The 57,671-nt window shown below is 40.8% G+C and carries 56 protein-coding genes and 1 riboswitch (2 of these 57 running past the window's edge); of the genes, 47 read left to right on the forward strand and 9 right to left on the reverse strand.

Annotation, left to right across the window (positions count from 1 at the left end):
- Nucleotides 1-162, forward strand: partial view of a helix-turn-helix transcriptional regulator gene (locus tag QMA12_RS10905; protein WP_058560149.1) — the 3' portion only. Its footprint begins 78 nt before the window's first position; 162 of the gene's 240 nt are visible here — the last part of the coding sequence; its start codon lies beyond the left edge, outside the window; it ends in the stop codon at nucleotides 160-162.
- A 34-nt stretch (nucleotides 163-196) separates the two neighbouring features.
- Here QMA12_RS10905 and QMA12_RS10910 read toward each other — a convergent pair whose 3' ends face one another.
- Genes QMA12_RS10910 through QMA12_RS10925 form a run of 4 tightly spaced genes read right to left on the reverse strand, consistent with a single transcriptional unit; the run spans nucleotide 197 to nucleotide 3,972 of the window.
- Nucleotides 197-1,582 (reverse strand): MFS transporter, encoded by a 1,386-nt coding sequence (locus tag QMA12_RS10910; RefSeq protein ID WP_290210194.1) that lies wholly within the window; start codon nucleotides 1,580-1,582, stop codon nucleotides 197-199.
- Nucleotides 1,583-1,640: 58 nt separating this feature from the next.
- Complete coding sequence (locus QMA12_RS10915) at nucleotides 1,641-2,261, reverse strand: peptidylprolyl isomerase (protein ID WP_087530992.1); 621 nt, start codon at nucleotides 2,259-2,261, stop codon at nucleotides 1,641-1,643.
- A gap of 2 nt (nucleotides 2,262-2,263) precedes the next feature.
- Nucleotides 2,264-2,821, reverse strand: coding sequence for a YajG family lipoprotein (locus QMA12_RS10920; protein ID WP_290210195.1), 558 nt, complete (start codon nucleotides 2,819-2,821; stop codon nucleotides 2,264-2,266).
- A 2-nt stretch (nucleotides 2,822-2,823) separates the two neighbouring features.
- Nucleotides 2,824-3,972 carry a methyltransferase gene (locus tag QMA12_RS10925; protein ID WP_290210196.1) on the reverse strand — a complete coding sequence of 383 codons (1,149 nt, stop codon included), beginning with the start codon at nucleotides 3,970-3,972 and terminating at the stop codon, nucleotides 2,824-2,826.
- 43 nt (nucleotides 3,973-4,015) lie between these two features.
- Between QMA12_RS10925 and QMA12_RS10930 the strand changes: the two genes are divergently transcribed.
- The 21 genes from QMA12_RS10930 to ung all read left to right on the forward strand — a co-directional run bounded on the left by QMA12_RS10930 (nucleotide 4,016) and on the right by ung (nucleotide 22,628).
- Nucleotides 4,016-4,615: an alpha-ketoglutarate-dependent dioxygenase AlkB gene (locus tag QMA12_RS10930; RefSeq protein WP_290210197.1), complete on the forward strand. Its 600-nt coding sequence runs from the start codon at nucleotides 4,016-4,018 to the stop codon at nucleotides 4,613-4,615.
- A 60-nt stretch (nucleotides 4,616-4,675) separates the two neighbouring features.
- Nucleotides 4,676-4,987: a BolA family protein gene (locus QMA12_RS10935; protein ID WP_290210198.1), complete on the forward strand. Its 312-nt coding sequence runs from the start codon at nucleotides 4,676-4,678 to the stop codon at nucleotides 4,985-4,987.
- 100 nt (nucleotides 4,988-5,087) lie between these two features.
- Nucleotides 5,088-6,281, forward strand: coding sequence for an enoyl-ACP reductase FabV (fabV, locus tag QMA12_RS10940; protein ID WP_087530987.1), 1,194 nt, complete (start codon nucleotides 5,088-5,090; stop codon nucleotides 6,279-6,281).
- Between the two features lie 381 nt (nucleotides 6,282-6,662).
- Nucleotides 6,663-8,006, forward strand: coding sequence for a Na(+)-translocating NADH-quinone reductase subunit A (locus QMA12_RS10945; RefSeq protein WP_087530986.1), 1,344 nt, complete (start codon nucleotides 6,663-6,665; stop codon nucleotides 8,004-8,006).
- Between the two features lie 4 nt (nucleotides 8,007-8,010).
- A complete protein-coding gene (locus QMA12_RS10950; RefSeq protein ID WP_087530985.1) occupies nucleotides 8,011-9,213 on the forward strand; it encodes an NADH:ubiquinone reductase (Na(+)-transporting) subunit B in 1,203 nt (400 codons plus the stop codon).
- On the forward strand, nucleotides 9,206-9,955 hold the full coding sequence (locus QMA12_RS10955; protein WP_290210199.1) for a Na(+)-translocating NADH-quinone reductase subunit C: 750 nt from the start codon (nucleotides 9,206-9,208) through the stop codon (nucleotides 9,953-9,955). The genes QMA12_RS10950 and QMA12_RS10955 overlap by 8 nt, the downstream gene beginning before the upstream one ends.
- Entirely contained in the window at nucleotides 9,955-10,587 is a 633-nt protein-coding gene (locus QMA12_RS10960; protein ID WP_087530983.1) for an NADH:ubiquinone reductase (Na(+)-transporting) subunit D, read from the forward strand. The genes QMA12_RS10955 and QMA12_RS10960 overlap by 1 nt, the downstream gene beginning before the upstream one ends.
- A gap of 10 nt (nucleotides 10,588-10,597) precedes the next feature.
- Complete coding sequence (nqrE, locus tag QMA12_RS10965; protein WP_016708692.1) at nucleotides 10,598-11,206, forward strand: NADH:ubiquinone reductase (Na(+)-transporting) subunit E; 609 nt, start codon at nucleotides 10,598-10,600, stop codon at nucleotides 11,204-11,206.
- A 19-nt stretch (nucleotides 11,207-11,225) separates the two neighbouring features.
- Nucleotides 11,226-12,455 (forward strand): NADH:ubiquinone reductase (Na(+)-transporting) subunit F, encoded by a 1,230-nt coding sequence (gene nqrF / locus QMA12_RS10970; protein WP_087530982.1) that lies wholly within the window; start codon nucleotides 11,226-11,228, stop codon nucleotides 12,453-12,455.
- Between the two features lie 96 nt (nucleotides 12,456-12,551).
- Nucleotides 12,552-13,583 carry an FAD:protein FMN transferase gene (locus tag QMA12_RS10975; RefSeq protein WP_290210200.1) on the forward strand — a complete coding sequence of 344 codons (1,032 nt, stop codon included), beginning with the start codon at nucleotides 12,552-12,554 and terminating at the stop codon, nucleotides 13,581-13,583.
- Nucleotides 13,584-13,667: 84 nt separating this feature from the next.
- Nucleotides 13,668-13,880: a (Na+)-NQR maturation NqrM gene (nqrM, locus tag QMA12_RS10980; protein ID WP_087530980.1), complete on the forward strand. Its 213-nt coding sequence runs from the start codon at nucleotides 13,668-13,670 to the stop codon at nucleotides 13,878-13,880.
- A 72-nt stretch (nucleotides 13,881-13,952) separates the two neighbouring features.
- A complete protein-coding gene (locus QMA12_RS10985) occupies nucleotides 13,953-14,570 on the forward strand; it encodes a histidine phosphatase family protein (protein WP_290210201.1) in 618 nt (205 codons plus the stop codon).
- Between the two features lie 27 nt (nucleotides 14,571-14,597).
- Nucleotides 14,598-14,729: riboswitch (cobalamin riboswitch) on the forward strand.
- An 86-nt stretch (nucleotides 14,730-14,815) separates the two neighbouring features.
- Nucleotides 14,816-15,637 (forward strand): ABC transporter ATP-binding protein, encoded by an 822-nt coding sequence (locus tag QMA12_RS10990; protein ID WP_290210202.1) that lies wholly within the window; start codon nucleotides 14,816-14,818, stop codon nucleotides 15,635-15,637.
- Nucleotides 15,621-16,631: an iron ABC transporter permease gene (locus QMA12_RS10995; protein ID WP_290210203.1), complete on the forward strand. Its 1,011-nt coding sequence runs from the start codon at nucleotides 15,621-15,623 to the stop codon at nucleotides 16,629-16,631. Before QMA12_RS10990 ends, QMA12_RS10995 begins: the two co-directional genes overlap by 17 nt.
- On the forward strand, nucleotides 16,631-17,692 hold the full coding sequence (cobT, locus tag QMA12_RS11000) for a nicotinate-nucleotide--dimethylbenzimidazole phosphoribosyltransferase (protein ID WP_290210236.1): 1,062 nt from the start codon (nucleotides 16,631-16,633) through the stop codon (nucleotides 17,690-17,692). Before QMA12_RS10995 ends, cobT begins: the two co-directional genes overlap by 1 nt.
- 3 nt (nucleotides 17,693-17,695) lie before the next feature.
- Nucleotides 17,696-18,505 carry an adenosylcobinamide-GDP ribazoletransferase gene (locus tag QMA12_RS11005; RefSeq protein ID WP_290210204.1) on the forward strand — a complete coding sequence of 270 codons (810 nt, stop codon included), beginning with the start codon at nucleotides 17,696-17,698 and terminating at the stop codon, nucleotides 18,503-18,505.
- The gene (gene cobU / locus QMA12_RS11010) at nucleotides 18,502-19,026 is read left to right on the forward strand and encodes a bifunctional adenosylcobinamide kinase/adenosylcobinamide-phosphate guanylyltransferase (protein ID WP_087530975.1); all 525 of its coding nucleotides are present in this window, start codon (nucleotides 18,502-18,504) and stop codon (nucleotides 19,024-19,026) included. The genes QMA12_RS11005 and cobU overlap by 4 nt, the downstream gene beginning before the upstream one ends.
- The gene (locus QMA12_RS11015) at nucleotides 19,026-20,501 is read left to right on the forward strand and encodes a cobyric acid synthase (protein WP_290210237.1); all 1,476 of its coding nucleotides are present in this window, start codon (nucleotides 19,026-19,028) and stop codon (nucleotides 20,499-20,501) included. The genes cobU and QMA12_RS11015 overlap by 1 nt, the downstream gene beginning before the upstream one ends.
- 11 nt (nucleotides 20,502-20,512) lie before the next feature.
- Nucleotides 20,513-21,112 (forward strand): cob(I)yrinic acid a,c-diamide adenosyltransferase, encoded by a 600-nt coding sequence (gene cobO / locus QMA12_RS11020; RefSeq protein ID WP_087530973.1) that lies wholly within the window; start codon nucleotides 20,513-20,515, stop codon nucleotides 21,110-21,112.
- Complete coding sequence (locus QMA12_RS11025) at nucleotides 21,112-21,969, forward strand: cobalamin-binding protein (RefSeq protein WP_290210205.1); 858 nt, start codon at nucleotides 21,112-21,114, stop codon at nucleotides 21,967-21,969. Before cobO ends, QMA12_RS11025 begins: the two co-directional genes overlap by 1 nt.
- Nucleotides 21,966-22,628, forward strand: coding sequence for a uracil-DNA glycosylase (ung, locus tag QMA12_RS11030; RefSeq protein ID WP_290210206.1), 663 nt, complete (start codon nucleotides 21,966-21,968; stop codon nucleotides 22,626-22,628). Before QMA12_RS11025 ends, ung begins: the two co-directional genes overlap by 4 nt.
- Nucleotides 22,629-22,677: 49 nt before the next feature.
- Here the strand turns inward: ung and QMA12_RS11035 are convergent, their stop codons facing one another.
- On the reverse strand, nucleotides 22,678-22,866 hold the full coding sequence (locus tag QMA12_RS11035; protein WP_087530970.1) for a DUF3545 family protein: 189 nt from the start codon (nucleotides 22,864-22,866) through the stop codon (nucleotides 22,678-22,680).
- Between the two features lie 190 nt (nucleotides 22,867-23,056).
- Nucleotides 23,057-24,007, reverse strand: coding sequence for a transaldolase (gene tal, locus QMA12_RS11040; RefSeq protein ID WP_087530969.1), 951 nt, complete (start codon nucleotides 24,005-24,007; stop codon nucleotides 23,057-23,059).
- 224 nt (nucleotides 24,008-24,231) lie between these two features.
- Here tal and yaaA point away from each other — a divergent pair, with 224 nt between their 5' ends.
- The 4 genes from yaaA to nagP all read left to right on the forward strand — a co-directional run bounded on the left by yaaA (nucleotide 24,232) and on the right by nagP (nucleotide 28,002).
- A complete protein-coding gene (gene yaaA, locus QMA12_RS11045) occupies nucleotides 24,232-25,011 on the forward strand; it encodes a peroxide stress protein YaaA (protein WP_087530968.1) in 780 nt (259 codons plus the stop codon).
- Nucleotides 25,012-25,115: 104 nt separating this feature from the next.
- The gene (locus QMA12_RS11050; RefSeq protein WP_087530967.1) at nucleotides 25,116-26,027 is read left to right on the forward strand and encodes a mechanosensitive ion channel family protein; all 912 of its coding nucleotides are present in this window, start codon (nucleotides 25,116-25,118) and stop codon (nucleotides 26,025-26,027) included.
- A gap of 167 nt (nucleotides 26,028-26,194) precedes the next feature.
- Nucleotides 26,195-26,383 (forward strand): DUF1289 domain-containing protein, encoded by a 189-nt coding sequence (locus QMA12_RS11055; RefSeq protein ID WP_087530966.1) that lies wholly within the window; start codon nucleotides 26,195-26,197, stop codon nucleotides 26,381-26,383.
- Between the two features lie 317 nt (nucleotides 26,384-26,700).
- On the forward strand, nucleotides 26,701-28,002 hold the full coding sequence (gene nagP, locus QMA12_RS11060; RefSeq protein ID WP_290210207.1) for an N-acetylglucosamine MFS transporter NagP: 1,302 nt from the start codon (nucleotides 26,701-26,703) through the stop codon (nucleotides 28,000-28,002).
- A 129-nt stretch (nucleotides 28,003-28,131) separates the two neighbouring features.
- Here nagP and QMA12_RS11065 read toward each other — a convergent pair whose 3' ends face one another.
- Complete coding sequence (locus tag QMA12_RS11065) at nucleotides 28,132-28,497, reverse strand: hypothetical protein (RefSeq protein ID WP_290210208.1); 366 nt, start codon at nucleotides 28,495-28,497, stop codon at nucleotides 28,132-28,134.
- 278 nt (nucleotides 28,498-28,775) lie between these two features.
- Between QMA12_RS11065 and glyA the strand changes: the two genes are divergently transcribed.
- The 10 genes from glyA to QMA12_RS11115 all read left to right on the forward strand — a co-directional run bounded on the left by glyA (nucleotide 28,776) and on the right by QMA12_RS11115 (nucleotide 39,173).
- Complete coding sequence (gene glyA, locus QMA12_RS11070) at nucleotides 28,776-30,032, forward strand: serine hydroxymethyltransferase (RefSeq protein ID WP_087530963.1); 1,257 nt, start codon at nucleotides 28,776-28,778, stop codon at nucleotides 30,030-30,032.
- Between the two features lie 116 nt (nucleotides 30,033-30,148).
- On the forward strand, nucleotides 30,149-30,598 hold the full coding sequence (gene nrdR, locus QMA12_RS11075) for a transcriptional regulator NrdR (RefSeq protein ID WP_054552576.1): 450 nt from the start codon (nucleotides 30,149-30,151) through the stop codon (nucleotides 30,596-30,598).
- Between the two features lies 1 nt (nucleotide 30,599).
- Nucleotides 30,600-31,724 (forward strand): bifunctional diaminohydroxyphosphoribosylaminopyrimidine deaminase/5-amino-6-(5-phosphoribosylamino)uracil reductase RibD, encoded by a 1,125-nt coding sequence (gene ribD, locus QMA12_RS11080; protein WP_290210209.1) that lies wholly within the window; start codon nucleotides 30,600-30,602, stop codon nucleotides 31,722-31,724.
- A gap of 22 nt (nucleotides 31,725-31,746) precedes the next feature.
- Nucleotides 31,747-32,400 (forward strand): riboflavin synthase, encoded by a 654-nt coding sequence (locus QMA12_RS11085; RefSeq protein ID WP_290210210.1) that lies wholly within the window; start codon nucleotides 31,747-31,749, stop codon nucleotides 32,398-32,400.
- A gap of 69 nt (nucleotides 32,401-32,469) precedes the next feature.
- Nucleotides 32,470-33,582 carry a bifunctional 3,4-dihydroxy-2-butanone-4-phosphate synthase/GTP cyclohydrolase II gene (gene ribBA / locus QMA12_RS11090; protein WP_290210211.1) on the forward strand — a complete coding sequence of 371 codons (1,113 nt, stop codon included), beginning with the start codon at nucleotides 32,470-32,472 and terminating at the stop codon, nucleotides 33,580-33,582.
- Nucleotides 33,583-33,663: 81 nt separating this feature from the next.
- The gene (gene ribE / locus QMA12_RS11095; RefSeq protein ID WP_087530959.1) at nucleotides 33,664-34,128 is read left to right on the forward strand and encodes a 6,7-dimethyl-8-ribityllumazine synthase; all 465 of its coding nucleotides are present in this window, start codon (nucleotides 33,664-33,666) and stop codon (nucleotides 34,126-34,128) included.
- A gap of 15 nt (nucleotides 34,129-34,143) precedes the next feature.
- The gene (gene nusB, locus QMA12_RS11100; RefSeq protein WP_087530958.1) at nucleotides 34,144-34,554 is read left to right on the forward strand and encodes a transcription antitermination factor NusB; all 411 of its coding nucleotides are present in this window, start codon (nucleotides 34,144-34,146) and stop codon (nucleotides 34,552-34,554) included.
- Nucleotides 34,555-34,599: 45 nt separating this feature from the next.
- Nucleotides 34,600-35,574: a thiamine-phosphate kinase gene (gene thiL, locus QMA12_RS11105; RefSeq protein WP_290210212.1), complete on the forward strand. Its 975-nt coding sequence runs from the start codon at nucleotides 34,600-34,602 to the stop codon at nucleotides 35,572-35,574.
- Entirely contained in the window at nucleotides 35,571-36,056 is a 486-nt protein-coding gene (locus QMA12_RS11110) for a phosphatidylglycerophosphatase A (protein ID WP_290210213.1), read from the forward strand. Before thiL ends, QMA12_RS11110 begins: the two co-directional genes overlap by 4 nt.
- Nucleotides 36,057-36,086: 30 nt before the next feature.
- A complete protein-coding gene (locus tag QMA12_RS11115) occupies nucleotides 36,087-39,173 on the forward strand; it encodes a ligand-binding sensor domain-containing diguanylate cyclase (RefSeq protein ID WP_290210214.1) in 3,087 nt (1,028 codons plus the stop codon).
- 260 nt (nucleotides 39,174-39,433) lie between these two features.
- On the opposite strand, the gene QMA12_RS11120 is transcribed toward QMA12_RS11115, so the two are convergent.
- A complete protein-coding gene (locus QMA12_RS11120; RefSeq protein ID WP_290210215.1) occupies nucleotides 39,434-40,681 on the reverse strand; it encodes a hypothetical protein in 1,248 nt (415 codons plus the stop codon).
- 575 nt (nucleotides 40,682-41,256) lie between these two features.
- Here QMA12_RS11120 and QMA12_RS11125 point away from each other — a divergent pair.
- The 3 genes from QMA12_RS11125 to QMA12_RS11135 all read left to right on the forward strand — a co-directional run bounded on the left by QMA12_RS11125 (nucleotide 41,257) and on the right by QMA12_RS11135 (nucleotide 44,915).
- Nucleotides 41,257-41,694 (forward strand): hypothetical protein, encoded by a 438-nt coding sequence (locus QMA12_RS11125; RefSeq protein WP_290210216.1) that lies wholly within the window; start codon nucleotides 41,257-41,259, stop codon nucleotides 41,692-41,694.
- 73 nt (nucleotides 41,695-41,767) lie between these two features.
- Complete coding sequence (locus QMA12_RS11130) at nucleotides 41,768-44,101, forward strand: MMPL family transporter (protein ID WP_290210217.1); 2,334 nt, start codon at nucleotides 41,768-41,770, stop codon at nucleotides 44,099-44,101.
- Between the two features lie 10 nt (nucleotides 44,102-44,111).
- A complete protein-coding gene (locus tag QMA12_RS11135) occupies nucleotides 44,112-44,915 on the forward strand; it encodes an outer membrane lipoprotein-sorting protein (protein ID WP_290210218.1) in 804 nt (267 codons plus the stop codon).
- A gap of 538 nt (nucleotides 44,916-45,453) precedes the next feature.
- Here QMA12_RS11135 and QMA12_RS11140 read toward each other — a convergent pair.
- Entirely contained in the window at nucleotides 45,454-45,594 is a 141-nt protein-coding gene (locus QMA12_RS11140) for a hypothetical protein (protein ID WP_290210219.1), read from the reverse strand.
- A 458-nt stretch (nucleotides 45,595-46,052) separates the two neighbouring features.
- On the opposite strand from QMA12_RS11140, the gene pabC reads away from it, so the two are divergent.
- From pabC to QMA12_RS11180, 8 genes are all read left to right on the forward strand, one after another.
- A complete protein-coding gene (gene pabC / locus QMA12_RS11145; RefSeq protein ID WP_290210220.1) occupies nucleotides 46,053-46,868 on the forward strand; it encodes an aminodeoxychorismate lyase in 816 nt (271 codons plus the stop codon).
- Nucleotides 46,869-47,080: 212 nt separating this feature from the next.
- Complete coding sequence (locus QMA12_RS11150; protein ID WP_290210221.1) at nucleotides 47,081-48,757, forward strand: class I adenylate-forming enzyme family protein; 1,677 nt, start codon at nucleotides 47,081-47,083, stop codon at nucleotides 48,755-48,757.
- A gap of 39 nt (nucleotides 48,758-48,796) precedes the next feature.
- The gene (locus QMA12_RS11155; protein WP_290210222.1) at nucleotides 48,797-50,170 is read left to right on the forward strand and encodes a condensation domain-containing protein; all 1,374 of its coding nucleotides are present in this window, start codon (nucleotides 48,797-48,799) and stop codon (nucleotides 50,168-50,170) included.
- Nucleotides 50,171-50,288: 118 nt separating this feature from the next.
- The gene (locus QMA12_RS11160) at nucleotides 50,289-50,618 is read left to right on the forward strand and encodes an SMR family transporter (protein ID WP_290210223.1); all 330 of its coding nucleotides are present in this window, start codon (nucleotides 50,289-50,291) and stop codon (nucleotides 50,616-50,618) included.
- A gap of 131 nt (nucleotides 50,619-50,749) precedes the next feature.
- On the forward strand, nucleotides 50,750-51,895 hold the full coding sequence (locus QMA12_RS11165; RefSeq protein ID WP_290210224.1) for an acyl-CoA dehydrogenase family protein: 1,146 nt from the start codon (nucleotides 50,750-50,752) through the stop codon (nucleotides 51,893-51,895).
- Nucleotides 51,896-52,011: 116 nt separating this feature from the next.
- Nucleotides 52,012-54,669 (forward strand): aminotransferase class III-fold pyridoxal phosphate-dependent enzyme, encoded by a 2,658-nt coding sequence (locus tag QMA12_RS11170; protein ID WP_290210225.1) that lies wholly within the window; start codon nucleotides 52,012-52,014, stop codon nucleotides 54,667-54,669.
- Between the two features lie 78 nt (nucleotides 54,670-54,747).
- Entirely contained in the window at nucleotides 54,748-56,985 is a 2,238-nt protein-coding gene (gene pabB / locus QMA12_RS11175; protein ID WP_290210226.1) for an aminodeoxychorismate synthase component I, read from the forward strand.
- Nucleotides 56,982-57,671 carry the 5' portion of an AMP-binding protein gene (locus QMA12_RS11180; protein WP_290210227.1) on the forward strand. The gene runs 1,758 nt beyond the window's last position, so the window shows 690 of its 2,448 coding nt (coding positions 1-690); its start codon is at nucleotides 56,982-56,984; its stop codon lies off the right edge, out of view. Before pabB ends, QMA12_RS11180 begins: the two co-directional genes overlap by 4 nt.

Below are 57,671 nucleotides of genomic sequence, written 5' to 3' on the forward strand. Positions count from 1 at the left end.
CACACAATGCGCAGCCTTGCACAAGTTCTTGGTACGCCGCACTCTTTTATCGGTAAAATTGAAAACCAAGAGCGTCGTTTAGATGTGATTGAATTTTTACGCTATTGTGACGCGTTAGAAGTTGACCCATATGAAGGGTTAGGATTACTAAAAGAAGATTAATTTTTAGGTAAGTGCAAGGAAGCGCTTTCACACTTTATTTATTATTGTTGTGATAGCTATTTTCAAGCTCATACAATTTATGCCTAATAAGATATAAAAACACTAACGACGGCAACACCATTAATGCTGTTAAAATAAAGAATAACGACCAGTTCCCGCCTAGCCAATCATCAATTACCACGCCACTGTAACTCGAAAGCAAAGTTCTACCTAAATTACCTAAAGATGCTAACAGTGCATAGTGCGTCGCACTAAAAGCACGGTCGCAGAGCATTGATATAAATGCCACCATAGCCACTAGAGACCATGCTTGAGTGAAACCATCAACAACAATAGCCATAGCATATAAATGCTCTTGGGGGCCTGCAACTGCAATCCATGAAAACATTAAATTTGATGCAGCCATTGCTACACCACTTATAAATAGGCCTTTAACTATGCCGTATTTATGGTTAAAAATACTGCCTAAAAAGGCAAACACAATGGTGATTAGCCCAGTGCCCAGTTTTGAATAATTGGCAATTTGGGTGTTTGAAAAACCGACCTCTTTATAAAACACAATAGACATACGGGCTAAAAAAGCTTCGCCAATTTTAAATAAGAATATAAAGGCAAGCAGTGCTAAAGCTGTTTTAACTCCGTTACGGGAAAAAAAGGTTCTAAAAGGGTCTATCACCGTCACGGCTAACCATGCCACTATCTTGGCTGATTGCGAATATTGATTGTTACTTGCAAGCTTTGCTTGGTAAATGCGCTCAAGTTCAGCATGGACTGCTTCACGGTTTGATTTAGGCTCTTTTGCCCAAAATACACAGCTCATCAGTAAGAGCATTAAAGCAGCTAAAAAGTAATAAACTTGTGGCCAATCAATGCTCGGAATATCCGCCATATAAAAGGGGATTGCGCCGAGTAATGCATAACCGCTCCACCAACCTGAAGTTGCCATTGCCGCAGCAGCTGTGGCTTTATGACTTTCGTTTTCCTCGAGTGTATCAATTCGGAACGCATCGATGGCAATATCTTGCGTGGCTGATGCGATAGCAATTAATAAGCATAATGCAGCAGCGATGGCTAAGTGGTCTGTTATATTAAGCCCTGCTAATAACAGTACACCAATTAAAATAAAGCTTTGGCAAAAGAGGATCCAGCTACGGCGCTGACCGAGCCAATTATATAATAGAGGGAGTTTGATGCGATCAACCAAGGGTGACCATAAAAAGTTAATACTATAAGCGCCAAAGACGATACCGAATAAGCCTATCATGCTGCGACTCAAATCTTCATCTTTTAGCCATGCAGACATTACAGAGCCAATTAATACCCATGGAAAACCGCTACTCATACCAAATATGAAAACGTTAATTAATCGCTTGTCTTTAAAGTAAGAAAAATATTCAGTAATAGATAAGTTGTTTTTCATAGCGCCTTCATTGGCTAAGAGGGATACAAGGGGCTTTAATTTGTCAGCCCCATTAATTTTATAAAGGGGTTGGCTCTAATACAGCCATATTTAAAATCACCACTGGGGTTTTGGGTACAAAGTCATAACCAATTTTATCGTTGAAACCGGTTTCTACTTGCATGATTTTATCTAGTGTTTCATAGCCGTCCATCACAGTACCAAAGACTGCAAAGCCCCATTCACGGCCAGGGTTTAAGTGGTCGTTATCATCCATATTAAAAAAGAATTGGCGGGTGCCTGAGTGAGGTTGTCTATCTTGGTAAGCCATTGCGATACTATACATATCGTTTTTAGAGCCGTTACCGCTCTCGTTAAAGATAGGGTCGCCTTCGTAAACACCCTCATAGTCTTTATCGTAGCCACCACCTTGAATGACAAAGTCACGATCGTTTTCCATATCACGTTCTACACGATGAAATACAGTGCCTTTATAGCTGCCATCCATCACATAGGTCAAAAAGTTATTAACCGTGATAGGGGCTTTAGAGCGGTCCATTTCAATGACGATTTTCCCCATCGTCGTTGTAATTTCAACGCGTGGGAACATATTGTTCTTTTGTACAAAGCGGCCTTCTGTGGCGGCCATTAAGTTTTGGCTAATTAATAAAAATGCGCAGAATATAAAAAGACGTTTCATGTTTAACCTTCTAAAAATGCTAGTAATTCAGGATCTGATACCATGCGGGTAATTAATTGTTCAGTCAACTTATTCAGCTGACCTTCTATTTTTGCTCTGTCGTGACCAAGCGGGCCTTCAAGATTCGCATTACCGCGGTAAATTTTACTAAAGTTGCTTGAGCTTCGGATGACTCGCACCCCTAGCTCTATTTTAGCATTACTGATATGAGTCACCATTTGTTCGGTAACAACGGCTTGCAACGTATGTATGTCTACCTCAAAACGTGTGGTAGCTAGATTAGAAATACTGGCACCATTACGACTTAAAGCGCTATCTAAAATACTTTTAATTGATTCAGTTATGCCCTGGCTGGCAATGGTTTGTGTTTTATCTGATTTGATTAATTTAAGTGTTGCAGCATCGCCACGTAAATCAATAACACTGGTACTAAGGCTTTGGTTAATTGAACTAACTTTACCACTTTGGTAAACCGGATTTAAGATCAATTGATTGGGTTGGCTACTACTGCAGCCACCTAGGGCTAATAAAATACAACAAGGTAAAATGTAGTTTTTCATTGCTATAGCATTCCATTATTTTTAGTTGCGCTTAAAACGACGAACTTCTTATTTGAGCCAAGTAATTGGCAATTACCAAACATGCGCTTTAACTTGTCATGATAATCAAGATGACGATTGCCAATAATACGTAATTCGCCGCCATTTTTTAAGGTGTCTTTTGCTTGTTTAAACATTTGCCATGCAATATGGTCGGTCACAGCTTGTGCCTGATGAAAAGGCGGATTACATAAAACAATATCAGCACTTTCACTTTCAAACCCAGCTAAACAATCGTTTTCGATAAATGAACACTGTTCAAACTTATCTTCCATATTGAGTTCAACGTTTAGTCGTGCAGATTCGACAGCCATATAAGATTCATCAACAAAGGTGATTTCAGCATTAGGGCAGCGTGATAATGTCATTAATCCTACTACACCATTACCACAGCCTAAATCAATAATTCGCTTTGCTTTGCTCGATTGCGGTAAGTAATTAAAAAAGAACCGTGCACCAATGTCTAGCGAGTCACGTGAAAACACATTCGCGTGGTTGCTAATACTAAAGTCAGTGCCTTCAAGTGGCCAGTTTACTGGAAAGTCAGCCGCTTTATAGCCCCCTGTAGCTTGACTTATAATTAAGCGTGATTTTTTAACTGCTAAACTTGTTTTAGTTTCACCAATATAGTGTTCAAACGCTTTAATGGTCGAATTGTGAATATCTTTTGTTTTACCTGCGCCAATGACGGGAGTGCCCGGTGCAAGCACTTCGCTGAGCTCTGATAACTGATATTGCATAAACCCGAGAGTACGTGGCACCTTCATAAGCACTAAATCTACGTTTTCAGGTAGTGCAGATAAACTGTCCAGTTGACTGAAATTTGCTGTGGCAATTTTGTTTTCAGCTAAGTTATACGCAGCAGCTTGATGGCTAATATAAGAATCATTGACTGAACAAACTGTTAATCCTTGTTTACTAAAATAGCAAGATAAAGCCCCGAAGCTGTCATTAAAAATTAGCAATGAGCGACAATCAGGATAATGTTCAGTAACATAGTCAACAAGGTACTGATCAGCAGAGTCCCATGCTTGTAGGCTACGGTTTTTTTGATCTAGCGGAAAACGTTCAAGAGTAAAGGATGTATCGCCGAGCTGTGCTTGCGTGGTCATAATAGTTTAGTGATCAGTAATCAAATGATAGGTAAATTCTAACATGCAACGGCCAAACGCCAACCCCCAACAGTTACCAAATGGCTTTTCTTACCAAAGAACCGCCCTTAGTGCGCAAAAAAGCCTCGATTTGTTTTATCATTTACAGCAAAACTTGCCTTGGCAACAACCCATCACTACAGTGTATGGCCGAACAGGGGCTATTCCGCGGCTGCAATGTTTTATCAGTGATAATGACATTGAATATGGTTATTCGCAGAATAAATTAATTGTCGAACCTTGGCCTGCTGTATTATTGGCTATGCGAAAACGGCTAGAGCAGCATTTACAGCAACCTTTTAACTCTCTATTGGTTAATTATTACCGCGATGGTAATGACACCATGGGCTGGCACAGCGATGATGAAATAGAGCTTGGCTCTGAGCCCACTATAGTGTGTATATCACTTGGCGCAGAGCGCGCATTAAAGTTAAAGCATAAAACCAGCCATAAAGTGAGTGAGGTAAAACTACACAGCGGTAGTTGTTTAGTGATGCATGGCCATAGTCAACGTGATTTTCAGCATGCTATAGCAAAGCAAACTACCTTGGCTCATCCGCGTATCAGTTTGACGTTTAGGTATATTTTACCAAAACCCAACTAGCCAATTTACAAGCTTAGTTGTTATAGTAGAGCAATAAATCTGTTTTAAAGTGATCGTTTTATGTCTATGCAGCAACAAATACAAAGTAAAATTGCCGATGCAATTGCTTGTAAACACCTTAATGTAGTTAACGAAAGCCATATGCACAGCCGTGGTGAAGATTCTCACTTTAAAGTTATTGTCGTCAGTGAGGAGTTTAGCGGCAAACGTTTATTACAACGTCACCGTCAAATTAACGAAGTTTTAAAAGATGAATTAGCTAATCATATTCATGCGTTGGCTATTCATACCTTTACCCCCGATGAGTTTAGCGAGCAAGAAGGCAATGTTGCTGATTCGCCAACGTGTTTGGGTGGCTCTAAATTAGATTAACGGCCAGGTCTGAGAGTATTGAATACTGATCAGACCTGTATTTTTACAATTAGCCTTTAAACTAGCGCTAATTTTTATTGAAATAGATATAGGATGATCAATGGTCATTAAGCCTAAAATTCGCGGATTCATCTGTACTAACGCCCATCCAGTTGGCTGTGCAGAGCACGTACAAGAACAAATTAACTATGTAAAACAACAAGGCGAGCTAAAAGATGCGCCTAAAAATGTACTAGTTATTGGTGCGTCTACAGGCTATGGCCTTGCATCGCGTATTACTGCCGCATTTGGTGGCGGTGCTAAGACTTTAGGTATTTTCTTTGAAAAAGAAGGCACTGAGCGTAAAACGGGTTCTGCAGGTTGGTATAACACGGCGGCATTTCAAAATGCAGCTGATGAAGCAGGCCTCTGGTCTAAAAATATCAATGGCGATGCGTTTTCTAACGAAATCAAGCAAAAAGCGATTGATACAATTAAAGCTGACTTAGGTAAAGTTGATTTAGTTATCTATAGCCTTGCATCTCCTCGTCGTACTGATCCAAATACTGGTGAAACTTACTCTTCTACACTTAAGCCGATTGGCGATGCGGTGACGACTAAAAACCTTAATACGTCAAAGCGTGAAATTGATGAAATAACAGTAGAAGCAGCAAGCCAAGACGATATCGACAACACCATTAAAGTGATGGGCGGTGAAGATTGGGAAATGTGGATTGATGCACTTAAAGAAGCCGACGTATTGGCTGATAACTTTAAAACCAGTGCTTACACCTATATTGGTAAAGAGCTAACGTGGCCAATTTACGGTCATGCCACAATTGGTAAAGCAAAAGAAGACTTAGACCGTGCAACTGTAGCAATTAAAGAATCTACTAAAGCACTTAACGGTGAAGCGTATGTATCTTCACTTAATGCGGTAGTTACGCAAGCAAGTTCTGCTATTCCAATTATGCCACTTTACATTTCTGCACTATTTAAAGTGATGAAAGCGGATGGCACCTATGAAGGTACGATTGAGCAAATTCATAGTTTATTTACCGAGAATTTATATGGTGATTCTCCACGCTTTGATGACGGTGGCCATTTATTCCAAAACTACAAAGAATTGGAAGATGATGTTCAAGCGCGTATTCAAACTGTGTGGGACAGCGTAACCACAGAAACAATTGATGAACTAACTGATTATGTGGGTTATCACAATGAGTTTTTGCGCTTGTTTGGTTTTGGTATCGACAGCGTTGATTACGAACAAGATGTAGAACCTGTTGCACACATTGCAAACATGATTGACTAATTCTGTTCGTTAATTGAAAAAGTCGCTACGGCGACTTTTTTATTGCCTGCAATATATTGTTTGAGTTATTTACGGATATTTTCTGTTTAATTTTCATCCTTACTCGCGGGCAATTACACTTTGGTCTATATTGAATTTTATTCAAATGTAGCTATTGAGCTAAATTACTGCTCCTGTCGTATAAATTTCATATTTACACTCGCATAGTGACCCTGATTGGTGTTAAAATTCGGGCAATATATGTGAGGAGTTTTACTGCGTTGCTTGCTTTGTATCTTAAACAGGCAGTTCTTTGATATCTTGAATTTGCTTGAATAGTCAAAAAGCGACGTGGTTGGTACGATTTTTCAGTTTCTTTCCGTTAATGTAGTGCAAGTGCGTATGATCAACATAAAAAAAGGTCTGGATTTACCCATAGAGGGCGCACCTCAGCAAGTTATTCATGATGGCTCAGCCGTCAAACGTGTAGCTGTGCTAGGTGAAGAGTTTATTGGTATGCGTCCAACCATGCATGTTCGTGTGGATGACCAAGTTAAAAAAGGCCAGGTACTTTTTGAAGACAAAAAGAACCCAGGTGTATTATTTACTGCCCCAGCTGCTGGTACAGTAAAAGAAATTAATCGTGGTGCAAAACGTGTGCTGCAATCTGTCGTTATTGAAGTAAATGGCAGTGAGCAAATCACCTTTGACTCTTTCAAGGCCGATGAGCTTTCAAGCTTAGACCGTGAAAAAGCCAAAGAAGTACTAATTCAGTCAGGTCAATGGACAGCACTTCGTGTTCGCCCATTCAGCAAGGTAGCGGCAGTGGATGCAAATCCTAGCTCTATTTTTGTGACGGCTATCGACACTAATCCATTAGCTGCAGATCCTGCGGTTATTATTGCCGAAAATGCGCAAGCATTCGAAGCAGGTTTAGCTGTGGTATCTCGTTTAACTGACGGTAAAGTATTTGTTTGTAAACAAGCAGGTAGCCAAGTACCTAGCTCATCAATCCCTCAAGTAGAAGTACATGAGTTTGGTGGCGTACATCCGGCTGGCCTTGTTGGCACACATATCCATCACTTAGACCCAGTATCTGCAAGTAAGCAAGTTTGGCATATTGGTTACCAAGACGTTATTGCGTTTGGTCACTTATTCCTTACTGGTGAAATCAGCACTGATCGTGTTATTTCTCTTGCCGGTCCACGTGTTAAAAACCCTCGTTTAGTGAAAACTCAACTAGGTGCTGCACTGGATGATTTAGTTGCGGGCGAATTAGAAGACGGTGATAACCGTGTAATTTCTGGTTCTGTTTTAGCAGGTGCTATTTCTGCAGGTCCTCAAGCATTCTTAGGTCGTTACCATGTTCAAGTATCAGTATTACTTGAAGGTCGCGAAAAAGAATTGTTTGGTTGGATCCGTCCAGGTAGCGATAAATTCTCAGTGACACGTACTTTCTTATCTCACCTTGCGCCAAGTCGTTTATTTAAAATGACAACGTCAACAGGTGGTTCAAAACGTGCCATGGTGCCAATTGGTAACTATGAGCGTGTTATGCCGTTAGATATTTTACCAACGCTTTTATTACGTGACTTAATCTCACGTGATTTAGATGGTGCTATCTCATTAGGCGCACTTGAACTTGATGAAGAAGATTTAGCGTTATGTACCTTCGTTTGTCCAGGTAAATACGAGTATGGTTCAATCCTACGCGATTGCTTGACTACGATCGAGAAGGAAGGCTAGAGAGATGGGTTTAAAGAAATTTCTAGAAGATATCGAGCCGCATTTTGAAGCCGGTGGTAAACATGAAAAGTGGTATGCCCTGTATGAAGCAGCAGCAACTATTTTTTATACACCAGGCTATGTAAATAAAGGCGCGACACACGTTCGTGACAACATCGACCTAAAACGTATGATGATTTTAGTGTGGATGGCGACGTTCCCTGCCATGTTTTTTGGTATGTTCAATATTGGTCATCAGGCCGCCGGTGCATTAGCACAAGGTTTTGAACTAGCAAACTCTTGGCAAGTTGGTTTGTTCCAGTTATTTGGTGGTGAATTAACCGCTAGCTCAGGCTGGGGCGCTAAAATGTTTTACGGGGCATGCTTCTTCTTACCAATCTACGCAGTAACCTTTGCTGTGGGTGGTTTTTGGGAAGTATTATTTGCTTCAGTGCGTAAGCATGAAGTTAACGAAGGTTTCTTCGTAACGTCAGTGTTATTCGCTTTGATCCTTCCAGCAACGATTCCTTTATGGCAAGTAGCGTTAGGTATCACGTTTGGTGTAGTAATCGCTAAAGAAATCTTTGGTGGTACTGGCCGTAACTTCTTAAACCCTGCATTAGCGGGCCGTGCATTTTTATTCTTTGCATACCCTGCACAAATTTCAGGTGACACAGTATGGACCGCAGTAGATTCATTCTCTGGTGCAACTATGCTAGGTCAAGCGTTTGTTGGTTCACTAGACTTTAGCAACATGGAGCTATGGTGGAATGCGTTTTATGGTTTCATTCAAGGTTCTGTAGGTGAAACATCTACACTTGCATTGTTAGTGGGTGGTTTATTCCTTATCTATGTTCGTATCGCTTCTTGGCGTATCGTGCTAGGTGTGTTCTTGGGTATGGTTGCAACTGCATTCTTATTAAATGCAATTGGTTCTGATACTAACCCAGTATTTGCAATGCCTTGGCATTGGCACTTAGTATTAGGTGGTTTTGCTTTTGGTATGTTCTTTATGGCGACAGACCCAGTGTCTGCTGCATTTACCGATAAAGCAAAATTCGCATACGGCGCACTAATTGGTGTGATGGTAGTAATGATCCGTGTAATCAATCCTGCATTCCCTGAGGGTATGATGCTAGCAATCTTATTTGCTAACTTATTTGCACCATTATTCGATCACTTTGTAGTGCAGGCTAATATCAAGCGGAGGTTGGCACGTAATGTCTAGTAATAACGAATCAATCGGCAAAACGCTAACCGTTGTTGTTGCACTATGTTTAGTGTGTGCAATCATCGTATCGTTTGCTTCAGTTCAGCTTCGCCCATTACAGCAAGCTAACAAAACGCAAGATATTCAAAAAAATATCTTAGCCGCAGCGGGTATCGATGCAGTTGAAAATATCTCTGATACATTTAACTCAAAAATCGAAGCACGTGTTGTTAATATGGAAACTGGTGAGTTTGTGGATGTTGATCCTAACTCATTTGATTTCGAAAAAAGCAAGTTCGACCAGAACATCAGTAAGTCTTTAAAAGAGAAAGGTGTTAAAGATATAGCTGGTATTCAGCGTATGACTGATAACTCACCTGTATATATCTCGAAGAAAGCAGACGGTTCTACAGATGCAATTATTTTACCAATCCAAGGTTATGGCCTTTGGGGTGTGATGTATGGCTTCTTAGCACTTGAAAGCGATGGCGAAACTGTTAAAGATATTAACTTTTATAAGCACAACGAAACACCTGGCTTGGGTGGAGAAATCCAAAACCCACAGTGGACTGCAAGTTGGAATGGTAAAGAGTTACCAATCAATATTGTAAAAAGTGGCGCTAAGAATGAGCATCAAATTGATGGCTTATCAGGTGCAACTTTAACGTCTAATGGTGTTGATCACGCAGTTGACTTTTGGACTGGCGAAAACGGCTTTGGTCCTTTCCTTGCGAGAGTACGTGAAGGAGCGTTGAAATAATGGCTGATACTAAAGAAATGAAGTCGGTCCTATTTGGTCCGGTACTGGCAAATAACCCAATCGCACTACAAGTACTTGGTATTTGTTCAGCGCTTGCGGTAACGTCTAGCTTAAAAAATGCGTTAATCATGTCAATCGCATTGACGTTGGTTACTGCTTTTTCAAGCTTCTTTATCTCAATTATTCGTAACCAGATCCCGTCATCTGTACGTATTATCGTGCAAATGACCATCATTGCGTCATTGGTAATCGTTGTTGACCAAGTATTACAAGCCTTCTCTTATGCTACGGCGAAAGAGTTGTCAGTATTTGTTGGTCTGATCATTACAAACTGTATCGTAATGGGTCGTGCAGAAGCGTATGCGATGAAGTCGCCACCGCTTATGTCATTCCTTGACGGTATCGGTAATGGTTTAGGTTATTCAGTAGTGTTACTAACTGTTGGCTTTATTCGTGAGCTATTTGGTAAAGGGTCATTATTTGGTGCTGAAATCATCCCGCTTGTGCAAGATGGTGGCTGGTATCAACCTATGGGTCTATTGATTTTACCACCTAGTGCTTTCTTCATCATTGGTTTATTCATTTGGGTACTTCGTACTTATAAGAAAGACCAAGTAGAAGCGAAAGGGTAAGGGGCAGACAATGGAACATTATATTAGTTTATTCGTAAAAGCGGTTTTCATTGAAAACTTAGCGCTAGCTTTCTTCCTAGGTATGTGTACTTTCCTTGCAGTATCAAAGAAAGTAACTACGTCTATCGGCCTAGGTGTGGCAGTTATCGTGGTATTGGGTATCTCAGTACCAGTTAACAACTTGGTTTATCATGCGGTTCTTGCACCTGGTGCACTTGAGTGGCTTGGCTACCCTGAAGCAGACCTTAGCTTCTTACGTTTCTTGACTTTCATCGGTGTTATTGCAGCACTGGTACAAATTCTTGAAATGGCATTAGATAAGTTCTTCCCTGCACTATATAACGCGTTAGGTATCTTCCTACCATTGATCACAGTTAACTGTGCAATCTTTGGTGCGGTATCTTTCATGGTAGAGCGTAACTATAACTTCGGCGAGTCTGTGGTTTATGGTATCGGTTCTGGTGTAGGTTGGGCGCTAGCAATTACATTACTTGCTGGTATTCGTGAAAAAATGAAATATTCAGACGTGCCAGACGGCCTACGTGGTTTAGGTATTACCTTCATCACAGTTGGTTTGATGGGTCTTGGCTTTATGTCATTCTCTGGTATTTCACTTTAATAGGTAGCGAGGATAAATCATGAGTTATGAGATTTTCTTAGGCGTTGGTGTTTTCATCGCTATCGTTGTACTACTAGTTTTAGTCATCATTGGTGCTAAATCTCAGTTAGTTGCAAGCGGTGACATCATCATCGGCGTAAATGGCGATCCAGATAAAGCCATTAAAACATCAGCAGGTAGTAAGCTATTAGGTGCGCTATCTGAGTCAGGTATTTTCGTATCATCTGCATGTGGTGGCGGTGGCTCTTGTGGTCAGTGTCGTGTACACATCAAAGAAGGTGGCGGCGATATCTTACCAACAGAACTTGATCACATCTCTAAAGGTGAAGCCCGTGAAGGCTGTCGTTTAGCGTGTCAGGTAAATGTTAAAAACGACATGGAAATTGAACTAGAAGAGTCAATTTTCGGTGTTAAAAAGTGGGATTGTGAAGTTATCTCTAACGATAACAAAGCAACCTTCATCAAAGAGCTTAAGCTACAAATTCCTGATGGCGAGTCAGTACCGTTCCGTGCCGGTGGTTATATTCAAATTGAAGCCCCTGCGCACCACGTTAAATACGCTGATTTCGATGTACCAGAGGAATACCGTGGCGACTGGAACCATTTTGGTTTCTTCAAACTGGAGTCAAAAGTAGACGAAGAAACAATTCGTGCTTACTCAATGGCTAACTACCCAGAAGAAGAAGGCATCATCATGCTTAACGTGCGTATTGCTACGCCGCCGCCAAGAGATTTAAGCTTACCTTGTGGTAAAATGTCATCGTACATTTGGTCACTTAAAGAAGGTGATAAAGTGACTATCTCTGGTCCATTCGGTGAGTTCTTCGCAAAAGAAACTGACGCTGAAATGGTATTCGTAGGTGGTGGTGCTGGTATGGCGCCAATGCGTTCACATATCTTTGACCAACTTAAACGTTTGAATTCTAAGCGTAAGATGAGCTTCTGGTATGGTGCACGTTCTAAACGTGAAATGTTCTACGTTGAAGATTTTGACGGCCTAGCGGCTGAAAATGACAACTTCGTATGGCATACAGCACTATCAGATCCACAACCTGAAGATAACTGGGAAGGCTACACTGGCTTTATCCATAACGTGTTATTTGAGAACTATCTTAAAGATCACGAAGCGCCAGAAGATTGTGAGTTCTACATGTGTGGTCCTCCAATGATGAACGCTGCTGTTATCACAATGTTGAAAGACTTAGGTGTTGAAGACGAAAATATCTTACTAGATGATTTCGGTGGCTAACACTGATACCAAAACAGTTTAGTTTTGGTTAGAATATCAGCCTCGTAGCAATGTTTGTTACGAGGCTTTTTTATATCAAATTTAAAGTAGGCTGCCATGAATAGAGTTTTTCACCCGCAGGCATTAATTGCCTTATTTATTCTTACCTTCACTTTACTTATATCTGGCTGTGGTCAAAGTGATGAACCGCAAGAGCTTTATCTTGAAGGTAAGACCATGGGTACGACTTATCACATCAAAGTATTTGCTCAGCAAGAAAAGCTCGACACACTTAATTTACTGCCAGAAATCACTGAGCTGTTAAAAGGCATTAACTTATCAATGTCGACTTATATTAAAGAGTCTGAGATTAATCAATTTAACCGCTTAGCTGTCGATGAAGTCATGCCAATTAGTAGTGACTTTAGAGCGGTGGTGAGCGAATCAATTCGCCTAGGGGAGTCAACTAAAACTCTCGATGTGACAATGGGACCCTTGATTGATTTATGGGGCTTTGGTCCAGATAAAAAACCAACTAAGCGCCCAACAGACGAAGCATTAGCTAACATGATTGCTAAAATTGGGGTTGATAAATTAAAACTGACTGAGCAGGGTTTAGCAAAAACGGTTGACGGCTTAGAACTTTCGTTTTCATCAACAGCAAAAGGCTATGGCATTGATAAAGTAGCTGAGCTGCTAGAAAGTCACGGTCTAACTAATTATATGGTCGAAATTGGTGGTGAGCTGCGCATTGCAGGTAAAAAGCCTAACGATCAGGATTGGCGCATAGCGATTGAGCAACCTGATGCAGAGCCAGGCACACGCAAAGTACACCATATTTTAGCGCCAGGTAATAATGGCATGGCAACATCGGGTGATTACCGTATATTTTATGAAATGGATGGTGTGACTTACAGTCATTTGATTGATCCAGTTACCGGTATGCCAAGTCGTCATGATCTCGTATCAGTAACCGTATTACATCCATCAGCAATGACAGCCGATGGTCTTGCTACTGCATTGACTATTATGGGCATGGATAAAGCTCAAGCCTATGCAGAAAAAAATGACTTAGCGGTCTATCTAATAGCTAAATCGAAGGATGGTTTAGTGACTTATTCGAGCCCAGCATTTAAACCCTATTTGTAGCAGAGCACAAAGCGGTTTATAATACACTCAGCTTGGCTACGTTAGCCAAGCACCTTTTAATTGCTGAACAATAGGGGCTAAGCAATGTCACTTTTTCTTCTTACTTTTGGTTTACTTATTTTAATTGTCGCAGCAATGGCCATTGGCATGATTATGCAGAAAAAATCTATGGCGAGTAGCTGTGGTGGTCTAGGCTCAGTAGGTATTGATAAAGCTTGTGATTGTGATGACCCATGTGACAAACGTAAAAAGCGCATGGAAAAAGAGCAAGTTTGGAAAGAAAACCAAATTTTATAATCTCGATAAACTAGATTAAAAAGCGCCTTGTTTAAAATTGGCGCTTTTTTTGTGGCTTTAAAGTGGTAATTAATGAAACCATTTACAACTAAAGTGTATTTTTTACGTCACGGTGAGCTTGAGCAGCAAAATGTATTAGCTGGGCGTAGCGACTTTGAGTTGAGCAAGAAGGGTGTTCAGCAGTTAGAAGATGCAGTTGCAGGGCTGAGCGATATCACTACAATAAACAGTTCTCCTTTAAAACGTTGTAAGCTCTTTGCACAACAGCTTGCCAATACTCGCCAACTACCGCTCAATATAGACAGTGCAATTGCAGAGTATGATTTTGGCGATTGGGATGGGCAAAGCTATGAAGTACTTTGGCAACAAAGTAGCTCACCGACAATCGGAGGCTTTTGGCAAAACCCTTGGCAAATTACGCCCCCCAATGGCGAATCCATGAATGCGTTTTATAGTCGAGTTGAAACGTGGTGGCAGCAATTTTTAGTGATGAACAGCGCACAGAACACAGGACCCCACTTGGTCATAACCCACGCTGGCGTTATCAAACAGCTGTTAGCGATAGTATGTCAGCTCCCTCGTGAGTCGCTCATTAGCCAAAATGTGTTTTCAATCTCTTATGCTGCTCTTATTTGTGTTGATGTTTACATTGATGAACAAGGTGAAGCTTGGCCTAAAATTGTTTTCTAAGCTGTTTTTAGCCATCTAGAAAGATATTAATTGAAATATAAACTCACCTGCTCATAATAGAGGGGTATTTAGGAATGAGGTGCAAGTCCTCAGCTGTTCCCGCAACTGTAAGCCACATTAGTGATAAGCCAGATACTAAATACGTTACAATCAACTTAAATAACTGAGCGGGTAAACTCATCTTTTTCATAAGCATTTGCTTGTGTTTACTGCATTGGGTTTTCGCGTGCTAGCAGAGATAAACATTGCAGACACCAACAGCGCTTCTTACCGTCGACGATTTATCGTGGACTGTTGCTAATACATCTATTCTAAAAAAAATAAACATCAGCATTGAGCAAGGCCAGTTTATTGGCTTGCTTGGGCCTAATGGTGCGGGTAAGTCGAGTTTATTGCGTTGTCTATATCGGTTTAATAAACCAACATGTGGTCAAGTGCTCCTTGGCTCAGATGATATTTGGCAACTAAGTGCTGATGATTTTGCCAAGCAAGTTGCTGTGGTTTTACAAGAAACGCCTTCGCAATTTAATCTATCTTTGTATGATGTGGTGAGCCTAGGGCTTACCCCGCATAAACGTCTTTTTAGTGGCACCACACAAAGTGATAAGCAGCTAATTCACCAAGCGATAAAACAAGTAGGCTTAATTGAGCATGCTAACCAAGCGTTTGATTCGCTCTCCGGTGGCGAAAAGCAGCGTGCTTTAATTGCCCGTGCCATAGTGCAAAAGCCACAGCTTTTGATTATGGATGAGCCTACCAGCCACCTTGACGTAAAATATCAAATTCAATTAATGGAATTAGCCAAATCACTCGGGGTAACTGTGTTGGCATCGTTTCATGATTTAAATTTAGCGGCCAGCCTATGTGATGAGCTATTGGTAATCGATCACGGTGAAATCGTTGCATCTGGCACGCCGCAGCAGGTTATAACAGAGAAAATGCTAAGCGATGTATTTGACGTGTGCGCTCAAGTATCTAGCCACCCGCAAAGTAAAGCGCAATCCATTCCACATATAACGTATTTTTATGGTTATCAATCAGGAGCGCTTCATGCAACTGAAAAATAACCTATTACTGCCGCTAACCATGGTATTAAGTGTGCTGAGTATTTTTGCCGCGTTGAGCTTTGGTGCTGCCCCCAGTAAGTTTGTTGATGTTTACTACAGCGTAATTGGACAGTGGTTTGGCCAAGGTAGTGATTCGTTTATTGAGCGAATAATTTGGCAGCTACGTTTGCCACGTACGTTATTGGCGTTCTTAGCAGGCTCAGGGTTAGCCATTGCAGGGCTGATTTTACAAACCGTGACCCGTAATCCATTAGCTGACCCTTATTTATTTGGTATTTCATCTGGGGCTTCATTTGGTGTAGTGTGTTTTATTACCTTCACCGGCATCAGTGCTGGGTTTTCAATGTCGCTGGCTGCTTTTGTGGGTAGTATGCTGACCATGTGCTTATTGGTATTTGTTGCAGGACGTAGAGCGTCTGCTCAGGTTGAAACAATGCTATTAGCAGGGGTTGCATTGTCATTTTTATTCAGCGCATTTACCAGCTTACTGCTTTATTTTAGTAACCCTCAAGCGATCACCGCGATTTTATTTTGGACCTTAGGCAGTTTTGCGAGAGCGCAGTGGCAAGCACTTTGGCTACCCGCTTTAGCTATTTTCAGCTGTATTATTTTATTAATGAGTTTTAGGCGTCAACTCAATGCCATGTTATTGGGTGATGAAAGTGCCGCGACCCTAGGTATTCCTGTGCAACGCTTTCGCTTGCTAATGTTAGTGTTAAGTTCGTTAATTACAGCGCTCTTGGTGGCGTTATGTGGCGGAATTGGCTTTGTGGGTCTGATGATACCCCATATAGTGCGTTTTTTCGTATCCCAAGGAACCTTAACAGGCCTTGCTATGACTGCACTCGTTGGCGGTACATTTATGGTATGGGTGGATGTGCTCTCGCGTATTGTGATGAGCAACCAAGAGCTACCAATCGGGGTGATCACCTCGGCCATTGGTAGTGTGTTCTTTTTATCTTTGCTGTGTTTTCGTAAAAAGGTGTATCAATGATGTATTCTATTAAACCCCTTAACAGGCAATTTGATACGCTGATCAGTGATAAAATTAATCACAAAACTAAACCGCTTGGAGCACTGGGGCTACTTGAACCACTGGCACAGCAATTGGTGAGTATTTTTAGTCAAGATATTGATATACAGAGTGCATTTTTAGATTTTCAGCCAGCTATAAAACAGCCTACATTAATCGTGTTTGCTGGCGATCATGGTGTTGTAGCGCAAGGAGTATCAATTGCCCCCAGCGACGTTACCGCGCAAATGGTTGCTAATTTTGCTGCTGGCGGCGCGGCAATTAATGTGTTTTGCAATCAGCTAGGCTGGCAGCTTGAAATAGCCGATTGCGGTATTTTAACGAAAGTACCCAGCACGGACATTCGTGATTGTCGTTTAGGGGATATCACCGAGCCGCTTAATCAACACACGGCTATGAGTACCGAGCAGGTACAACAAGGGTTTAATAATGCTAAACAACTTGTATTAGCGCTTAAAAGTAGTGGCTGTAATACTCTAGCCTTGGGTGAAATGGGCATAGGTAATACCACCAGTGCAGCCGCTATTATGGCGGCAATGCTTAAACTCCCTGCCAGTGAATGTGTGGGCAAAGGTACTGGCGTAAGTGATGGGGTGGTTGCGCGTAAAGTAAAAGTTGTAGAGCAAGCACTGATCTTACATAAAACTCAACTAGATGATCCTATCTCCTTGCTTGCAGCACTTGGTGGCTTCGAAATTGTGCATATTGTGGGTGCCATGCTCAGCGCTGCTGAGCAACAAATGGTAGTACTGGTTGATGGCTTTATTTGTACCGCTGCAGCTTTAGTCGCGATTGCAATTAACCCCAATGTAAAAGCGTATTTTATTTTTGCCCATAGTTCAAATGAGCAAGGCCATAGTAAAATGCTCGCCCACTTAGAGGTTAAACCATTACTGCAATTAGATTTGCGCTTAGGGGAGGGGACTGGCGCTGCATTAAGTTTGCCTTTGCTACAAAGTGCGCTCGGTTTTTATAATCAAATGGCAAGCTTTGCCGACGCTGCAGTTGATAATGTGGTGTAAGTGATGACACAAGCGCAAGCAAGCATCACGCAATGGCAGTTGTTACAATTAGCGGTTAGTTTTTTAACCCGCATTCCGGTAAAGCTTCGTTTTGAGGTGACGGGCGAACACTTAAATCAAGCCAGTCGCTACTTTGCGTTAGTAGGATTAGGACTTGGTTTAGCCCATGCTTTGGTGTTTTACTGCCTGCAATTTATATTACCTGTTTCAATATGTGTGCTGTTAGTGATGGCGCTGAGCCTACTAATGACTGGTGCTTTTCATGAAGATGGCTGGGCCGATGTCTGGGATGGCTTTGGTGGTGGCTGGCAGGTATCACAAAAGCTCAATATTATGAAAGATAGCCGTTTAGGCACATACGGCGCTGCAGCACTTATCATTATATTAATGCTGAAGTATCAAAGTTTGGTGATATTAAGTGAAGATAACGGTGTGTTGTTATTTGCTATCATTGCTGGGCAATGCTTAAGCCGCGTTGTTGCGACTAGTATCATTTTTAGTATGGATTATGTGAGCGAAGATGCCAGCGCAAAAGTAAAGCCACTGGCTATGCACTTATCTAAAACCGGATTAGTCACTTTATTATTAACAGCTGCTTTTTTATTTGCCGCTACGTTGATTTTCCAGCTTGTTACTTGGCAAGCATTAGTAATAATAACCCTGACTTTAGTATTCGTACGTTTGATGGTTATGCATTGGTTTAAACGCCAATTAGGCGGTTATACCGGTGATTGTTTAGGGGCAGCGCAGCAACTTAGTGAAGTGAGTATTTATATAACTCTCATCGTTATAATGACGAGTAGCGCACAATGAAACCTCAACATACTTTAATTCTCGGTGGTGCCCGTAGTGGTAAAAGCCGCTTTGCAGAGCAATTAGCAACAAGCACTGAAAAACCCGTAATATACATCGCTACCGCACAAGGCCATGATGATGAAATGCAAGCACGTATTTATCGTCATCAACAGCAGCGCCCAGCACATTGGCAGCTAATTGAAGAGCCAATAACGCTTGCAAATACCTTACTTGCCCATAGCAAAGCTGGTAACTGCATTTTAGTTGATTGCCTTACGCTGTGGCTTAGTAATTGTTTATGCCAAGATAATAACTGCTGGGCGCAGCAAAAACAGGCATTGCTTGAAGCGCTGAGTAAGCTCCCTGGACAGGTTATTTTTGTCAGTAACGAAGTTGGACACGGGATTGTGCCGCTTGGGCAATTAAGCCGTGACTTTGTTGATGAGTCAGGCTGGCTACATCAAGCAATTGCCGCAGAGGTTGCTCGGGTTGAATTTATAATGGCAGGCTTGCCGCTCACTTTAAAAAGTAGTGAATGATGAAAACAATAATGATCCAAGGCACCACATCAGATGCCGGTAAAAGTACATTGGTTGCAGCTTTGTGCCGAGTGTTTGCAGAGCAAGGTATTAAAGTTGCTCCCTTTAAGCCACAAAATATGGCACTTAATAGCGCAGTAACACAAGATGGCGGTGAAATAGGCCGTGCTCAGGCGTTACAAGCAATTGCAGCAAAGGTTGCCCCAAGAATAGATTTTAATCCCGTATTACTCAAACCTAATAGTGATACTGGCGCTCAAGTGATCATTCATGGCAAAGCGATTAGCAATATGGAAGCGGGTGCTTACCACGACTATAAAAAAGTCGCGATGGATGCTGTGCTCACCTCACAAGAAAGATTAAGTAAAGAATTTGAGCTATTGGTTGTAGAAGGGGCCGGTAGCCCCGCAGAAATTAACCTGCGTGCTGGCGATATTGCCAATATGGGTTACGCTGAAGCGGTGGATTGCCCTGTCATTATTATTGCCGATATTGATAAAGGCGGGGTATTTGCGTATTTAGTGGGCACCTTGGCATTGCTAAGCGAGTCAGAGCAAGCGCGAGTAAAAGGCTTTGTGATCAATCGTTTTCGTGGCGATATTGCACTGTTACAAGGTGGCCTTGATTGGCTCGAAGAGTACACGGGCAAACCTGTACTTGGTGTATTACCTTACCTGCATGATCTCACCTTAGATGCAGAAGACGCCGTTGCTATTGATAATAAGGTAAACCAAGCGAAAATAAAAATAGCTGTTTTACTCTTACCACACATTAGTAATCATACCGACTTTGATGCGCTGCGGTTAAACCCACAAATAGATATAAACTACGTGCGTCACACACAGTCTATTCCCAATGTTGATCTAATTATTATCCCAGGCAGTAAAAATGTGATCAGTGATTTAACCTTTTTAAAAAATGAAGGCTGGGAGGAGCAAATTAAGCGCCACCTTCGCTATGGCGGTAAAGTGCTCGGCATTTGCGGCGGCTTACAAATGTTAGGCACCGATATTTACGACCCTGCGGGGGTTGAGTCAAGCGCTCAGCATTGTAAAGGATTAGGACTTGGTGATTTTACAACTCAATTAGGGGTTGAAAAAGTACTGACGCAAGCATCGGCTATTTTGCATTTAAATGGCGGTGAAGCTCAGATGGTGGGGTATGAAATTCACGCAGGCCAAAGTCACGGTCCTACACTTGAACAACCATTGCTAAAATTTACCACACATCCACAAAATGTGACTCATGATGGTTTTATATCTGATGATAACTGCATAGCAGGCACTTACTTACATGGCTTGTTTGATAGCAGTGCAGCAAGCCAACTGATACTTGATTGGGTGTTACCAAATAGCTGTATTGAACAGCATATAGATATAAACACACATCGCGAACAGCAACTCACGCGTTTAGCCCAGATGTGTAAACAGCATTTAGATATTCCACAAATTACTAAAATTTACCAAAACTGGTAAGGAGCAAGCAGATGAGCGACACAAATAACGACAAACACCAACAACGGCAACAAAAAGTAAAAGACAAAGTGGATGAGCGCATTGCTGCGGCACAAACAGAAAAGGGCATTTTCCAAGTGATCACTGGCAACGGTAAAGGTAAATCTACATCAGGGTTTGGCACAGTAACTCGCTGTGTCGGCCATGGTATGAAGGCCGCTGTGTGCCAATTTATAAAAGGCACATGGCCGTGTGGTGAGCGTAACTTATTACAAGGTGCGGGCGTTGAGTTTGCCATTATGAACACCGGTTTCACGTGGGAAACACAAAATAAAGAATCAGATACCGCCGCCGCGCAAGCTACATGGCAAGAGGCAAAGCGTATGTTAAATGACGAATCAATCAACCTAGTATTACTTGATGAAATAACTTACATGATCACTTATGGCTACATTGATTTAGAAGAAGCGCTAGAGGTGATTGCTAATCGTCCGCCGATGCAGTCAGTGATTGTTACAGGGCGTGGTGCGCACCGTAAGTTAACAGACCTTGCAGACACAGTAAGCGAAGTACGTAATGTAAAACACGCATTTGATGCGGGTGTAAAAGCGCAAATAGGGTTTGATTACTAATGGTGGTGTTAAGATTCGCATTATTTGTTTGTTTCGCCTTGGGCAGTGCTAATCTACAGGCTAGCACTAATAAACAACAACTGAGAATTGTAGCGCTTGCTCCGCATATTGTTGAAAACCTTTATACCATTGGCGCTGGCGAGCAAATTGTGGGAACAGTTGAGTACGCTGATTTTCCAAAGGCGGCGAATAAAATCCCACGTTTAGGGGGTCACCAAGGTATTCAAACTGAAAAGCTGTTAGCACTTCAACCTGACTTGGTACTTGCATGGAATAGCAGTAGTCATGCTGATGAGTTAGCACAAATAGAGCGTATGGGAATCAGTGTTTTATACAGTGAAGCCAATGAAGTTGAAAAAGTGCCTAATGAGTTGCTACGACTAGGAAAATTAACTGGCCGCGAGGACGCGGCAAAGGATGCTGCGACTGAATTTCAGCAAAAATTAGACACTATTAAAGCCAAACAGCAGGGCAAAGCCAGTGTTGCTGTGTTTTATCAATTATGGCCAGAACCGATGATGACGGTGAGTAAAAATACTTGGATTAATCAACTTATTGAGATTTGCCATGGCAGCAACGTGTTTGCCAATAGCCGCACCGACTATCCGCTTATAAGTATTGAAAACGTGATCGTTGCAAAACCAGAGGTGATTATTCTTCCAGAAGAGAAATCAAAAAACAAACAGCCAGTTATCGATTGGCAACAATGGCCCGAAGTTCCTGCAGTGAAACACAATCAGTTTATTCAAATTAATGCCGACTTACTACACAGGTTCACCACCCGGATGCTTGATGGGCTAGATGATATGTGTAATAAAATCGATCAATCAAGAGCTGTTTTAAAGGATGTACAATGAGTCAGTGGCAAACATTTTTACAAACCGAATGCGCCAAACCTTATATGCAAGACACGCTTGCTTATGTTGCTCAAAGGCGCAGTGAAGGGGTTGCAGTTTACCCACCAGAGCCGCAGGTTTTTAGTGCCTTTGAAGCAACGGAGCTTGACGATATTAAAGTGGTTATTTTAGGGCAAGATCCTTACCACGGTGAGGGACAAGCTCATGGTTTGTGTTTTTCAGTACTGCCAGAAGTTACTAAATTGCCGCCATCGCTGAAAAATATTTATAAAGAGCTCGCCACTGATATTGCAGGGTTTGCGGTACCGCAACATGGTCACTTGCAAAACTGGGCTGAGCAGGGCGTATTTTTACTAAATACCGTACTGACCGTGGAGCAAGGACAAGCGCACTCACATAAGCATTTAGGTTGGGAGCAATTTACTGATAACGTGATTAATCATATTAATGAGCACACAACTGGCGTGGTGTTTATTTTGTGGGGTGCGCATGCGCAAAAGAAAGGCAAAGGCATAGATGCTACCAAGCACTTTGTGTTAAACGGCCCTCACCCATCACCGCTTTCAGCGCATCGAGGCTTTTTTGGCTGTCAGCACTTTTCTAAAGCCAATGAGATACTCCAGCAGCAAGGCAAAGCCGCTATAAATTGGCAAGTGTAAGAATTAAAAAAGGCCGTTAGCTGTGAAGCATGCGGCCTATTTTTTTAAGTTAAAAATCTAGCTCATCAATTGCAATGTTGTCTGCAAAATAGTCTAACTCCTGTAGTTCTTTGCGTAAACGTTGCTTATCTTTTAAAGCTTCGATTTCGCGCCACTTTCTCTTTTTATTCTTCTGAGAGGTCTTTTTTGTTGTACTAGGACCTTCTAATATTTCTAAAATATCGTCTAGGCTATCCATGAACTTCTCCTATTGAATTTTGAACCTCGGAAATACCTATATCACAGGCCAAACTAAAATAGAATAAAAAAGTGACGGTAATGTTACATAAATGTGATGGCTAGATTAAATTCTATACGCGGGGAAAATAAAAAACGCCACATGAGTGGCGTTTTATACAGTAAGTGTTTATTTACTTATCTTTAAAGAGTTACATCGCTTTAAAACGTGCCTCTAATTGCTCTTGCGCATCAGCAAATGAGCGAATACCTTCAGCCAGTTTTTCAGTCGCCATGGCATCTTGGTTATGCAACCAGCGGAATTGCGATTCTGTAAGTGGCTCAGGTTTTGGCTCTTTAGGAATATCACTTTCTAGTAAATATTCTTGCGCGCCTTCAAGGTTGCCTAAGTCTTCTAACAGGTTAGGGCTAATAGTTAGCTTATCACAACCCGTTAGCGCGATAATTTCGCCAGTGTTACGGAAGCTTGCGCCCATAACCACGGTTTTATAATCATGGCGTTTGTAAAATTCAAAAATGCTACGTACAGATTGAACACCTGGATCTTGTAGCGGATCAGTAGGTTTTTCCATGCCGTTAGCAACATGCCAATCTAAAATACGGCCCACAAACGGCGAGATTAAAAATACGTTTGCATCGGCACAGGCGCGTGCTTGGGCATCGCTAAACAATAAAGTAAGGTTACATTTAGTGCCTTCTTTTTCTAGTTGCTCAGCGGCTTTAATACCTTCCCATGTTGAAGCTACTTTAATTAAAATTTTATCTTTGCTCACGCCTTCTTTTTCATACAGGCTAAGTAAAGTATGGGCTTTATCGATAGTTGCTTGGGTATCAAATGATAAACGCGCGTCAACTTCGGTAGAGATGTAACCCGGTACAATTTCGCTGATTTCTTTACCCAATAATACGGCAAAGTAATCGCAAGCGAGTTCAAGTTGTTTGGCGGCATCTTGCTCGGTTTCTTTAGCATAGCTAAATGCTTTATCTAAATAAGGCTTATACGCTTCGATCTCGCTGGCTTTAAGAAGTAAAGATGGGTTTGTAGTCGCATCTTCTGGTTGGTGTTTTTTTATCGCTTCAATATCGCCGGTGTCGGCTACGATAGAAGAATGTTGTTTGAGCCTTTGTAGAGCTGAAGTCATTTGCTTTTCCTCATTCCAAGCAAGTTAAAAGAAAATCTACTGTAACTACCTTATACTGCAACACTGTGACAGCGCTTGATAGGTCATATGTCCGTATCAGTAAAGAACGAAGGCGCAACGCAAATTTTGTCGCGCAAAAGTAAGGTAGGACTAAACAAAACGTGCATTTCGTTTCATTTAATGTTGAAATTGACATTAAATAATTTACAAGTCAATAGCTAACTATGATCACTGTTATTTCACCTGCAAAAAATTTAGATTTTGAAAGCCAACCTACTACAGAGAAATTCAGTTATCCTGAGCTGCTAGAGCACAGTGAAGAGCTGATGAGCGTGTGCCGTGAGCTTACACCTGCACAAATTAGTAGCTTAATGAAAATCAGCGATAAGCTAGCAGGGCTCAATGCTGCCCGTTTTAGTGAATGGGCGCAGCCGTTTACTGAACAAAATGCTAAACAAGCGGTACTCGCTTTTAACGGTGATGTATACGGCGGTTTAGCGGCAGATACACTAACTGCTGAGCAACTTGACTACGCACAAAACCATTTACGTATTTTGTCGGGCCTTTATGGGCTGTTAAAGCCGCTAGATTTAATGCAAGCATATCGTCTTGAAATGGGTACTAAGCTTGATAATAGCCGTGGTAAAAACTTATATGAATTTTGGGGCAGTATTATTGCCAAGAAGTTAAATACAGTTTTAGCTCAGCAAGATAGTCAATACTTAGTCAACCTTGCATCTAATGAGTATTTTAAAGCGGTTGATAAAAAAACCTTATCTGCGCAAATCATCACACCACATTTCAAAGACTGTAAAAATGGTCAATACAAAATTATCAGCTTTTACGCCAAAAAAGCGCGCGGCTTAATGGCTCGTTATATTATCGAAAATAAAGTAACTCAATTGAGCCAACTGAAACAGTTTACAGTGGATGGTTACTATTTTAGTGAAGAAGCCACAACTAAAGAACTTGAGCCTGTATTTTTACGCGACGAGCAAAATTAAGCGACATTTAAGCTTTAAATAAACCACGCAAATGCGTGGTTTTTTATTTTTGGCGTTTATTTTGCAATGACCTGATTATTAAATAATAGTTTTCAGGATCAATCATGCTAAATATCCCTTCAATTAGTGAAGCCGAAAAGCTTATCGAAGAAAAGCTCGGAGGCTGGTTTGATATTGTTATAAGTCATATTCCTAACTTTATCGTCGCAGTACTGATTGCCATTGTATTTTCAATTCTTGCGCGCTTTTTAGGTTCCATGGTGCGTAAGGTTTTACGCAGATCGTTAGACTCCAAGCAAATAGCCGATTTAATGGCTTCCATCTTCAAGATGGTCGTCTTATGTGTTGGGGTATTTATTGCTCTAGATTTTATGGGGTTAAAAGGCACGGTTACTTCATTGCTTGCAGGTGCCGGTATTGTTGGTTTAGCGATTGGTTTTGCGTTTCAGGATATGACCGAAAATCTCATTGCTGGCATCGCCATGGGTATTCGAAAACCCTTTAAAACGGGCGATGTCATTAAAACCGATAATGCTTTTGGTACGGTTAAATCAATTAACTTACGTAATACCCTGATTGAAAATTTTTATGGCCAATTAATTCTAGTGCCTAACAAGATCCTTTTTCGCAATGTGTTACGTAATTACAGCACCTTAGGTGTTCGCCGAATCGAAGTACCGGTAGGCATTTCGTATGGCGACGACCCAGAGCAAGCTGCTGAAGCGATAGTTAAAAAAATCAATGAGTTCGATTTTGTGATTAAGCAAGACGAAACGGCTGTATACGCTGAAGGATTTGGCGATAGCAGCGTTAATTTATTAGTATGGTTTTGGATAAAATACCCCGGCGAAGCTGATTTTATGACCGTAAGGCACAAAGCGGTTGTTGCCGTTAAACAAGCATTAGCAGAAGCTGATATCAGTATTCCATTCCCAATTCGCACGCTTGATTTTGGTATAAAAGGGGGTGAAAAACTCGATGCCATGATTAGTCACAAACAGGATAGCCAAGATTAAACTCGCTTAATAGATACAAAGCGTATGCCTGCATGCGCTTTGTATAATGTACTTTTTACTTAACCTTAATACTAATTTACACGCATTGATGCAGACGATTTAACTGACACATGACTTAATTCAAACTAAAGTTAGGTAAACTTAATTGTGAATAGTGGGGGGTTAGTTTGCGTGATGATAATGAATTTTATCCGAAAAATCCCTGCGTTAGGTGTTGCTGCTTAGATAGTAGAGATATTTGTATTGGCTGTTTTCGCAGCCTTGAGGAAATACTTGAATGGCATAGCGCTTCAATCAGCCGACAGAAAAAAATACTTGCAACATGCCAAGCGCGTAAAGCTGCAGCAAAAAAATAACGACTCTAACGACGCTCAGGATGAGCTAATCAACATATTCTTTGAGCAAATTCTTTTGTGCACGATATAAACTTTTCAAAAATATAATTCCAGAATTCATCTGAATTATTGTAAATAATTGTTTATTTACTGTTTTAAGCTGCAGTGGAAGTCGTTTATGAGTAACTTTAATGTAAAATGATAGCGCTGTCATTTTTGTTGGTGTATGATTAATTTATTGTGAAAAAAATGATTTTAGTTTGCAGTGGCTGGATTTTAGATAAATATAATGAGTTCAAAGCTAAAATAATTAATTAAAAAACTGTTGAGATAAAACTATGGAAGCAACCGTCGAGTTAGAAGCAAATACTAAGCACAGTATTTGGCTGCCAATGACATTGGCAGGATCAATGTTCTTTATTTTAGGGTGTATAACCTGGCTTAATGGTGCAATTACTCCATTTTTACAACAAATGTTGGTGTTATCTCCGTTACAAGCTTCGTTTATTATCTCTTCATTTTATATTGCCGTAACTGTCGCAGGCATCCCATCTGCAATGCTTATTAAGCGTGTTGGCTATAAAAATGGGATGGCGATAGGTTGTGCCGTTATGGCGGCTTCTGCATTAATGTATATCCCTGCAGCAAAGCTGCAAATGATTGAAATATTCTTATTTGCTCAATTAATGATTGGCGTGGGACAAACAATCCTGCAAACAGCGATTAACCCTTATGTGGTAAAAATGGGTTCTGAGAAATCAGCTGCCGTACGTGTTTGTATTATGGGCTTATTAAATAAATTTGCTGGGGTTATCGTGCCTGTTATTTTTGCAGCAGTAGTAGTAAGTGGTGTCGTTGCCGACGGAGAGCAATTATCGCAAGCGCAAAAAGATGCGATGGCGAACAGTTTAATCTTGCCTTACCTAGCTATTGCTGGCTTTATTCTATTGTTTGCACTCTTTGCTAAATTTGCACCATTACCTGATTTAGTCTTCGAAGAGTCTGAAGGCAGTGGCAAAGGAGAAGTAAAAGAAGCCTTACAACATCCTCACCTAGTATTTGGTGTAATAGGTATCGCACTGTACGTGGCTGTGGAAGTGATTGCCGCGGATACCATTGGTTCTTATGCGTTACAAATAGGTGTAGCCGACTACTCTGTAATGACCTCATACACTATGGCGTGTATGTTAATTGGTTACGCCATTGGTATAGCCCTTATTCCACGTTTTATGTCGCAGCAAAATGCACTTGTTATGTCTGGAGTTGCAGGTATTGTCACTGTGCTTGCTGTTGTGCTAGGTAGTAATGAATCATTTATTATTGCTAACTTATTATTAGTACCGTTTGGCGGACCTGAATTACCAGACCCACTTTTATATATCGCATTACTTGGCTTTGCGAATGCCATGGTGTGGCCTGCTATTTGGCCTTTAGCGCTGGCAGGGCTTGGGCGCTTAACGGGCACTGCTTCTGGCTTACTTATTATGGGTATTGCTGGTGGCGCGTTAGGCCCATTATTGATTGGTCTAGGAAATGTCGTTGGTCTTGGCCCGCAAGGTGCTTATGTTGTGATGATTCCAAGTTATATATTCATCTTATTCTATGCTTTGAAGGGTCATAAAATGAGAAGTTGGAAATAGAGAGGAACTGGTGACAGCAAGGTTAGCGAGAGTAAAGTTTTAGCGAGAGTAAAGTTAGCTAAGAAAGTTTGTAAGCTCCCAAGAGCGCGGTTTATTCCGCGCTTTTTCTTGGTCTATAAAGCTAGCATATTAAACCATAGAGCGGGAACGCCTGTTTAATACTCGAAGAGCTAAAATTAATAGCGCAATTAAGCAAATGATTACCCCTGCAATAGTTGCTAATTGATGTGGCACCCAACGTATTATCAATAAACCAAATGTGAGTAATATAAAAGGTTTGAATTCATAGTAGTAATAGTGTTTTTTAACTCTGATTCGATTTACTTTATGATCAACACGGCGCGCGTTTGAGCGTAAACGCCAGATATTCGCACCATAAAAAAACATCATAATGCCCAATAAAGTGCTAATAAAAGAATTACCGATAAGTAAACAACCTGCACCAAAGAGAAAGCTTAAATAGGGAATTGATTCATATATAGGTTTAGCGATCATAATACTTCGTACCATCATCCTTGACTGTAACTTAATTATTGATTGTACCTTAAGTAGAAGCCAAAGCAATTTATTAACATATTTAAATTATAAATGTCTAGTCGTTTTGTTTATTAGTAATTTTTATGTTTCTATAAAAAAATATCATTACAAAAACACTGTGAATTAATTTCAATCCCTGTTTAAATATGTTCAAGATAAGAGCATAGGCAAATTGACGTTTTCAGCGTATAATTCAGCCTTTCAAAAATACCATACACGTTGCCCTAGGAGCCCCCATGTTAGAACGTAGCATGAATATTTCGGATTTTGATCCAGAGTTATTTGCAGCAATCAATAAAGAAACTGCACGTCAAGAAGAGCACATTGAGTTAATTGCCTCTGAAAACTACTGTAGCCCACGCGTACTTGAAGCGCAGGGATCACAGCTTACAAATAAATATGCAGAAGGCTACCCGGGCAAGCGTTACTACGGTGGTTGTGAGCACGTTGACGTGGTTGAGCAATTGGCTATTGACCGTGCAAACGAATTATTTGGTTCTGATTACGCAAACGTACAACCACATGCGGGTTCACAAGCGAATGCAGCTGTTTTTTTAGCGCTTTTAGAAGCTGGCGATACAGTGCTAGGTATGAGCTTAGCTCATGGTGGTCACTTAACGCATGGTTCACATGTAAGTTTCTCAGGTAAACTTTACAATGCAATCCAATACGGACTAGATGAAGCGACTGGCGAAATCGATTACGCTCAAGTTGAAGCGTTAGCACTTGAACACAAACCAAAAATGATTATCGGTGGCTTCTCAGCATACTCTGGTATCGTTGATTGGGCTAAATTCCGTGAGATAGCTGATAAAGTCGGTGCCTACTTATTTGTAGATATGGCTCACGTTGCAGGTTTAATCGCTGCAGGTGTTTACCCAAGCCCAGTTCCTCATGCTCACGTTGTAACAACAACGACGCACAAAACATTAGCAGGCCCACGTGGTGGTTTGATCATTTCTGCATGTGGCGATGAAGCTATCTACAAAAAGCTTAACAGCGCAGTATTCCCTGGTGGCCAAGGTGGTCCTTTATGCCATATCATTGCTGCAAAAGCAGTGGCATTTAAAGAAGCACTTCAACCTGAATTTAAAGAATACCAAACACAAGTTGTTAAAAATGCCCAAGCTATGGTTGCAGTAATGCAAGAGCGCGGCTATAAAATCGTATCTGATAAAACAGAGAACCACTTGTTCTTACTTGATTTAATCGATAAAGATATCACTGGTAAAGATGCTGACGCAGCGCTTGGTAATGCTAATATCACCGTAAATAAAAACTCGGTACCAAACGATCCGCGTTCACCGTTTGTTACTTCAGGCCTACGTATTGGTTCACCTGCAATCACTCGTCGCGGCTTTAAAGAAGCTGAATCAAAAGAGCTTGCTGGTTGGATTTGTGACGTACTAGACAACATCAATGATGAGTCTGTACAAGCGCAAGTAAAAGAGAAAGTTCAAGCTATCTGTAAAAAATTACCTGTTTACGCTTAATCTAATTAGTTTAAGTATATAAACAGTAATTTAGATAACAAGAGCGATGTTTTTTGTTATTATAAAGGCCGCCCATAAGCGGCCTTTTTAGTTTTTTGAATCGGAAGCAGACACCTATGCATTGTCCATTTTGCACCGCAAAAGATACCAAAGTGATAGATTCACGTTTAGTTGGTGGTGGTCACCAAGTTCGCCGTCGCCGTGAATGCAATGAATGCCATGAGCGCTTTACCACTTTTGAAGGGGCTGAATTGGTGATGCCAAGAGTAATAAAGCAAGATGGCAGCCGCGAACCATTCAACGAAGACAAACTGCTCAATGGCTTACACCGAGCGCTAGAAAAACGCCCTGTTAGCACTGAGCAAGTAGATGAAGTGGTCAATATTATTAAATCCCAGCTACGTGCCACCGGAGAACGTGAAATTTCGAGTCACTTAATTGGTGAATGCATTATGGAGTCATTAAAAAAACTCGATAAAGTAGCTTATGTTCGCTTTGCATCTGTGTATCGCTCGTTTGAAGATATACGTGAGTTTGGCGAAGAAATAGCGCGTTTAGGCGATTAGTATGCAATTCACAGAGCAAGACCACTTTTATATGAGCCGCGCTATTGAGCTGGCAAAGCGTGGCCGTTTTACGACAACCCCCAATCCTAACGTTGGTTGTGTATTAGTTAAAAATGGGGAGATTGTGGGTGAAGGTTTTCATCAATTAGCAGGGCAAGGCCATGCTGAAGTAAATGCTTTAGCAATGGCAGGGGAGCAGGCAAAAGGGGCTATCGCCTACGTTACGCTTGAACCATGTAGCCATTTTGGCCGAACACCACCGTGTGCCGAAGGTTTAAAAAACGCTGGAGTACGTAAAGTGATCGCCGCAATGGTCGATCCTAACCCGCAAGTAGCGGGGAAGGGATTAGCCATTTTAGCGGATGCAGGCATTGAGGTCGCATCGGGTTTACTTGAACCACAAGCCCGGTTATTAAATCGTGGCTTTCTAAAACGTATGGAGCGGGGGCTGCCATTTGTAACGTGCAAAATGGCAGCCAGCCTTGATGGTAAAACGGCATTGCAAAATGGCCGAAGTAAATGGATAACCTCTACTAAAGCGCGCCAAGATGTGCAGTTATTCCGTGCACAAAGTTGCGCGATTTTAACTGGCGCTGACACCGTGATAATTGATGATGCGAAATTAAACGTACGTCAAAATGAATTACCGCAAAAGCTACCAACAACGCTTCCACTGCGTCAACCTATTCGCGTTATTGTTGATTCACAAAACAGGTTAACCCCTGACTTAGCGCTTTTTAGCATTGAAGGTGAAATAATAATCCTCACCACAAAGCTTGATAAATCTAAACAATGGCCACATTACGTTAAGCATATTGTAGTGCCTGAAAAAGAAAAAAAAGTAGATTTATTAGTGGCACTAAAATTATTAGCACAACAACAAATAAACTCTATTTGGTTAGAAGCAGGTGCAACCCTTGCTGGTGCGATGACTGAACAAAATTTAATTGATGAGTTTGTAGTTTATCTTGCGCCTAAATTATTAGGAAATGACGCGAAAAGTTTACTAAACTTTGCAACGCTGACTAGCATGCAAGATACTATTAACCTCGCTATCAAAGAATGTGCATGTGTGGGCGAAGATATCCGTATTATCGCCGACATTGCGACAACGAAATCGTCTTAACTTATTATTGAGAGTAACCACTATGTTTACTGGTATTATTGAAGCAACTGGGGTCATTAGCAATTTGCGAAAAACCCAAGGCGATTTAGCTATACGAATTCAAAGCAATGACTTAGATATGTCGGATGTTAAACTCGGCGATAGCATTGCCACCAATGGCGTGTGTTTAACCGTAGTTGAAAAACACCAAGATGGCTTTAATGCTGATTTATCTAATGAAACAATCAGCCTAACGGGGTTTGCACATTATCAACAAGGGCAAAAAGTTAATCTTGAAAAAGCCATGCAGCCAGTATCTCGTTTGGGCGGCCATCTAGTTTCTGGGCATGTTGACGGTATTGCTACAATTACCAGCATCACAGCAAATGCACGTGCAACAGAGTATTGGCTTACAACAGATGCTGAGCTAATGAAGTATATACCTTATAAGGGGTCGGTGTGTGTTGACGGTATTAGCTTAACGGTTAACGCTGTTGAGGGGAATAAATTTAAGCTCACTATCGTTCCTCATACAGCAGAACAAACAACGATTGCTGACTTTAAAGTAGGCACTCAAGTAAACTTAGAAGTTGATCAAATAGCCCGTTATTTAGAGCGCTTGATCAAAGGTGCAGAACAACCTGCAGGTTCAGATATTTCAATGAGCTTATTAGCTCAAGCCGGTTTTATGAAGTAATAACCAAACCAACTCGAGATACGAATTGGTTTGGCTAAATAGACTCCACAACTTAATTATGAGTAGATTATGAATTTACACAGCGCACAAGAAATTATTGATGACATTAAAGCCGGTAAAATGGTTATTTTAATGGATGACGAAGACAGAGAGAATGAAGGCGATTTAATTATTGCTGCTGAGCATATTAGTGCTGAAGCAATTAACTTTATGGCGACTCATGGTCGAGGCCTTATCTGTTTAACGATGACACAAGAACGCTGTGAGCAGCTTGATTTACCATTAATGGTTAAAAATAATGGTGCTGCATTTTCTACTAATTTCACTATGTCGATTGAAGCATCGAAAGGCGTGACGACAGGTATTTCTGCCGCTGATCGTGCGCGTACAGTACAAGCTGCCATTGCAAAAGGTGCAGTTCCATCAGATATCGTACAACCTGGGCATATTTTCCCAATAATGGCTCAGCCTGGCGGCGTCCTAACGCGTGCTGGTCATACAGAAGCTGGTTGTGATTTAGCGCGTTTAGCAGGTCTTGAGGCATCGTCGGTGATTGTTGAAATTCTCAATGCAGATGGCACTATGGCGCGTCGTCCAGATTTAGAAATATTCGCAAAAGAGCACAACATTAAAATTGGTACTATCGCTGATTTAATTGAATACCGTAACATCAATGAAACCACAATTGAGCAAGTTGCTAAATGTAAGCTACCGACTCAACATGGTGAGTTTGACTTAGTAACGTATAAAGACACAATTGATGGTCAACTCCATTACGCTTTATTAAATGGTGAAATTAAAGCCGATGAGCCAACGCTAGTACGTGTTCACTTACAAAGCACCTTTAATGATGTTTTATTATCAGATCGTAGTGCCGACCGAAGCTGGGGTTTATCAGAAGCCATGGCTTATATTGCAAAGCAGCAAGGTGCGTTAGTTATTCTTGGTAAACAAGAGTGCACAGAAGAGTTAGAAGCGACGGTAAAAGCATTTGCTGCAGAAGATGTGGGTGAGAGTGTTAGTCATCGTAAATTCCAAGGTACATCGCGGACTGTTGGCGTGGGATCACAAATATTGGCTGACTTAGGTATTAAACAAATGCGCTTGATGAGCCGACCGAAAAAGTACCATGCACTTTCTGGCTTCCACCTTGAAGTGGTTGACTATGTAGAGCCGCAATAAGCTAGGCTATTTTTTTATTTTTATGCTATGATGCGCTGCAATTTTTGCGCAATCGCTTGAACTTATTTTTAGGGTTATCGAATGAAAATTATCGAAGGTAATAAATACGCTCCGGGCAAGAAATTTGCCATTGTCATTTCACGCTTCAATGACTTTATTGGTAGCAGCCTATTAGCAGGCGCTGTTGATGAATTAAAGCGCACTGGTGGTGTATCAGAAGACGATATCACAGTGGTATATGTACCTGGTGCGGTTGAGTTACCTTTAGCAGCGAAACGCGTTGCAGCAAAAAAAGAGTATGATGCAATCATCGCCTTAGGCGTTGTGATCAGAGGTGGTACACCACACTTTGACCTCGTTGCTGGCGAATCAAATAAAGGCTTGGCACAAGTGTCGCTTGAGTATGATATCCCGGTTGCATTTGGCGTATTAACCACAGAGAGCATTGAGCAAGCGATTGAACGCGCTGGCACCAAAATGGGCAACAAAGGTGGCGAAGCTGCTTTAGGTGCGCTTGAAATGGTTAATGTGTTAGATAAAATTTAAGTTTAAGGAATTTTTGTGAAACCAGCAGCAAGACGTAAAGCACGTATCTTAGCACTTCAAGCCGTTTATTCTTGGCAACTAAGTGGCAATGCAATTGCCGATATCGAGCAACAAATGTTGATCGAAAACGACGTGACTAAAATCGACGTTGAATATTTTAAAGACCTCGCTCGTGGCGTTGCTGTAAATAAAACGCAACTTGACGAAGCTGTTTCTCCACACCTTACCCGTCCATTTGATGAGTTAGATATGGTTGAAAAGGCGATCTTACGTCTGAGCGCTTATGAGCTAAAATTCCGCGAAGATGTACCATACAAAGTAGCAATCAATGAAGGTATTGAGCTTGCTAAAATTTTTGGCGCAGAAGACAGCCATAAGTTTGTCAATGGTGTATTAGATAAAGCAGTTAAGCAATTACGTAAGTAATCTTACTGCAAAAAGGAGAGCCGGCATAGGCCGGCTTTTTTGTGTATGAAGGAATTTGAATTAATTAACCGCTACTTTAAAGGTCGTGGCATTACACGTCGTGATGTAAACCTTGGAATTGGCGATGACTGCGCTTTAGTAACTGTCCCTGAGAACTGCCAGTTGGCAGTAACCACTGATACCTTAGTGAGTGGCGTACACTTTTTTGATGATATTTCTCCCCGAGCTTTAGGGCATCGCGTTTTAGCGGTCAACTTAAGTGATCTAGCAGCAATGGGCGCAGAGCCTACTTGGGTATCTGTTGCACTAACATTACCTAATATTGATGTTGAATGGCTCGAAGAGTTCACCGAAGGCATGCATGAAATTGCCGAATATTTTAATGTACAAATAATTGGTGGTGATACCACTCAAGGTCCACTATCAATCACTATTTGTGCAAAGGGCACCATACCACAAGGTACGGCATTAAGACGCAGTGGCGCAAAAGTCGGTGATTGGATTTACGTTACTGGTCCCTTGGGGGATGCGGGGCTAGCCATTGAGGCACGTAAGCAAGGCATCGATGTTGCACCAGAGCACCTTCGCTATATCAATCAACGTTTTGACTACCCGACTCCACGAGTTGCAGCAGGGCAAGTGTTAAGAGGAGCTGCTTCAGCTGCTATTGATATCTCAGATGGCTTGATGGCTGATTTAGGTCATATCTTAGCAATGTCTCAAGTAAGCGCACATATCAACGTGGATAAAGTGCCGACCTCAGACGCAATGCGTGATACGCTAAATAAAACACAGCAACTACCTTTTATCTTAAACTATGGCGATGATTATGAGCTTTTGTTCACTGTCCCTGATGATAATAAAAGTATGTTGGAATTAAAACTGCGCCAATATGGAGTTGAAGTAAGCTGTATTGGCCAAATAAAAAGTGGTGAAGGGCACATCGAGCTGATGCTTGATGGTGAAAAGCTTGAATATCAAGAAACAGGCTTTGAGCACTTCTCCAAGGAGCCGGTTTGAGTAACCCTGCAAAATTTAATTTAAAGCGCCCACACCAGTTTTTTGGCTTGGGTTTTGGCTTAGGGCTAGCACCTAAAGCACCCGGTACATTTGGTACCTTTGCAGCATTGCCGTTTATTTTTATCACTATGCACTATCCGTTGTGGCTACAAATAGTTTTTGCTGTTGTTATTAGTGTATTTGGTGTTTGGGCATGTGGTAAAACAGCTGACGATTTGGGAGTGCATGATCACCCTGCGATCGTTTGGGACGAAGTCGCCGGTTTTTATATTACTATGATAGGTGCGGCTCTTAGTTGGCAATCTCTACTTGTTGGTTTTTTATTGTTCCGCTTTTTTGATATCGCCAAGCCAGGCCCTATTCGCATCCTAGATAAAAAAATGCATGGTGGTGTTGGTATAATGGCCGATGATGTTTTAGCGGGGATATTTTCATTAATTTGCGTGCAAGCACTTTTAAAAATAGGCTACCTACCCCTTTAACCCTAGTTTTTGCAACGAGGTATTGACGTTATGATGCGATTTTTTTTGGTTGTTGTATTACTGTTTTGCAGTATGCCAAGCAGTGCGTCAATTACCGACTATGTAGTAAAACAATGGAATATTCAAAACGGCTTACCCTCGCAGTCTTTAAAGAGTGTTGTTCAAGATGAGCAAGGCTATATGTGGCTGGGTACGCAGTTCGGCTTGAGTCGATTTGATGGAAATACCTTTACTAATTACAATACGTTAAACAGTCCTTTCTTACCTAGTAATGGAATCAATAAGCTACTTATTGATAGTGATGGTAATTTATGGGTCGGTACTAAAAATGGCGTTGTAGTATTAGATCCGCAAACAATGGCTGCACAAGAGTTTACTGTTAAAGGCCCCGTTCGTGATGTGCTAGAAGACTCACGCGGTGGGATTTGGATTGCGGCAAATGGTTTGTACTTTGTTCCCCGTAATCAAATCAACCTAAGCAGCAATAACAATCAACTTAAAGCTAGTGTTAATGCGATTGCGGTTAAACAAATAGCGGGCTCTGTCAGCCAATTAGCCTTATCACCCGAAGGCATCTGGCTCGTTAATGAGCGCCAACTGCTTCGTTTAACTAACTCTTCATCTGACTTTGCAAAACTGCGTTTAGAGCTCACCGCAAAAGTGTCATTACCTGAGCGTGTAGCGCAAACCATTATCCATGATCTAGCTTGGCTTGAGGGTAACCTTTATTTGGCGTCAGAGCTTGGCGCTTACTTCCTTGATTTAGATGATGAGCTAAGACCGTTTCCTTTACCGAATGCTAACAGCACTGCTGTATACAAATTCATGAGTGACTCAGATGGCGCACTGTGGATTTCGACTTATGGCAGACTATTATTTAGGGATAATTCAGGTGAGTGGCAGTGGGTTGAGCCGAGCCAGTTAGATCAAAGTATCTGGTTTGCAGATTTATATAGAGATAATGACAACAATATTTGGCTTGCAAGTTTTAGCGAAGGACTTTGGCTTGCTCATGAAGGACGAATAGAGCGTCATTCTGCTATATCGCAAATGACCGAAGCGGTTATGGCTATTACTCAAGCACCAGACGGACGACTTTGGGTCGCTAACCGTAGCGGTGTAGGTTATTTCGATTTAGATAAAAACTTTATCAACAAAATCCCGAGTAATCAATACGGTAGAGCCGTCGTACATGATCTTCACTTTGATGCTGGACGACTTTATATAGCCACAGGGCGAGGACTATTTTTCTATGAAAACAATAGTTTATTTACAGTCCCCGGCCGTGCTTTAAGAGATAACCCTGTCTTTGCTATTAGCGACTCAAGTAAAGGGGGGTTATGGGTCGGAACGGGACGCGGCATGTATCGCTTAAGTTATGGTGGCATAACTCCATTTGCCTATAATGCTTTTTTAGGCAGTAAATTTATTACTTATGTACTGGATAAAACTAACTTTGGTTTAATCGGAACCAGTAAAGGGGCCTATTATTTTACAGACCGAGGAATTGAAAAAATAGGCGACCAAACCTCTTTAGATAGTGCCTATGTTACTAGTATCTTGCATATTGATGGTGTAGGTATTTTGATAGGCTCTTTAAACGATGGCTTATTTTATCGAAGTACTGCAGGGCATTGGCGCCAACTTGATGCCACCGATGGCTTGCCTTATGGCTCTATTTTTAGTTTACGTTACGACGAAAAGTTCAAGCGCATTTGGGTAAGCACCATGAAAGGCGTTTACCGAATGCCAGTTGAGCAGTTCAGTGCTGATATTGAAAGCTTAAAAGTAGAGCAAGTGATTTCATCATTTGATCGTCAGTTAGATGGTAAAGCAAGTCAATGTTGTACTGGTTTGGGTCATGATGCTGTAGCTGAGCAGGGAAATTCAATATGGTACCCCAGCCTTCAAGGGGTGGTTGAAATTCCAAAAGATATTGAGTTGTTTGGAGTTAAGCCGTTAAAACCTAAAGTCGAAAGTTTGACAACTAATTTACGTCAGTTAGCCACAGCAGCATTAGGGCGTAGTCCTGCATTAGACACTGATGAACGCGATGTAACATTAAAGTACACCGCTATAGATTATTATGCTCCAACGAGTATTGAATTCCGCTATCGCCTTAGTGGTTTGGACAATGATTGGCGCTATGCAAATACTCGCAGAGAAGCTATTTATACTAATTTACCCCCAGGCGCATTTTTATTTCAGGTTGAAGCAAAACGCCAAGGGGAAGGGTGGCAAAATGCCCAGCGAACAGAATATTCTTTTATGGTACCTCGACGCTTTGATGAGACCGTTTATTTTAGACTATTGATAACAAGTACCTTTGTATTGTTATTTTATTTAGTGTTTTGGGTGTTCAAAAAACAAGAACGGCGCAAACAGGCCGTACTTGAGAGCTTAGTCACAGAACGCACTGGTGAATTACGTCAAGCAAATGATAAGTTAAACCAGGTTAATTCACAGCTTAAGCTTGTGAGTCACTCTGATGAGCTTACAGGCCTGCGAAGCCGACGATTTTTGTTTGACCAACTGCCAAAAGATATTGAACATTTTCAACGTAACTCTCAGTCTCTTCAGGCTCAGGGTAAATCATTGGTTCTACTGATAATTAACTTTGATAACTTTAGCCGAATTAATGATGCCTACGGACCAATAGGTGGTGATAGTTGCTTACAACAAATGGCCGCATTATTGAATTCACGTACGCAAGGGTCTGATTATGTAGCGCGTTGGAGTGGTGATGAGTTTTTACTGTTACTACGTGACTTTAAACGAAGTGCGATAGATAGCTATGTTTCAGAGCTCTGCAAGGCCATTGCTGAACACGCATTTAAGCTGCCTAATGGCGAAAGCATTAACTTAACAGCCTCTATTGGCTTTTCGTTCTACCCATTGCCTTTACTTGGTGGGCAAGTGATTGGCTGGGAAACATCTGTTAATTTAGCGGATATGGCTTTGCATCAGGTTAAAAAGCGCGGTGGTGATGGTGTTGCCAATATTATCTTTGATGACCAATTAGATGCGTTTGAATTTGAGCAAACCAATAATGTTGAACAGCAACTTAGTGTATTACAAGCTAATGGCTTGGCAGATATAAAAGTGTGGATGCGCTGATCACAATACAGTAATAAAAAATAGCCTAACGTATAACGTTAAGGCATTGGGAGGCGAACTAAAAGCAGTTAAGTTTATTTAAGCCCTAAATGGTTCGTGGTTTTGCGTGCGTAGCGTGTGGATAAATAATGCAGAGAGTAAAGAGTATTCGGCGAGAGAGCTTTTGACTTTATTTAGCTGCAAAGAAGCGATACTTTAATCACTTAAAAACAAACCCAACATCACGGTTGGGTTTGTGTATTTATTTTTAAATTAATAATTTAAAAATAATACTCCAGCGTTACTGAGCCATAATCTTCATTTCTAATACCATAGAGTGGCATAGTCGGATTGTCGGCTGTGAAGAGTCGCACATCTAAAGTGAGTTTCCATGATTCACCCAAACGACGGCTACCTTCTATAAACGCACTTTTTGAGCTCGATTCCGTTAAGTCTTGTGTATAGCCAATTAATAACTGTGAACTTTGTACGTCATTGAACGCCAATCGCGCACCCACGAAAATATCATTTTGTAACGATGATGGTGAGCGTTCATTTCGTGAATTACGGTTATACTCCATAAGCAAGCCAAGGTCAGTGATGTCTACGAAACCGACCATGGTGTATTCAAATCCAGCGGTAAATGCACCAAGGTTGCCAATCGAATCGTCGCGGGCGATGGCTTCTATTTTCCATAGCCAATTACCGATCGTAGCTTGAGCATCGACGCCAAATTGTTGCATTTGATCATATAAAGGAGTAGCCGACGGTTGGTGAATATTATTTTCTAGCGATTGGTACACCATGTGTGGATCACGATTGGTGCCTTTAAACCAGCTGAGACCAAAATCAAAAATATCGATTGAGTTAGTGTATCTCAGAGCATAATCAAAATGATCCTTTTTATCATTATCCTCATAAAGGGGATTGTGTGTATCAATGACGATTTGGCCAGTAAGCCGCCCATCTATGCCGGGAAACGTTCTGTCACGAAAACCAGGCAGTACAAATGCACTCACTACACCCCAATCTCTTAAAATAGTGCCTTGTAACATGGGCTGGCCTAGTTTTTCTTCTCCATCGATAGACTCGACTAGGTCAGTTTGATTGATAACATCAACTAGGTGGTTAGATTCGGTCACCCCCCAAAATGTTTTGCCAATACCAGCGCGAAATTCCCAGCTATCACCGACATGGAGCCATATTGCTTCTCGAATATCTAGATGAGTGCGCTCGTCGTCTAACGCGTCATAACGTGCAAACAGCTTGAAAGTGAAGCTGTTACGTCTCTCTTCATCGCTCCAGTAGACTTCTGGCTCTGCGAGTAAAGAGCTTTGTAGCTTTTCATCGTGTATGAAAAATCTACTTTGTGCACCAACTTTGCCAGCAATATCGACAGCTTGAGCAAGGCAGGGTAATACAAAAAGTGAACACAGGAAGGTCTTTTTTAACGTATTCATATTTATTCTGTTACATCCTTGAAGTCGTTTAGGTATTAGCTTCTTACGCAGTGAAAATATCGGTAGCAAATTAAAAGCGTGCTATGGTTAGTTTGCACTCTTTCGCTTAGTTTATTTTTTACGTGAAATAAAACGCAGCAGAATTTTTGCACCTTTTCTATCTAGAGTCAATTATCATAATTTTTATAAAGGGTTCTGAGTAATTAGGTACATATTCATTCAATGCTAAAAATAAACATGTAATTTTTGATGTGTATATTTTATTTTTAAATACCCTGTTAAGTATCATTTAATTCTATATAGTATCGGTTTTACTTCTTTTTTATTAATTAAAACGCAATGTTTGTAGCTGTGATTTTAGAGGGGTAGTGATTTTAATTAAATTTAAAATAAAGCTCTTATTTGCTTTTAAATTAGTAGTGTATAGGTGGTGTTAGTGAGTGACACTAAAAATGAACATTAAAAATCAATTGCTTAATACATGCGTAAAACGCAATTAAATTAACTTTAATTTTAATTATTAGTTTGAATTTAAGGTTGTGTTTTAGTGTTGCTGATCGTCTTTAGGTGTGTTTGCCTTATTTACAATCAATTGACAAGTAATGTAATATTTAAAAGTAACTAATAATTTAAGGAAAAGTTACATGGATATTAATAATAAATATGAGACAGTGAATACTCATAACCTTGTTCGGATGGAACACTCTGTATTGCTCATAGTTATGGCAGGGATCGCAGCTCTCAACTACGAAAGTATAAATTGGTATTTATTTAACGCACTATTTTGGGGGATTGACCTCTTTGGATTTTATCCTGGTATGGTTTACTACAAGTATACCAACAAGAATGTACCCAAAATATTTTACATTATATACAACACATCACATAGTTATTTGACTTGGACCTTTTTCTCTGTTTCTTGGGTTTATTTTTACGGCTTTGACTACGTTTTATTGGCTCCATGGATGCACTTAATGGCTGATAGAGGGTTGTTTGGTAATACGCTTCGCCCTTTCCATGTTGCATTCAACGTAGAGAAAAATGAGCACTTTAAAAAATTCGAAAATACACTGTATAAGTAGTTTTTTAATTACTTATGTTGCTGTGTTTTAACTTTAAAATCGCAAGGTAAATTCTAAATGGAGTAGAGTAACAATGCGTGAATTTCTATTAAAAAGTGGGGTCCATCGACCCTTTATTACACTACTAGTAAGCTTGCTGTTTATTATTGCTGCAGGTTGGGGCTCGGGCTATCTAACTTTTAAAAGTGATAGCCGAGTGTTCTTTGAAGAAAGTAATCCTCAATTACAAGCATTTGACCGAATGGAAGCTGTATATTCCCAAAGCGATAATGTCGCGTTTTTGATAGTGCCAAAGAACAAGGATGTATTTACCAAAGAGAATCTTTCTTTAATTTACGATCTAACGGAACAAGCTTGGCAAACGCCTTATTCAAGTCGTGTTGATTCTATTACCAACTATCAGCATACTTTTGCAACAGGTGATGATCTCATTGTTGAGGACTTGGTACTTGATCCTGAGGTACTTGATACGCAAAGAATGGAAGAAATTCGCACTATTGCTGTCAATGAGCCTTTACTTGCTAAACGGCTTATCTCTACTGAAGGTCATGTCAGTCTAGTGAATGTCACTGTCCAAATGCCAGGTACTAACGCTGAACAAGAATTGACGGATGTGAGCACTTTTGCGCGCCAGATACGCGATGACTTACTTGAAAAGTACCCCAATACTGAAATTCATTTAACCGGTCTTGTCATGATGGATGTGGCTTTTGCAGAAGCGGCACTTGCAGACAACAACACTTTATTGCCGCTTATGTTTTTGATTGTAATGGTCGCGATAGGTCTTTTACTCCGCACAATCACCGGGACTATTTCTACCTTATTGGTCGCTATTGTTGCGATTGTGGTTACTTTGGGCGTGACTGGGTGGTTGGGGATTTACTTAACACCGCCCTCAGCAGCAGCACCAATTATGATTTTAACTGTGGTGGTGGCAGATTGTGTTCACATTTTAACGAACATGTTTCATGAAATGAGAAAAGGGTTTGATAAGCGACAGGCGATTTATAATAGCCTAGAACATAACCTAAAGGCTATTTTTATTACTAGTGCCACGACAGCCCTTGGCTTTTTGAGTATGAATTTCTCGGATGTCCCCCCGTTTCAAGATCTAGGTAATATGGTGGCACTTGGGGTGATGATGGCCTTTTTATTTTCAGTGACATTTTTCCCAGCCCTACTGGCTATTTTACCTATCAAACCATTTAAACAAGATGTCAAAGAGCACTCTGGTTTAATGGCTGGTGTCAGTAATTTTGTGGTTAAGAACTATCGCATTTTGTTACCCAGTACATTGTGTGCAATGTTGGTTATATTGTTTTTGATCCCGCGTAATGAGTTAAACGATAGATACGTGGAGTTTTTTGACGAGTTGGTCCCATTTAGAATGGCAACTGAATTAATGGCCAAGGAACTAAGTGGTGTCGATACAATCGAGTTTTCTATTGAAACAGGCACTGCTAATGGTATCAATGATCCTAAAGTAATCGCGGCAATAGATCACTTCAGTGAATGGCTACGCACGTTACCTGAAGTTGATCATGTAAATACGCTCAGTGATATTTTTAAACGGCTTAACAAAAATATGCACGGGGATGACCCTGCTTGGTATAAATTACCCGAGGGTAAGGAGTTGGCTGCACAATATTTATTATTATATGAAATGTCTTTACCGGTCGGTCTAGATCTTAATAACCAAATTAATGTAGACAAGTCAGGCACTCGAGTTGTGGCAACGCTGGAAAATATGCCTACTTATGAGTTATTAGAGTTAGAGGAACTAACAACAACATGGTTTGCGACAAACTATCCCGAGTTGAAGTTAGAGGCTGCCAGTATTTCACTGATGTTTGCACATGTTAGTAAAAAGAACATTAATAGCATGCTCTTAGGTTCTGTGCTGGCGCTTTTATTGATTTCACCCATCTTAGGTATGGTGATGGGATCGGTAAAATATGGTGTCATTAGTTTACTGCCAAATCTTCTTCCAGCCGGAGTTGCATTTGGTATTTGGGCACTATTATCAGCTGAGGTGGGACTTGGCTTATCGGTTGTTATTGGTATGACATTGGGTATCGTGGTCGATGATACGGTGCACTTTATGAGCAAATATTTAACCGCGCGACGAGAGAAAAACATGTCACCGGAAGAAGCTGTGCATTATACCTTCCAAAGTGTGGGGCCAGCATTGTGGTTTACTACGCTAGTTTTAGTTGCAGGTTTCTTGATAATGGCTTTATCGACATATCGTGTAAATGCAGACATGGGGGTGATGACCGCAATTACCATTGTGATTGCCTTGCTTGTTGATTTCTTATTATTGCCATCATTATTGATTGCAGCAGACAAAATAAGAAAAGATCCACAGCCTGTTGAAGAAAGTAGCGGCATAGTTACGCAAAATTAAGGAGAAACAAATGTTTAAACTTATGTTATCTAAATTATTAGTCGTGGCCTTACTCATCAGTGGTCATGTTTATAGTGTGCAAAGCAACGATATCGTTGCCCAAGAAAAAGGCTTGCGTATTGCGATAAAAGCCAAAAAAATGGATAGTGGTTGGGGTGACACTCAATCAGAAGTGGAAATGATTTTGCGCAACAAGCATGGCCAGGAAAGCCGCCGTGCGATTCGTAGCAAAAATTTAGAGTTGAAAGATAAAGGTGATAAAAGCCTGATTATTTTTGATGAGCCGCGTGATGTAAAAGGCACTGCTTTCTTAAATTTCTCCAATGCCATTGAGCCTGACGATCAGTGGCTTTATTTACCGGCGTTAAAACGCACTAAGCGTATTTCGTCACGTAATAAGTCCGGTCCGTTTATGGGGAGTGAATTTTCATACGAAGATATGTCTCCGTTTGAAGTGGAGAAATACACATATAAATATTTACGAGATGAAACAACCGAAGGTCGTGAGTGCTTTGTCTTAGAATACTATCCAGTAGATAAATATTCAGGCTATCCACGTCAAGTAGTTTGGCTAGATAAGGAAATGTATCAACCAATTAAAACTGAATACTACGACCGTAAAGACAGTTTATTGAAAACATTAAAGGTGACAGATTACAAACAGTATCAAGGGAAGTTCTGGCGTCCAGATAAGCTCGAAATGACAAACCATCTAAATGGTAAAAGTACTGTGTTATTAATGGCAAATTACCGCTTTAGTACAGGGTTAGCTGAGCACGACTTTAGTCAAAATACTTTGAAACGTTTACGATAGACAGTTAACTTTTTTACTATCAAAGGCGCCCGACCATTGGGCGCCTTTTTTGTTTGCCCAGCGAAGCTGGCAAACCCGATAGGCTGAAAGATGCCTTATCACCCTGACTAAGGGGAAGATAATCTGAATGGCAAGGGCGTAACTGGCCAACGATGGGGTCTGAGGGAAGCCATAAGAAGTTAGAGGTACACAACTAACCGTAACCTGCTTCGGCTGTATTGAAGGGTCAGCGTGTAAAATAGCGTAACGCCCTATACATAGTCAGATCAACACTGTGCTTGAGGGGGGTTATGTTCAAGAATAGTCTAACAGGGATCCTGTTTAGTAACTGGGAAAGCCTCTAACTAAGTTTATTGAAAATAAGTGCTCTAAAATCAGTTGGATACCAAATTTTTGACGTCGGTGTGAAGTGGCGGGTGAACCCGTAGTAGTGAGTAGGACTAGGCCGATGAAGCCAGTAATGGTGTGGAGGATAAAACCAACAATTCTTACAGCTACTTCAGTTGGGTTTATCGGTCTAACGGGTATGAATAAGATGTTAAAGTACTCGGCTAACTGGTGGAACATCGGGGTTAAGTCGGGCTCGTAGCGACAGGTTTTCAGATGGCACTTCGAAGTTGTCGGGAATAATAATGTCAGGAACACCACCTAAAAATTCAAAATAACGCGCATGACTCATCACTCAAAACCATCACCCATTACCAAATTTTCAGGTTACTGGCTATCCGTTACATCAGCATAGGTAAGATTTGATGCACCTAGCGTAGCAGCAAATATCTGAGCGGTGCGTTTTCCTGCGTCATAGGAATAGTGATGGTAATCGCAGGGTGAGATTTTTGTTAATCTTTTGTTGTTATTTTGTTGACAGGATAATTTAATTGGTTAAAATGGGTACATGTAAATAAAATGAAAATAGAAAAGGGAAGTAATCAATTAAGTTTATGTATTTTAATTGTAATTTCTTTTTTTTGTTGGTGTTTCTTTGTTTGAAAAAAAAAGGGGCCATGGTTTGAAGCAACGAATAACGATACTGAGGCCTAGTTAGTTTTATTTTAAGCTACAAATGTAATTTATGTTTCTTTTTTGTTAATAGTTTGCCGTGAAGGTAAAATGTAAAAAATTAAGTAGAGCGATATTGTGATTATTGTAAATGGACAACAAACAAGCGAGATTAGTGTAAAAGATCGGGGTCTATTTTATGGTGATGGAATCTTCGAAACTATTAAAGTCAAAGAGGCAATGCCCAAGCTGTGGAGCATGCACTTAGATAGGCTTGTACATAGTTGTAATGCGTTAAAAATCGCTGTACCTAACTTAAAATATTTGCAAAATGACGTGGATAAAATAATTAAAGAAACAGGCCCTAATTTAGTACTAAAAATTATTGTTACCCGTGGTATTGGAAATAGAGGTTACACATATACAGGCAATGAGCAGCCAACAGTCATCGTGATGTCGAGTCCAGAATATGTTACGAGTGAATGTGACTACCTAAATGGTGTGAAAGCAATTTTTTGTGTAACTCGGCTATCTCAAAATACGAACTTGGCGGGTCTAAAACATCTTAATCGATTAGAGCAAGTAATAGCTAGATCTGAGTGGCAAGATCCACAAATTCGAGAAGGAATTTTGTTAGATAATGACGACCAGGTCATCGAAGGCACTGTGTCCAACATATTTATTGAGAAAAACGGTGTGCTTTATACACCAAAGCTTGATAAATCGGGTGTCAATGGCGTGGCGAGACGGAAGGTAATAGAAACGCTAGAGGCAACGAAAGCACCTGTTTGTGTTAAAAATATCACTAAAAATGAGCTACTTTGTGCTGACTCTGTAGCCATCAGTAACTCGTTAATGGGGGTGATGCCTCTAACACAAATAGGCGATAAAGTATTTGCCGTAAGTCCATTAATAAAAGAAATTGTTAGCAAGAATCTTCATGATTGCAACTGACAAAGTTAAAATTGTTCGTATAACAACTTTAGATTAAATACGAAGTAAAAAGTCAAATAAATCATATTTATTTTACAAGATGAATACAAAAGGATAGGTATTTATACATTTATGGAAATCTCAAAACCAGTTTTCCTAACTAATTATCTCCTTTATGCATTCTCTAGTTACATTTAACCATAAACTATCATTGTTGATATTTTGGAGCGAAAATGTCTTACCATGGCAATTTATCATTGATAAAAAGAATGCTTGCACAAAAAGGGGAGAGACTTAGTGTCTCAAATCTAATTGATGTAGCGAGTAAGTTACACGGCGACAAGAGTATATTCTTTCAGATGTCTGAAAGCTCTACTGACAACAGTCGGGGGCTATCAGCGCAATTCTTGAGAAAAAAAGCGAATATCTATAGCAATATTTTAAAAAATAAATACCGTATAAACCGCTATGACAGGGTGGGGATCTTGTTGGATAACAGCATGGAATACCATATATGGTTTTTGGCAATAGTTCGAGCTGGCGGTATTGCTGTGCCTATGAATGGTGACTTTGATAAGGTTGAGTTAGATGAATACCTGACTCAAACCAATGTCAATATACTTGTCACTGAATCAGTTGTATGGGGTGAGAATTACCCTACTCAACAGATAGAGCATTACATCAGTTTAGACGATAAAAACCTTGATATGCGAGGGTGTTATGTTGAGGATGCAGCAAAAGACCAGTCTGATGAATTTGAGTGTATTAAGCTTAGTCCAGACGACGTGATACTCATCCCCCATACATCAGGTACTACTGGTATCCCTAAACCTGTCACGCACACAGACTCAACATTAGTGGCTGTTTTACTGTCAAATTCTAAAGCTATTTTCACATCAAAAGATGAGCAAGTAATGCTTGTTATGCCATGTAATCATTGGATTTCACACTGCGCTTTTTTAGTTACCCTCGTTTCATGTGATACCACTCGGTGGCTAGTTAAAGATTTCTCGGCAAAGTTTGTTTTAGAGAATATCGATAAGTACAAGACGAACAATTTTATCGCTTTTGCAGGTAATTACGCAAAAATGTACAACGAAGGATTAGATAATTACTGTCTTGATACGATAAAAATGTGGGTATCTGTTGCGGATGTAAGTTATGAGGTTCACCAGCGTGAATTTGTACAAAAAGGTGCGTTGTTAAGAGTGTTTGGCAAAGTAGTGATGAAATCTTTGTTTATTGACTTACTTGGCTCATCAGAAACAGGTGTACCAGCATTGATGAGAAGCATTTCTTCATACAGTAGCCGCTTTGGTCGTTACCTTGGTCGCCCAGTGAATAATAGTTTAAAAGTTAACGTCGTTGATGAATATGGGAATGAGGTGCCTGTTAATCAGCCTGGACGATTAGTGGTAAGCGGTCCAACCGTGTTTAAAGGTTATTGGAATAATAGCGAGAAAGAGTTAGGTGTATTCCACAATGATTGGTGGTGGACAGGTGATGTGGTTTATAAAGATCGGCAAGGTCGCTTTTATCATTTGGATAGAGGTGTGAACCTTATTGAGACTAGTAACGGGTCAATTTCTACCTTAGCCATGGAAGAGCAGGTGATTAAAGTCGATGGTGTTTTAAATGCTTGCGTATTAGGTATCAATCTAAATGGTGATGATAATTTAAGTGTGGCGTGTGTAATCCAATCAGACGTTAAAGAAGAAGATTACGACTCTATTGTGTCGACAATAAAGCAGTTCGATTTGGCAAAAGAAGTCAAACACTTTGTATTTACCTTAAATGAATTCCCGCGAGGGTTAACAGGAAAAGTATTAAAAAGAAGCTTAAAAAGTAGTATCAGTGAGCATTTTAATCAAAATAAAAATGAAGACATTAAAAAGATCAGTGTGGTGTGATAGCACTGATTTAGCTCATATTTCGCGTAAGGGAATAACATGAAACTAACTCATCTAAATATAAATTACTTGCTTTGGGGGAAATTAATGAACTCCCATTCAGCAGAAATTATCCAGATCACTGGTGAAATAGACTTAGAACGTTTAAAAGAAGCTATTACAATAGCTGTAGATAAGCAGCCAATTTTAAAGTGTTGTATAAAACCACGGTTGTTTGGTTATGACTGGAAGCCACTCGCGGAAGGGACACCCATATCAGTTGAACGCTGCGATTATAGTGCCCTTTCAGAGCTTGAAATTAAGGATAAAATTGCAACGCACACTTGGTGCTGCAAAGCTGACTTTACTAAAGAACGTTTAGTGCGGTTTTACCTTATTTACACCGGTGATGACAAATACTATTTGCAAAGCGTGTCGCATCATGCATCAGCTGATGCGCAATCAGGTTTTATCTTGTTTAAAGATATTGCAAAAATCTACACGGGTTTAACGCAGTCTCATGTTGTAGATAGAAGCGAATATATTGTAAAACGGCGTGATGTCGGTCGCGTTTATCTTAATAAGTTACCTTTTACGAAAAGGGTGAAAATATTTTGTCGAGGCATTAAAGCATTCCTCTCTAAACCTAAGTTTCAAGTGACCGGGTTAAACTTGCCAGATCCGAAAGAGGAAGCGGCTCGGTCAATATGCTCAGATGCGTTGCCAGATGATATGTTGGGTAAGTTAAAAAAAGCTGCGAAGCATTACAATACCTCCGTACACGTTTTATTTGTGTTGGCTATGATCAAATATCAACACAAATTTAATTATGACAGCGAACGTTTGGGGTTTCAGTTGTTAGATGTGCTAACAATGCGTCAGTTCTCTGATGAAGATGTGTCGATGTCCTATGACGCATTTAGTATCAATCATTTTAAAGACTTTGATACGAATAAACTTGAAATCGAGATCATTAAAGATATTACCGATTATATCACGGGCCTTAAAGACGGAAAAATCTTTGAAGACTGGTATCAACAGAAGCTTTGGGTCGGTGCGTTTTTAATTTTGCCACCATTTTTGCGAACAAAATATGTTCGTTCAGTGCTAGACGATAAGCTCAGAGGCAATATGTTGATCTCTAATTTAGGTGTTTTCAACTTTGACTCCTATGAATTTGGTAACTCAGAAGTAACAGATTTTTTTAGCTTCCCCAATGTTGGTGGCCCACTGAGGCTTGGCTTCTTTTTCTGTACTTTTAGAGGTCGCTTAAAGCTGACTCTTGTATACGATTCAAGGTGCTTCACGCAGCCAATGAAAGAGCTTGTGGTAGAACCATTTACTGAAATACTCAATGAAATTTGCAGTGTGGTAGAACAATCAAAAACGCCAACGAGTCCGTCAAAAGAAGCGTTGTTAGAAGAGGAGGTGTAACCGCAATTGGGTAACATATTTTCTCATAGTGATTCGTGGGTGTGCGTGGGGCGTTAACGCGAGCCGAGCACACAAGGATTGATTTATTCATTTAAAACTTAATATAGGAAAAAAACTTATGCCGTACTTATTTTTAGGTCTAGCAATTTTGTCAGAAGTGATTGGAACTTCAGCACTTAAAATGTCTGAAGAGTTTACAAAAATAGGTCCATCTATTGTCGTTGTTTTAGGCTATGGCGCTGCTTTTTACTTTTTATCTATTGCTCTTTCTTCAATTCAGGTAGGTGTTGCTTATGGTATATGGGCAGGTCTCGGTATTGTCTTGATCACTCTTATTGGTGCAGTGTTCTTTAAAGAGATCCCTGATCTTCCCGCCATACTGGGTTTGTTGATGATCATCACTGGAGTGATGGTTATTCACTTCTTCTCTAAAACAGCCTCTCACTAAAGCCGACATACCGAAAAATTATATTCGGTATGTTATAAAAAAATTACTTTATCGGACGCAAACCTCAAGGGGGACTTGCGCCATGACGAGTGCCTGAAAGGTCTCTCAACATTTACTAATAAGGAGAAGTTATGTTTTTAAATAGGGAAAAAGTAGCGACTGAACAATTTCTTCCAGAACTCGCCGCAGTACTAAAACAAAAGCCAATGGCAGAGCGTGAAGTGAGTGATGGCCGTGAATTATTTCAAATCTTCAAAAACCAAGCGAATCCAGGCTTGATGGTGAGTGAAAACTTAGGTGGTTCGGGGGCGGATTTGGTGTCTGCGGTACGAATACATCGTTATGTTGGCAGCTTAAGTCCGTCACTCGCTATTATGATGACGATGCACAACCATACAACCTACGCATTAAATAGAGCGATGGATTCATCACTTGCTATCACAGAAATGACGCTTACCAGTGTTGCTAACGACAGACTGGTATTTTGTTCTGGGTTTGCAGAAGCACGTCCTGGTGCCAATATTTTGAGTTCATCGGTAAACGCGCAATTAAATTCAAGTGGTGACAAGTTTGTGATTACAGGTAGCAAAAAACCTTGCACTATGACTGATTTTGCTGATCTGGCATTGGTTGGTATTGCAAACCCAAATGGCTCAGATAAAGAATCTCGGGGCTTACTCATCGTTGATAACATGAATGCAGCGAAGATTGAAAAAGTACCTTTTTGGCCTTCTTCAATTTTAACGGCGACAAGTAGCAATGAACTTGTATTTCGAGGCTTAGAAGTTAGCAAAGACAACGTTGCATTAATGGAAACAGAGGCTGAGCCAGGAAAAACAAAGCAAGCGATAGAAATTACCGAGTTGGTTGGTTTAAGTTGTTTCCAAGTTATGGTTGCAGCCTCTTACCTCGGCGTTGCATCTCGTTTAGCTGCACTTTGCTTTGAAGCAGAACCTGCAAATTCAACAGATGTGAGCCAAATAACCATTGAGCTTGAAACCGCAGCCCTTGCACTAGAAGGTATCGCAGCACAGATTGACTCCCAAGTACCCAGTGAAGAGTTAGTTGCCACAGCAATAGTGGTCCGCACTATGGTGTCTCAGTGCATTGAGCGTGCAAATAACCTTGCAGTTATGAGCTTGGGAGGCATGAAGTATTTGAGTAATGAAGATGTTAGATATCTTTTGCAAGTAGCGAATTGTCTGAATTTCCACCCTCTATCTCGTGGTGAACGTATTGACTTTATTCGCCATGTTTTATGCCGTAGTCATTTATAGATGGCTGGATAGATATCCTGTAACGATACGTTACTTGTCGAAGTTGAGTAAGCACTACTTAAGGCGTTTTTGTATGCGCAAAATCGTCATTTACTTTATAGGTATGGGGAAAAATAATGTCATTAATTAACAGTTACCGAAAATTTCTAACGGGCAAACTTGAACTGGATATACCAATTTCCACGTGTGAATATAATAAAATTTATACCAAAGATGGGCGCGTTGTCCGAGACTATTTATCACAATACGGTGCATTGCCTTTTGGCCACAATCCAGAGTTTTGTGTTAAAGCTGTAGCAGAACATCTGCAGAATAAATCGCCCATCTTTACCCAACCAATTTTTCAAGAAGAAACCGAGGTGTTTGCTCAAGAGCTTGTTGATGCATTGGGTGGATGGGCTAAGCATGTCACGTTTGCCAACAGTGGTGCTGAAACGGTAGAAGTTGGTTTTAAATTAGCGCGAATTAAAACTGGTAGAAAGAAAGTTTTATCAGTAGATCGTTCATTTCACGGTAAAACATACTCTGCTTTGCTAGCAACAAATTCTCGTCGCCATAATATTGACCATTTACGCAATTCAGATGATTCCTTTTTCAAATTAGCACTGAATGATTTTGATGCGTTAGAAAAAGAACTTGAAACTCAAGAGTATGCAGCGTTCATCGTCGAGCCAATTCAAGGCGAAGGGGGGATGAATGTTGCTGACCCTTTATGGCTTGAGCGTGCAAGAAAGCTTTGCTCCAAGACTCGTACAGCACTTATTTTTGATGAAATACAAACGGGTTTAGGGCGTACTGGCGCTATGTGTGCTGCGATGGATCTAGGTATTACACCAGATATTTTATTATTAGCAAAATCTCTCAGTGGCGGTTTGATCCCAACAGGTGCTGCTATTTACTCCAACTGGGTTGCAACGCCAGAATTTGATAGAAAGCACAGTTCCACATTCGCTAACAATGGATTAGCAACTGCAGTTGGTCGTGCTGTGATCAGAGAACTACAAAAAGATGAGGGGGCAGCACTTACCCACGTCAGAAAAATATCGAGTTTAGTTGATCAAGAGTGTGAGCGATTAGCTAAGCAATACCCTGGTATTTTTAGCTGTCGTGGTGCCGGTTTAATGAGAGCACTGCAATTTAAGGATAACCAAGCCGAGACAAACTATTTTGTCACTTATATGCAGAACAGTGGTTCACTGGCGTGGTTATTCTGTAGTTATTTATTGAATCAGCACAACATGATGGTGATGCCATTGCTATCTGACAAGTGCTCAATTCGCTTTGAACCACCACTTAATATCAGTGAACAGGATATTAAAGACTTCTTTTTAGCGGTGCAAAACGTATGTGATGTTGTACAAAACAGTCGCTACGATATCTTATTTGCGGGCTTAATTGAAAAGCCACTATCTGACTTGCCAAGTGTTGAGCAATATTATCCTGCAGCGAGAGCTGGCCAAACAGTACCAACCCGCAATACAGCGACAGGTAAAAAACGTGGCAAAAAGTTTGCCTTCTTAATGCACTTTACGGTGGTTGAAGACTGTATCCGCATGATGCCAAAGAGTATGCACATTCACTATAGTGAAAAAGAAATCCGTGAATTAGCTGAATTAATCATGGAAGTAGGGGCTGTGGATTATGCGCCAGAAGTTGCGCTTGAGTTTACCGTAAGTAATGAGCATAGCTATGCGGATGGCTTGATGATAATGAGTCCGATCCAAGCGCGAGACATGATGAACTTATCGACAGCAGAAAAAGTAAACTTAATGAAGGAGTTTATAGCTGTGGCAAAACGTGAGGACGTGGAGTTTTTCGGCTTGGGCGCATACACCTCGGTAATAACACGTGGTGGTGAGCAAAACCTAAACGATATTGAAGGCTTATCTTTTACCACGGGCAATAGCTTAACGGCGTTGGCAACCACGGAAACGGTCATTGAAGCTGCAAATTATAATTTAATTGGTTCAGTGATCAGTGTAATAGGTGCGCGTGGAGCAGTCGGTAAACTCATGGTAAGTGAGTTATCTCATTGGTGCGACAATATCATTCTAATGGGACGCCCTGGAACTGAAAAACGTCTACTCGTTGAGTTGGTGCCAATCCTATGTCAATTAGCGTTTAGCGCGGAACAAAGTGCGCAGTCTGGTTCTGTCATCGATAACATTCAGGGCTATATCCATTCATGTGTGCCGGAGCTATCTAGCTACATAGGCGCGCTAAATGAAGTGCCAGATCAAGTAGTAACGCAGGTTTGTGAATTGTTGTTAGCTGACGATTTAATTGTATCTATGGGATTGGGGACAAGCGAATGTTACCAATCTACATTGGAACAATCAGATTTTGTTGTATCAGCAACAAGTGAAGGTAAAGCTTTCTTAAACACTGAGTTCTTAAAAGAAGGTGCGATTGCAGTTGATACCGCGCGTCCATTTGACTTCATTGTGACACCGGAACAAAAAGCCGAAGTGCTTGAGGGGGGGTTAGTTATTCAGCCTCAAGCCTTACGTTATGGCGACGTCAATATGGTTGGCTTACCACCGGGCATTAACCTTGCCTGTTTATCTGAAACGATTGCATTGGCAATGGATGGCTGTGAAGGAAAATTTAGTTTTGGAAAATCAATTGCTTATTCACAGGCGTGCTATGTGTTAGATGTTGCAAGAAATCAGGGCTTTAAGCCGTTAGGTTACTCCTCCACACCTTCTGGTAATGATTACATTGACGGCATAGAGTCGACGGTTAGTGAGGATAAAGCGGCAGCGCTTGTTTAAAAAGCGCCTTATTTCTTATTTTGATAAATAACCTTCCTTTTTCAGGTTGTGTTTAGGTTTTAAGTTTAAGGAAAGACTGTGAAAATTTTGATTATAGACAACTACGATAGTTTTACATTTAATCTCTATCAGTACATTAGTGAAGTCTTTGGTGTTTTACCGACAGTGGTAAAAAATCGTGATGAAACTGTTGATGTTGAAGAATTTGATGCAATAGTCATCTCACCAGGTCCTGGTACACCGTATCGAGAAAGTGATACTGGGATCTGTGAAAGAGTAATAAAAACAACAGATAAGCCGTTATTGGGCATCTGTTTAGGACACCAGTCAATTGTCGCTTATATGGGCGGAAGTGTTGAAATATCAGGGGCTCCCTATCATGGTAGAACAAGTGATATTGTACACGGTGGTAGTGGCATTTTTTCAAATTTGCCAAATCCTCTGGAGATCGTGCGCTATCACTCTTTGATCGCACATCAACCATTGCCTGAGGAGCTGATAGCAACGGCCTTTACACAAGATGGCATGATTATGGGGGTGGAGCACCGTACCCGTCCCATGTGGGGCGTGCAATTCCACCCAGAATCAGTCTATACCAACTGCGGCAGGCAGATAATTGAAAACTTTAAGATGTTGGTTGACCGTTATTATATTGAGTGTAAAAAACCCGCTTTGCTTGCTGAGAAATCAGCATTAGCAAATGAGGGGGAGAGGAGAGGCCAAGTAAAGAAAACAGATTGGCATTGCCATTTTGAAACACTTGATGTTGATGTGAAAGCGGTTGATGTGTTTAGCGCATTTTATAAAAAGTCGAAGTACAGCTTTTGGTTAGATTCAAGTTCGATTAATAACGCTGAAGCACGTTTTTCATTTATGGGGGATACCAGTGGTGCGGAGTCATTCTGGTTTGCTTATGATGTTGAAACAAAAAACATTACTTTAGATAACCATGGAAAAAAAACCGAATTAACAAAATGTTACCCAGACTTTGTGGCCGAGTCTTTAGCGGCCACAGTGATTGGCGCGGAAGATTTACCATTTGATTTTTGTGGTGGTTTGGTGGGTTTTCAAGGTTATGAGTTGAAGTCTGAAACGGAGTCAGTAGACAATAAATATAGCTCAAAACACCCCGATGCTTCAGGTGTATTTGTGGATCGCTTTATTGCTTTTGATCACAAAACAGGGCTTGTTTATATTGTCGCTATTGAAAAAGGCAGTGTGGTAGCTAACACAGAGAGCGACGCACTTACTTGGTTGGAAACAACGAGTAACAGCATCAAAAAGATTGAAAAAGAAGGCGTTAACACCGCTGCTAACTCTCATGCTTTGTTGGATAAGCATAATAAATCACAACAAAATGTTGAGTTTACCTTGGAAGACGATGAAAAGGAATATATTGAAAAAATAGCGCATTGTAAGGAATACATCTTACAAGGTGAAAGTTATGAGATTTGCTTAACTAACCGAATACGTTCAACATTAAATGTAGAGCCTTTTGCGCTTTACAATGTGTTAAGGCAAGTAAATCCAGCGCCAAGAGCGGCCTATTTACACTGTCCTGAGTTTTCTGTTCTTTGTTCATCACCTGAAAAGTTTATTAGTGTTGGCAGAAATGCAGTGGTTGAAGCCAAACCTATCAAAGGCACTCGAAAACGTGGTGCGACCGAGCGAGAAGACGCAGCGTTAATACAGGACTTGGCAGAAAGCGAAAAGGATCGTGCTGAAAATCTCATGATAGTCGACTTGTTGCGCAATGACTTAAACCGTGTATGTGAAGCGGGTTCTGTTTGGGTTCCTAAAGCGATGCAAATAGAAAGTTACGCTTCTGTCCATCAGTTAGTATCAACAGTTCGTGGCAGGTTAAAAGATCAAGAAACACTTGCCAGCTTGTTTGGTGCAACCTTTCCCCCAGGATCAATGACCGGTGCGCCTAAAACTAGAACACTTGAAATCATCGATCATCTTGAATCGTCAGCTCGAGGTATTTATTCCGGTTCAATTGGTTATATGTCCCTCAATGGTGCCTCAGAATTAAATGTTGCGATTCGTACTTTAGTCGCAAGTGATAACGCTATAGAGATTGGGGTTGGCGGGGCGATCACTTGGCTATCTGATCCTGAAGAAGAGTTTGAAGAAATTTTGATTAAGGGGCGCGCCTTGATGAGGGCGATCACTAAGTATGCAACTGGGGACGAAAATCGCTATCAAATTATAGGCGTTACGTCTAATGATGTCGCGAATGCGTCATTGGGAGGGATAAGTACACAAAGTGATAAAGAGCTACTTTGTACTGAAGAAGAAGGGTTAGAAGCATGAATAAACATCATATAGTGTTTGGTGAATTAAATTATGCGACGGCGCGTTTAATTTTAACCTTAGTAACAGACCAATTAAGTGAGCGTATATCTATCATCATTCGACAGGGTTCGGATGAAGTGGCTTGTAAAAATGTCGTTTTTAAATGTTTAAACGAAATAGCCACCAAGAATAACATTTTGCTCAGTACAACCGAGCTAGAAAAGCTGACAGTGTATAACCATGACTGTAATGCTGGAATAGACGACGCGTTAGACGAAATAGAGCAGCGACTGACCTCGCTGGGTGTTTATCATCATGAAAAAGTGCGTTGGGAAGTTGAAACGCAAGTTAAAGGCAGCGCTAGTACACCGAGTTCCGCAAAAATCCTGAAGTACTTGCCAAGTGATGGAGATCAGCGAAGTGTACAGCAAATTGATATTACAAATATTTCAGGTCCGATAGGCCACTATCAAGACGAGCTTGATACGCCTCTAAACCGGTTTATTTTCAGCTTATTAGACTATTCGGAAGAGGTGAAAGGGCGCACTGTAAAGGTGCATATTCCTAAAGATATTGAATTGGCGTTTTTGCCTTTTGAACGTTATTTGGATGACATTCTGGCTAATGATGTATGTGTTAAAATAGCCAAAGATACCGTGAACGTATCAGCGCAAAAGCTGGTGTCTGAGATAGCAAACGTGCTG

Source organism: Pseudoalteromonas sp. APC 3893 (assembly GCF_030408095.1).
Lineage (GTDB): Bacteria > Pseudomonadota > Gammaproteobacteria > Enterobacterales > Alteromonadaceae > Pseudoalteromonas.

What these genes read in the sequence shown, in the direction of transcription:
- QMA12_RS10910 (WP_290210194.1), bottom strand. Translation starts at nt 1,582, where the DNA reads ATGAAAAACAACTTATCTATTACTGAATATTTTTCTTACTTTAAAGAC.
- QMA12_RS10915 (WP_087530992.1), bottom strand. Translation starts at nt 2,261, where the DNA reads ATGAAACGTCTTTTTATATTCTGCGCATTTTTATTAATTAGCCAAAAC.
- QMA12_RS10920 (WP_290210195.1), bottom strand. Translation starts at nt 2,821, where the DNA reads ATGAAAAACTACATTTTACCTTGTTGTATTTTATTAGCCCTAGGTGGC.
- QMA12_RS10925 (WP_290210196.1), bottom strand. Translation starts at nt 3,972, where the DNA reads ATGACCACGCAAGCACAGCTCGGCGATACATCCTTTACTCTTGAACGT.
- QMA12_RS10930 (WP_290210197.1), top strand. Translation starts at nt 4,016, where the DNA reads ATGCAACGGCCAAACGCCAACCCCCAACAGTTACCAAATGGCTTTTCT.
- QMA12_RS10935 (WP_290210198.1), top strand. Translation starts at nt 4,676, where the DNA reads ATGTCTATGCAGCAACAAATACAAAGTAAAATTGCCGATGCAATTGCT.
- fabV (WP_087530987.1), top strand. Translation starts at nt 5,088, where the DNA reads ATGGTCATTAAGCCTAAAATTCGCGGATTCATCTGTACTAACGCCCAT.
- QMA12_RS10945 (WP_087530986.1), top strand. Translation starts at nt 6,663, where the DNA reads ATGATCAACATAAAAAAAGGTCTGGATTTACCCATAGAGGGCGCACCT.
- QMA12_RS10950 (WP_087530985.1), top strand. Translation starts at nt 8,011, where the DNA reads ATGGGTTTAAAGAAATTTCTAGAAGATATCGAGCCGCATTTTGAAGCC.
- QMA12_RS10955 (WP_290210199.1), top strand. Translation starts at nt 9,206, where the DNA reads ATGTCTAGTAATAACGAATCAATCGGCAAAACGCTAACCGTTGTTGTT.
- QMA12_RS10960 (WP_087530983.1), top strand. Translation starts at nt 9,955, where the DNA reads ATGGCTGATACTAAAGAAATGAAGTCGGTCCTATTTGGTCCGGTACTG.
- nqrE (WP_016708692.1), top strand. Translation starts at nt 10,598, where the DNA reads ATGGAACATTATATTAGTTTATTCGTAAAAGCGGTTTTCATTGAAAAC.
- nqrF (WP_087530982.1), top strand. Translation starts at nt 11,226, where the DNA reads ATGAGTTATGAGATTTTCTTAGGCGTTGGTGTTTTCATCGCTATCGTT.
- QMA12_RS10975 (WP_290210200.1), top strand. Translation starts at nt 12,552, where the DNA reads ATGAATAGAGTTTTTCACCCGCAGGCATTAATTGCCTTATTTATTCTT.
- nqrM (WP_087530980.1), top strand. Translation starts at nt 13,668, where the DNA reads ATGTCACTTTTTCTTCTTACTTTTGGTTTACTTATTTTAATTGTCGCA.
- QMA12_RS10985 (WP_290210201.1), top strand. Translation starts at nt 13,953, where the DNA reads ATGAAACCATTTACAACTAAAGTGTATTTTTTACGTCACGGTGAGCTT.
- QMA12_RS10995 (WP_290210203.1), top strand. Translation starts at nt 15,621, where the DNA reads ATGCAACTGAAAAATAACCTATTACTGCCGCTAACCATGGTATTAAGT.
- cobT (WP_290210236.1), top strand. Translation starts at nt 16,631, where the DNA reads ATGTATTCTATTAAACCCCTTAACAGGCAATTTGATACGCTGATCAGT.
- QMA12_RS11005 (WP_290210204.1), top strand. Translation starts at nt 17,696, where the DNA reads ATGACACAAGCGCAAGCAAGCATCACGCAATGGCAGTTGTTACAATTA.
- cobU (WP_087530975.1), top strand. Translation starts at nt 18,502, where the DNA reads ATGAAACCTCAACATACTTTAATTCTCGGTGGTGCCCGTAGTGGTAAA.
- QMA12_RS11015 (WP_290210237.1), top strand. Translation starts at nt 19,026, where the DNA reads ATGAAAACAATAATGATCCAAGGCACCACATCAGATGCCGGTAAAAGT.
- cobO (WP_087530973.1), top strand. Translation starts at nt 20,513, where the DNA reads ATGAGCGACACAAATAACGACAAACACCAACAACGGCAACAAAAAGTA.
- QMA12_RS11025 (WP_290210205.1), top strand. Translation starts at nt 21,112, where the DNA reads ATGGTGGTGTTAAGATTCGCATTATTTGTTTGTTTCGCCTTGGGCAGT.
- ung (WP_290210206.1), top strand. Translation starts at nt 21,966, where the DNA reads ATGAGTCAGTGGCAAACATTTTTACAAACCGAATGCGCCAAACCTTAT.
- QMA12_RS11035 (WP_087530970.1), bottom strand. Translation starts at nt 22,866, where the DNA reads ATGGATAGCCTAGACGATATTTTAGAAATATTAGAAGGTCCTAGTACA.
- tal (WP_087530969.1), bottom strand. Translation starts at nt 24,007, where the DNA reads ATGACTTCAGCTCTACAAAGGCTCAAACAACATTCTTCTATCGTAGCC.
- yaaA (WP_087530968.1), top strand. Translation starts at nt 24,232, where the DNA reads ATGATCACTGTTATTTCACCTGCAAAAAATTTAGATTTTGAAAGCCAA.
- QMA12_RS11050 (WP_087530967.1), top strand. Translation starts at nt 25,116, where the DNA reads ATGCTAAATATCCCTTCAATTAGTGAAGCCGAAAAGCTTATCGAAGAA.
- nagP (WP_290210207.1), top strand. Translation starts at nt 26,701, where the DNA reads ATGGAAGCAACCGTCGAGTTAGAAGCAAATACTAAGCACAGTATTTGG.
- QMA12_RS11065 (WP_290210208.1), bottom strand. Translation starts at nt 28,497, where the DNA reads ATGATCGCTAAACCTATATATGAATCAATTCCCTATTTAAGCTTTCTC.
- glyA (WP_087530963.1), top strand. Translation starts at nt 28,776, where the DNA reads ATGTTAGAACGTAGCATGAATATTTCGGATTTTGATCCAGAGTTATTT.
- nrdR (WP_054552576.1), top strand. Translation starts at nt 30,149, where the DNA reads ATGCATTGTCCATTTTGCACCGCAAAAGATACCAAAGTGATAGATTCA.
- ribD (WP_290210209.1), top strand. Translation starts at nt 30,600, where the DNA reads ATGCAATTCACAGAGCAAGACCACTTTTATATGAGCCGCGCTATTGAG.
- QMA12_RS11085 (WP_290210210.1), top strand. Translation starts at nt 31,747, where the DNA reads ATGTTTACTGGTATTATTGAAGCAACTGGGGTCATTAGCAATTTGCGA.
- ribBA (WP_290210211.1), top strand. Translation starts at nt 32,470, where the DNA reads ATGAATTTACACAGCGCACAAGAAATTATTGATGACATTAAAGCCGGT.
- ribE (WP_087530959.1), top strand. Translation starts at nt 33,664, where the DNA reads ATGAAAATTATCGAAGGTAATAAATACGCTCCGGGCAAGAAATTTGCC.
- thiL (WP_290210212.1), top strand. Translation starts at nt 34,600, where the DNA reads ATGAAGGAATTTGAATTAATTAACCGCTACTTTAAAGGTCGTGGCATT.
- QMA12_RS11115 (WP_290210214.1), top strand. Translation starts at nt 36,087, where the DNA reads ATGATGCGATTTTTTTTGGTTGTTGTATTACTGTTTTGCAGTATGCCA.
- QMA12_RS11125 (WP_290210216.1), top strand. Translation starts at nt 41,257, where the DNA reads ATGGATATTAATAATAAATATGAGACAGTGAATACTCATAACCTTGTT.
- QMA12_RS11130 (WP_290210217.1), top strand. Translation starts at nt 41,768, where the DNA reads ATGCGTGAATTTCTATTAAAAAGTGGGGTCCATCGACCCTTTATTACA.
- QMA12_RS11135 (WP_290210218.1), top strand. Translation starts at nt 44,112, where the DNA reads ATGTTTAAACTTATGTTATCTAAATTATTAGTCGTGGCCTTACTCATC.
- QMA12_RS11140 (WP_290210219.1), bottom strand. Translation starts at nt 45,594, where the DNA reads ATGAGTCATGCGCGTTATTTTGAATTTTTAGGTGGTGTTCCTGACATT.
- QMA12_RS11150 (WP_290210221.1), top strand. Translation starts at nt 47,081, where the DNA reads ATGTCTTACCATGGCAATTTATCATTGATAAAAAGAATGCTTGCACAA.
- QMA12_RS11155 (WP_290210222.1), top strand. Translation starts at nt 48,797, where the DNA reads ATGAAACTAACTCATCTAAATATAAATTACTTGCTTTGGGGGAAATTA.
- QMA12_RS11160 (WP_290210223.1), top strand. Translation starts at nt 50,289, where the DNA reads ATGCCGTACTTATTTTTAGGTCTAGCAATTTTGTCAGAAGTGATTGGA.
- QMA12_RS11165 (WP_290210224.1), top strand. Translation starts at nt 50,750, where the DNA reads ATGTTTTTAAATAGGGAAAAAGTAGCGACTGAACAATTTCTTCCAGAA.
- QMA12_RS11170 (WP_290210225.1), top strand. Translation starts at nt 52,012, where the DNA reads ATGTCATTAATTAACAGTTACCGAAAATTTCTAACGGGCAAACTTGAA.